This is a genomic window from Pseudomonas sp. FW305-E2, from assembly GCF_058782925.1.
The window spans coordinates 1-56,266 of the sequence record NZ_JBYSYE010000022.1; the positions used below are offsets into that span (position 1 = coordinate 1).

The following is a 56,266-nucleotide window of genomic DNA, read 5'->3' on the forward strand; positions in this document are numbered from 1 at the left end:
GCCTCCCGTCCACTGGTGCTGGACAACTACCTGGATCTCCCCACACTGGCCAGACACCTGCTGAAGCCTCCAGCCGGTGTTCACCTTGCCGTCCACCTGTTCAACGCCCTCGGTGCGACAGTCTATGCACAAGGCAGGCGTTACCGCCCGCCCACTGCCCGCGAACGGGAGGCAGGCATAACCCCTGATCAAAATGGAAAGGCGTTTCTCCCAGGCCCGGCATTGAATGCGCCAGCCGCTCAAGCGCTCGACGCCGTGCTGCATTCGTCCATGTTCACCCGATGGGCCGGCGAACTGGCCGCCTCGGCAGAATGGGATGCCAGCTCCGATCACTTGGCCTTGGCCGAACAAACCTTGATCGACGTGTTGTACCCACCCGATGACCGCCAGCCGGGGCAGATCATGGCTTTCGAGCTGTTCAGCCCGGACAATGCCACGCTCCCCGTCGAGGAAATCCGCCTTGACCTGATCAACAGTGTGCAAATCCGTCTCGCCTGCACCCCGGCGATTGCGCAACTGTCCGGTGAACTGCTGATGCGCCGCTTCGCGCCCGAACTACTGCTCAGTGGCTACCCGGCCGATTTCAGCTTCGAGCCCGACCTGCGCTGGGCCAGCATCCGCCAGGGAGCCCTGATACTCAGCGCCCGCCAGCAACCGATGACCTTCGACAACGCAGAACAGGTCATGCGCCAGGCCCTGCACGAGGATGACCCTGTTCCCGAAGAAGCACTGCGCCAGACGCTGGCGGTGTGGGCCCCCTTGCGCGGATCATTCGAACTCCCCCCGCCCTGGTCGCACCAGCAATGGCAATTGGCGTTGCATCGCTACCTGGCGGTCAGGGACGTTGAAAGCCTCAACGATCTCCCGGACCGCTTCGAGGAGGCCCGTCGTCAGTTGCTCCAGAGCCGGATAGCGCCCGAGTCGCGCAATGCGGATGGCCAGGTGCACCTGCTGATGTACCTTGACCATGGCGCAGGCTACCGAGGCAATCCCCGCTTGCCGGACGTGACCGCCTGGTATGAAGTGGCCTTCGGCGCTTGGGAACAGCGTGCCATCAACGTCTATCAAGCTATCCTGCACCGCTGCTTGAGCCACCTGCCGGAAGATATCAAGGACCGCCTGCGTGATGGCCCCTGGACCGCCTATGCCGTTACCTGGCCGATCTACGTGGGCCCCGATAACCGACCTGAGTACGGCTCCAGCCCCAGAGCGGACTGGCACATGCAGACGGCCACCCAGGGTTTCGTCGTACATGCCCCGGACACAGAGGGCGATTGGCTTTACGAGCTGTTCCCCGAACGGCTGCACTGGCAAGCCCACTTCGTTACCCACACAGCGCCGACGCGCCTGGCCGAGCAATTGACGCTGCTCTACAGCGAATACAACCAATCACAACTGCCGTGGATCGCTGCCGACTTTCCCGCCTTGCGACAAGTGCTCATGGCCCCCACGCAAGATCGCCTCGATTCACTGGCCAGGCATTACGCCAGCGATATCGCCCTGGGCAATCGGGATGCTTTGCATGCACTGGGCAAAGGCGCTACCCCGCATGAACAATTCCTGGCCAGGCGCCAGTCCGTGAGCACTGGGCGCTACTTGCAACGGTTGTTTTCCAACCTGATACCGGGCTTGAGTTGCCTGAACCCAGAGGATGGCAGCGATGCACTGGCTTGTGTCCTGGACATCGCCGCGCTGAAAGGCGCGGCAGTCACGCTTGGTGGACGGGCCTTCAAACCATTGGCCAAGCTTCCCGGCGTGCTGGGCCAAAGCGCCAACACCGCACGCCTGAACGCCGCGCGCGCCGCCCGACGCTGGAGCAGCATCCCCGTCACGCCCGACTTCAGCGAGCGCCTTACCCCGCCCAAGCGCTGGCGCAGCGCGCCCGAACTGACGACGGTCGCCCCCGAATCCCGGGAACTCATGACGCAGCGAAGGGTACTGCCGGGCCAGACGCCCGATGCCCTGCTACTTGACCAGATACCTGGCAGCCATGGTCCGGTGCCACGCGAGCTACCCGAAACAGCCACACTGATCCCCCGCGACAATGCCACGGTCGATGCAATCATTCATGGCGCCGCCTATCGCCTTCAAACACCGAACACCTCGGGGCTCGTACGTCGGGTTGCCCATGAGCCGCTACTCGGCCAGCCACCCACCGAGGTGCCGCCGCCTTACACCGGCGGCGAAGCGCGAATGGCCCTGAGCTTCTCGCCCTTGCCCAATGACGCCGGCACACCCGTATTCGGACAACACGTCAGTCACGCCTTCCAAACCGTGCGGATCGAGCCGGTACCGATTCGTTACCGCCCCCAGCACACACGCTTCGACATCTGGGCGCAGGTCATGGTGCGCGAGGGCAAGGTCGTCGTACACGCCCCTAATCACCCCAAGCGATTGAAGCCCTTGCCCGTCGAAGAAACCCAGTTACGCCTTGGCGTCATCTCGCCTCCCGTGTACCACAGGCGCATCGTGGTCGATCCATCGCCTGAACTACGCTTTGGCTTGCCTGCGGACATGCCGATCGAGCAAGTCAGGCAAATTACCGACCACTGCCCTCCCGTGCGCCTGGGCGGGCTGGCGCGGACCATCCCCGACCGCCGTACCCTGCGCGGCGCATTGATCGACTGGCGCGGTGAGCAGTGGTTGATCGTCGAGGCCGATCTGGGGATTTTTTATGGCGCCCCCCATCAGCCCTGGGCGTGGCAGACAAGGCTGCTGGATGCCCCGGCACTGCCAGCTTCGCTGCCACATCCGCCCAGAGGGCTGCGTCGCAAGTTCGAGAGAATCACCGACCACGAGGCCATCGAGCGGTACCTGGAAATCAGCGAAACCTACCGCATCGTCGCCGAACGCCCCAACCTGCAGCGCGATGTCGATAACGTGGTCAGATTGCTGCGCGACTGGATCGAACAAGGGCGAACATGGCAACTCCGCCACCCCTCGCGATTCCTGCAGTTCATCGAAGCCATGGAGTCGCGCCTGCTCCCGGAATACGCGCGCAACATCCTCACGCAGAGCACAGCCCAGGACGCTTTGGCGGGCCCCGCCAGTCGCGGCATCACAGCATTGAACCGGGAGATAATCCCGATCTGGAGGCAATTCCACGGCACCAGCGCCGCAGACCGCCAACACATCCTTGGCGTATTGGACGATCTGCTACCTGCGCGCGGCGCCACTACCCCCTACACACCGGCAGCAGGGGCGCAGTCGCTCGACGACAACGCGATGGCCGCCTTGCGTCAGCACCTCTACCCAGTCAACCTGGCCTTTGCCAGCGTCACGCTGAAGGACCATAGCCGCGTGGTGTTCTTCGCCCTGTCAGGCAGCCCTGGCAGACGCGCATTGCATATCATCCCGACGCCCCGCCTCACACCGGCAGTGGACTACGTCGATGCACGTCAGGTTAACCAGTTTTTCCCGCCAGACCCGCGGTTTACCGAGCTGCCAACCCTGCGGCGCGCAGATTTCCTGTGGACGCGCGTCCATAAGCGACATCTGGATGCCGAACGACACATCGCCAGCGCGCTGAACCGCAGACTGCTTCACCGCCACACCGAGGTCGAGCGTATCGATGTCTTCACGATGCTCGACGCCTGTCGCTCCTGTGGCGGCTTCGTCCTGCCGCGCTTGCGGCTGGATTACCCGCAAGCCGAGTTCAGTGTGACCTGGATGCTCGATTACACCAACTGACTACAGCCTGACAGCTTCGCCCGCAAACACCCTCGCTGTGGTTAAGATGGCGGCACACACCGCCATCCTTACCGCAGCAACGGATCCCCCATGCCAGCACGCAGCCCCACGTCCCATGCCGTCACTGGGCAAGTCGTCTCCATCGTCCTGTTCACCTTCATCGGCTACCTGAACATCGGCATCCCCCTGGCCGTGTTGCCCGGCTATGTGCACAACGACCTGGGTTTCAGTGCCGTGGTCGCCGGCCTGGTGATCAGCGTGCAGTACCTCGCGACGCTGCTCAGCCGCCCTGGCTCCAGCCGCATCATCGACAACCACGGCAGCAAGAAGGCGGTCATGTACGGACTGGCTGGCTGCGGGCTCAGCGGGGTATTCATGCTGGCCTGTGCCTTCCTCACTCACCTACCTTGGTTGAGCCTGGCTTGCCTGCTGGTCGGTCGCCTGGTGCTGGGCAGCGCCGAAAGCCTGGTAGGCTCGGGTGCGATCGGCTGGGGCATTGGCCGGGTGGGTGCCGCAAACACGGCCAAGGTCATCTCCTGGAACGGCATCGCCAGCTATGGTGCGCTGGCCATCGGCGCCCCACTGGGCGTGCTGATGGTCAAAGGCCTCGGGCTGTGGAGCATGGGTGTGAGCATCATCCTGCTGTGCATACTCGGTTTGCTACTGGCGTGGCCCAAGCAAGCCGCCCCCATCGTCAGCGGTGTACGCCTGCCGTTCCTGCGGGTGCTGGGCAAGGTATTCCCCCATGGCTCGGGGCTTGCCCTGGGCTCGATCGGCTTTGGCACCATCGCCACCTTCATCACCCTTTACTACGCAAGCCGTGGCTGGGCCAATGCGGCGCTGACCCTGAGCCTGTTCGGCGCCAGTTTCATCAGCGCACGGCTGCTCTTTGGCAACCTGATCAATCGCATCGGTGGCTTCAGGGTGGCGATCGCCTGCCTGTCGGTGGAAACGCTCGGGCTGTTGATGCTGTGGCTGGCACCCAACGCCGAACTGGCCTTGGCGGGGGCTGCATTGAGCGGGTTTGGTTTCTCGCTGGTGTTTCCGGCATTGGGCGTGGAGGCGGTGAACCAGGTGTCGGCAGCTAACCGTGGGGCAGCGGTGGGAGCGTATTCGCTGTTCATCGACTTGTCACTGGGGGTGACCGGGCCATTGGTCGGTGCGGTGGCGGCGGGGTTCGGCTTCGCTTCGATGTTTCTGTTCGCGGCGGCTGCGGCAGCGTGTGGGTTGGTATTGAGCGTCTATTTGTACCGCCAGGGGCGTCGGGACAGGGACCGTACAACAGCAGCCTGAAAGCCGGTGCCGGCCTCTTCGCGGCCCACCCCGCCCCTGCAGGGTTGACGCGCCAGCCTGGCGTGCACGATCCCCCCGTAGGAGCGGGTTCACCCGCGAAGGGCTGCAAAGCAGCCCCAAAAGGCCTCAAACTTAGCGCTGAGCGTACTGCAACACCACCTCAAGCGGGTGGCGCATCTTCCGCTCGGTCATGCGCTTGACCTGGCTACGGCACGAGTAACCGGTCGCCAGCGGCTCCCCTTCCTTGTCCAGCTTGGTCGCCCAGCTCTGCTCGAATATGGCCCGCGAGGTTTCCTGGTTGCGGGCTTCGTGCCCATAGGTACCGGACATACCGCAGCAACCCGTGGCCTCGGTCACCAGCTTCAGCCCCAGACGGGCGAACACCTGCTCCCACTGCCGGGTGCTGGCCGGCACGTTGGTCTTCTCGGTGCAGTGCGCCATCAGGCGGAAGCTGCCCGGTGCGGTAGGCGCCTGCTCGGGCAGTACATCCATCAACCATTCCTGCGGCAGCAACACCTGCGGACAACCCTCCAGGCCTGGCACCTTCTGGTACTCCTGGCGATACACCAGCGTCATCGCCGGGTCCAGCCCCACCAGTGGCACACCGCAATCGGCCAGGGCCTTGAGCTGCGTGGCGTTGCGGATCGCTGCCTTGGCAAACGCGCCAAGGAAACCCTGTACGTGCAACGGCTTGCCGTTGGCGCTGTACGGCGCCAGAAATACCCGGTGACCCAGGCGGTGGGCAAGGTCGATGAAGGCCGACAGCAGCGGTGTTTCGAAGTAGCGGGTGAAGGCGTCCTGCACCAGCACGATGCTGCGCTCGCGCTGGGCCGGGGTCAGCTCGCGCAGGGCCGGCACCGTGGCCATGCCAACGCGGCAACGGGTCAGGGTAGCCTGGAAGTTGAAGCGGCTGATCAGCGGGCTGTCGACCATGCCCACCTTGTCGGCCAGCAGTTGGCTCACCCACTTCGAACCCATCACCGCGTTGTACAGCCCCGGTGCGTGCGCCAGGTAGGGGATGGTGAACTCGAGCGAGCCAATCAGGTAGTCACGCAGCGGGCGCTGGTAGCGACCGTGGTACAGCTCGAGGAAGCGCGAGCGGAAGTCCGGCACATTGACCTTGATCGGGCACTGCCCGGCGCACGACTTGCACGCCAGGCAGCCGGCCATGGCGTCGTACACTTCATGGGAGAAGTCCTCCTGGCCCTGGTGGCGCGCGCGGTTGTTGCGCAGACGCGCCGGCAGGCCCTTGAGCCACGACACCTTGTTGCGCGCCGCAGCCAGCACATCGATGTTCGCCTCGCCCTGCAGGCGCAGCCACTCGCGCATCAGCGAGGCGCGGCCCTTGGGCGAATGCTGGCGTTCGCGGGTAGCCTTCCACGACGGGCACATGGCGTCGTTGGGGTCATAGTTGTAACAGGCGCCATTGCCGTTGCAGTGCACGGCGCTGGGGAAGTCCTGCCATACGCGCTCGTCAATGGTACGGTCAAGGTCGCCGCGCAGGGTCACGCCATCGACCGGGGTAAGGCCCTCGGCGCTGCCCAGTGGCGTGCAGATCTTGCCCGGGTTGAGCTGGTTGTGCGGGTCAAAGGCGCCCTTCAGGCGCTGCAACGCCGGGTACAGCTCGCCGAAGTACTCAGGCACGTATTCCGAGCGCAGGCCCTTGCCGTGCTCACCCCACAGCAGGCCGCCATAACGCTTGGTCAGCGCGGCAACGGCGTCGGAAATCGGCTTGACCAGCGCGGCCTGCGCCGGGTCCTTCATGTCCAGTGCCGGGCGCACATGCAGCACGCCGGCATCGACGTGGCCAAACATGCCGTAGGCCAGGCCGTAGCCGTCGAGCAGTGCGCGGAAGTCGGCGATGTAGTCGGCCAACTGCTCTGGCGGTACCGCGGTGTCCTCCACGAACGGCTGCGGGCGCACTTCGCCTTCGACGTTGCCCAGCAGGCCCACCGAACGCTTGCGCATGGTATAGACGCGGGTGACTGCCTCGGCACCTTCGGCCAAGGTGTGGCCCAGGCGCTCGACGCTGGTGTCGCTTTGCAGGTGCTGGATGAATGCCTGCACCTTGGCGTTGACCTCGGCCGGCTCGTCGCCGCAGAACTCCACCAGGTTGATGCCCAGCGTGGGGCGCTCGGGGTCCGCCGGGAAATACTCGGCCACGCTGTGCCAGACGATGTCTTTCATCGCCAGCATCAGCACCTTGGAGTCGACCGTCTCGATCGACAGCGGCTTGTGCGCCATCAGCGCGTTGGCATCACGCAGCGCATCCATGAAGCTGGTGTAACGCACATTGACCAGCACCGCATATTTGGGAATCGGCAGCACGTTGAGCTTGGCTTCGACCACATAGCCCAGCGAGCCCTCGGCGCCGCACAGCACGCTGTTGAGGTTGAAGCGACCCTGCTCGTCGCGCAGGTGCGCCAGGTCGTAGCCGGTCAGGCAACGGTTGAGCTTGGGAAAGGTGGTTTCAATCAGTTCGGCCTGGGTTTCCTGAATTTCCCGGGCCATGCGGTACACCTCGCCGACCCGGCCCGGCGCGGCGCAGGCCTGCTCCAGCGCAGCATCGTCGATCGGCAGGCTGTGCAGGCGTTCGCCACCGAGCAGCACACTGTGCAGCTCCAGCACGTGGTCGCGGGTTTTGCCGTAGGTGCAACTGCCCTGGCCACTGGCATCCGTGTTGATCATGCCGCCGACCGTGGCGCGGTTGGAGGTGGACAGCTCAGGGGCGAAGAACAGCCCGTGCGGCTTGAGCGCAGCATTGAGCTGGTCCTTGACCGTGCCGGCCTGTACCCGCACCCAGCGCTCTTGCACGTTGATTTCAAGAATGTTGTTCATGTGCCGCGACAGGTCGACGACGATACCGTCGGTCAGCGACTGGCCGTTGGTGCCGGTGCCACCACCGCGGGGGGTCAGCTTGACCTGCTGGAAGCGCGGTTCACCCATTAGCGTGGCGACCCGCGCCACATCGTCGGCATCCAGCGGGAACACCGCCGCCTGCGGCAAGCGCTGGTAGATCGAGTTGTCGGTGGCCAGTACCGTGCGGGTTGCGTAGTCGGCACTGATCTGGCCACGGAAGCCGCTGTTGCGCAGGGCTTCGAGGAATTCGGGGTAATTGGCGCTCGGTGCAACGGTGGACAGCTGGGCGATCATCGAAGGATGGCCTCTTGATATTGGCTAAATCACGGGATCCTTGTCGCCCCGGCATGGGTTGAGGCATGCAGGGATGACGTATAGGCCAATGTTCCTGTAGTTTCGCGTCAGGGGCAAACGGATAATCCTGCCGCTATCAATGACTTTTATGAATGAATTACCGCCACCTGACCCCATCCATGTCACTGCTGCTGGCTTTCGAGGCCGCCGCCCGGCATGAAAGCTACACCCGCGCCGCCGCCGAACTGTCGCTGACCCAAAGCGCGGTCAGCCGCCAGGTGCAAGCCTTGGAGCAGCAGTTGGGCCTGACCCTGTTCCGCCGCGAGGGGCGCCAGGTGCAGCTGACCGATGTCGGCCGCCTGTACCAGCGCGAGCTCAGCGAGGCACTGGGGCGCATCCGCAGCGCCACCTTGCAGGCACTGGCCTATCAGTCGGGGGTAGGCACCTTGCGCCTGGCTACCCTGCCAACCTTCGGCTCGAAATGGCTGTTGCCGAGGCTGCATGCGTTCTACAGCGCTCACCCAGGCATGCTGGTGCACATTCATTCACGCATTGAAACCATCAACTTCGACACCAGCGAAATCGATGCCGCCATCGGCGTGGCCAGCCACGACTTGCCGGGGCTTGTCTGCCATCGCCTGCATGCCGAGGAGCTGGTGGTGATCTTGCCGCCGGAGGCCGGCGTCGGCAGCCAAGGCTGGAGCCCGGCGCGGATCAGTGAAGAGGTGCTGCTGAATGTGGCCAACAACCCGCATGCGTGGGGCGAGTGGTTTTCCCATCATGGCTTGCCGCATCGGGCGATGCGGCTGGGGCCGAGTTTCGAGCTGACCTCGCACCTGATCCAGGCGGTACGTGCCGGGATCGGGATCGGGCTGGTGCCGCGCATATTGGTGGAGGAGGAACTGGCCAAGGGCGAGCTGTACAGCCCGGGTGTGGCGTTTGCCAGCCAGCGTAGTTATTACCTGATCTACCCGCCGAGGAATGAGGCGCTGCCGTCGCTGCGGGCATTCAGGGGGTGGTTGCTGGAGCAGATCTGATTGTTGGCGGGATCACCTGACCTGAGGGCAACGCTGTACCTGTAGGAGCGGGTTTACCCGCGAAGAGGCCCGCACAGGCAACAAAAAACCCGAAGCCAGCCACCTGACTCCGGGTTTTCGCATACCGCTTATGGCGCCTTACTTGGCCACAGTCTCAACAGCACCGCCCGCATTCACCTGGCGACGCGACTTGACCATGTACACCGCCAACATCGCAAGCAGCCACACCGGGATCGCATACACCGACACCTGGATGCCCGGGATCATCAGCATGATGCCCAGAATCAGCACCACGAAAGCCAGCACCACATAGTTGCCGTACGGGTACCACAGCGCCTTGAACAGCGGCTTCTGGCCGGTACGGTCGAGGTGCTGACGGAACTTCAGGTGCGAGTAGCTGATCATCGCCCAGTTGATCACCAGAGTGGCCACGACCAGCGACATCAGCAGCTCCAGCGCGTTTTGCGGCATCAGGTAGTTCAGCAGCACGGCGACGAAGGTCACGGCAGCCGACACCAGGATCGAACGCACTGGCACGCCCCGCTTGTCGACCTTGGCCAGCGACGCCGGGGCATCGCCCTGCTCGGCCATACCCAACAGCATGCGGGCGTTGCAGTAGGTGCCACTGTTGTACACCGACAGCGCCGCAGTCAGCACCACGAAGTTCAGCAGGTTGGCAGCCACGTCACTGCCCAGCAGCGAGAACACTTGCACGAACGGGCTGCTGCCGTAGCTGCCACCCGAGGCGTCGATGCTGGCGACCAGGTTGTCCCACGGGGTCAGCGACAGCAGCACCACCAGGGCACCGACATAGAAGATCAGGATGCGGTAGATGACCTGGTTGATCGCTTTGGGGATCACGGTCTTTGGCTTGTCGGCCTCGGCGGCGGTGAAGCCGAGCATTTCCAGGCCACCAAAGGAAAACATGATGAAAGCCAAGGCCATTACCAGCCCGCTGACGCCGTTGGGGAAGAAGCCGCCGTGTGTCCACAGGTTGGCCACGGTGGCTTCAGGGCCGCCGCTGCCGCTGGTCAGCAGGTAGGCACCCAGGCCGATCATGCTGACGATGGCGACCACTTTGATGATGGCGAACCAGAATTCGGCTTCACCGAAGAACTTCACGTTCATCAGGTTGATGGCGTTGATCAGCACGAAGAAGGCTGCCGCCGTGACCCAGGTGGGGATCTCCGGCCACCAGTAGTGAACATACTTGCCGACCGCCGAAAGCTCCGACATGCCCACCAGGATATACAGCACCCAGCAGTTCCAGCCTGACAGGAAGCCGGCGAACCCACCCCAGTAGGTGTGGGCGAAATGGCTGAACGAGCCGGCCACCGGCTCTTCGACGATCATTTCACCCAGCTGGCGCATGATCATGAAGGCGATGAAGCCGCAGATGGCGTAGCCAAGAATCATCGACGGGCCGGCGGATTTCATCACGCCAGCCGAGCCGAGGAACAGGCCGGTACCAATCGCACCGCCGAGGGCGATCAACTGGATATGGCGGTTCTTCAGGCCCCGCTTTAGCTCGCCTGAATGCATGTTTTGTCCACTCATGAACGAAGTCACCTGCATTGTTTTTATCTGTGACGGAATCGGACCCACCGCGCTCGTGGCGCAGCGGAATGGGCAAGGTGGTTACCTTGGGTTTCTTGACCTCAGGTGCCGCCGGAGCAGGTCAACCAGGCGTGATCAAGAGTGCGCGGTACGCAAGAGGGTCACAGGTAAAACGCGGCGCACTGTATACCCCTGCAAACGCGCAGGCGTCAACGCGTTGCATCGTTTCCTCGGGAAAAAACGCAGCGTTCCTGTGGTACAGGCCTTCATAGGCGAAGTGATCGGCGTACATGGCGCCTCCATTTGTTGTTTTGTCAGCCCGGCTCTTTGGACGGGCTCCTGCACAAGGCAATGGCGGCTATAACACCGTGGGGACGGGGGTTTGGGCAAGGGTGGCTGGCGCCATGGCGACGGCTTTGGCACAGGGGCGCCGGCAAGGTTTGTTTACACGATCGGGCATGATCTGAAATGCGGACTGAAAACGGCTACATTCGTACAGATTTCTTTACAAGGCGGTTCAAGAACTTGCCAGTCGTCCGAAAAATTCTTTTTGTTCAATATGAAAAATTCTTTTTGTTCAATATCTTGGGCTTGGTCCACATTCGCGCAGGCATAAAAAAACCAGCCCGAAGGCTGGTTCCTTGATGACCACACTGGCTTATCAGCCACGCGGCTTGCCGCGACCACGGCCTGCCGGCTTGTCGCCATCAGGCTTGCCCGGACGCTTGCGCATCTCGCTCGGGCGCTCAGCCACCGTGCTGCCACGGGTGGGTTTACGCGGCGCTTCTTCACGCGGCTGACGCGCCGGGCGTTCGCCAGTAGCGGCACCTTCGTGGGCCGGGCGCAGGTTGCGCACGCGCTCGCCACGGCCCAGCGGGCGGGTCGACTTGCGCTGCAGGCGCTCCATCTTGTCCTTGGCCTTGAGCTTCATGGCTGGCAGCGCGACCGGCTGCAGGCCCACTTCGGCGGCGAGGATGTCGATTTCGCCCTGGGTCATTTCGCGCCAGCGGCCCATCGGCAGGTCCGAATTGAGGAACACCGGGCCGAAACGCACACGCTTCAGGCGGCTGACCACCATGCCCTGGGATTCCCACAGGCGACGCACCTCACGGTTACGACCTTCCATCACCACGCAGTGGTACCAGTGGTTGAAGCCTTCGCCACCCGGTGCCTTCTGGATATCGGTGAACTTGGCCGGGCCGTCTTCCAGCATTACGCCGGCTTTCAGGCGCTCGATCATCTCGTCGTCGACTTCACCACGCACACGTACCGCGTACTCACGGTCCATCTCGTAGGACGGGTGCATCAGGCGGTTGGCCAGCTCACCGTCGGTGGTGAACAGCAGCAAGCCAGTGGTGTTGATGTCGAGGCGGCCGATGTTGATCCAGCGGCCTTCTTTTGGCCGTGGCAAACGGTCGAACACGGTCGGGCGCCCTTCCGGGTCGTCACGGGTGCAGATTTCGCCGTCGGGCTTGTTGTACATGATCACCCGGCGGGTGGCCTCGGCGGCCTCCTCGCGCTTGATCAGCTTGCCGTCCACGGCGATGGCGTCGTGCAGGTCTACGCGCTGGCCAAGGGTGGCCTCGACGCCGTTGACCTTGATGCGACCCTGGCTGATCCAGGCCTCGACATCACGCCGCGAGCCCACGCCAATGCGCGCCAGCACTTTCTGCAGCTTTTCGCCGGATGGCGGGGTGATTTCGGTTTCTTTCAGGTCTTGCTCACTCATCTGGGCACCTCCCGGTGTAGGAATGAAAACAGGTTTCTGGCGACGAACGCGCCAAAAGGCCGCGCATCATACGCGGTTCATCAGGGGAACGCACTGGAGGGTAGAGGGTTTTGTGGGGCTGGGCATGATTTTCTGCCCAATGGGCTTTGTGCTGGCCGCTCCGCGGGCAGCACAGGCAGCAGATCAATCAGGGCTGTGCCTTGTTCTCTTCCTCCACCGAAGGCTCAGGCTCTTCTCCCCGCAAATCATCAAAATCGGTTTTCAAACCGTCTTCCATGGCATCCAGCTCCACCAACAGGCTACGGAAGCTGGTCTCCTCTCTCGGCTCACCAACCTCCTCTTCCCCAAGGCTGGCATCCGCCAATGCCTGCAGGTGCGCAGGCACCGGCGCATCATCCGGGTCAAGTTGCGGCGCTGGTTCCATTTCGCGCAGCTCGGCCAAGGCCGGCAGGTCCTCAAGGCTCTTGAGGTTGAAATGATCGAGAAACGCCTTGGTGGTGGCGAACATCGCCGGCCGGCCGGGCACTTCGCGGTAGCCGACCACGCGAATCCACTCGCGCTCCATCATGGTCTTGATGATATTGCTGTTCACCGCAACGCCCCGCACGTCCTCGATTTCACCACGGGTGATCGGCTGGCGGTAGGCAATCAGGGCCAGTGTCTCAAGCAGCGCTCGCGAATAGCGCTGCGGGCGCTCTTCCCAGAGGCGCCCGACCCACGGGGCATAATCCTCGCGAATCTGCAGGCGATAGCCGCTGGCCACCTCCTTGAGCTCGAACGCACGCCCATCGCACGACTTGCCCAGCACCTCCAAGGCCTGCCTGAACACCTTGGGCTCGGGGCGCTCGGCTTCCTCGAACAGCTCGTACAGGCGCTCAAGGGATTGCGGCTTGCCCGAAGCGAGCAAGAAGGCTTCGATCAGCGACGCCAGGTCGCGGGGTTCATTCAGGTTCATCGGGTTCTTCAACTGGCGCCGGGCGAAGCCGCACGTGAATGGCGGCGAAAGGTTCATTCTGCACAAGTTCGATCAGCGATTCCTTCACCAGTTCGAGAATGGCCATGAAGGTCACCACCACACCGAGCTTGCCCTCCTCGGCAGCAAACAGCGCGATGAACGGCACAAAGGCACCGCCCTTGAGACGTTCCAGCACCTGGCTCATGCGCTCGCGGGTGGACAAGGTCTCACGGGTGATCTGATGGCTTTCGAACAGGTCGTTGCGGCGCATCACCTCGGCCATGGACATCAGCAGCTCTTCCAGGCTGACCTGAGGCAACAGCTTGCGTACCTTGGCCTGCGGCGCTTCCAGGCGCGGCACCACCACCTCGCGCCCGACCCGTGGCAATTCGTCGATGCCCTCGGCGGCGGCCTTGAAGCGCTCGTACTCCTGCAGGCGGCGGATCAGCTCGGCGCGAGGGTCACCCTCCTCCTCCTCGACGTCGGCGGAACGCGGCAGCAGCATGCGTGACTTGATCTCGGCCAGCATGGCAGCCATCACCAGGTATTCGGCAGCCAGTTCAAGGCGCACGCTTTTCATCAGCTCCACATAGCCCATGTACTGCCGGGTGATCTCGGCCACAGGGATGTCGAGGATGTCGATATTCTGCTTGCGGATCAGGTACAGCAACAGGTCCAGCGGGCCTTCGAACGCTTCGAGGATGACTTCAAGGGCGTCCGGCGGGATGTACAGGTCCAGCGGCAGCTCGGTCAGGGCTTCGCCATAGACCAGCGCCAACTGCAGTTGCCGAGGCGCTTCGACCCATTCGGCCGGCGCCTCAGGCGCTTCCAGCTGGCTCACGCGTTGACCAGGAACGGCGTGGGGTCGCCACAACCTTCGCGGATCAGTTCCGGCTCGTCGCCGGACAGGTCGATGATGGTCGACGCCTTGAGGTCGCCGAACCCGCCATCGATCACCAGGTCAACATGGTGCTCCAGCCGTTCACGGATCTCATAAGGGTCGGTCATCGGCTCGCTGTCGCCCGGCAGGATCAGGCTGACGCTCATCAGTGGCTCGCCCAACTCGGCCAGCAAGGCCAGGGTGATGGCGTGGTCCGGTACACGCAGCCCGATGGTGCGACGCTTATCGTGCAACAGCAGACGCGGCACTTCACGCGTGCCGTTGAGAATGAAGGTGTAAGGCCCCGGTACATGCGCCTTCAGCATGCGGAAGGTGCCGGTGTCGACCTTGGCATACAACCCCAGTTGCGACATGTCGCAGCACATCAGGGTGAAGTTGTGCGTCTTGTCCAGCCCGCGCAGGCGCCGCACCCGCTCGATTGCCGACTTGTCGCCTATCTGGCAACCCAGCGCATAGGCCGAATCCGTCGGATACACCACCACGCCCCCCTTGCGGATGATCTCGACGGCCTGTTTTATCAGGCGCGCTTGTGGGTTCTCCGGATGAATCTGGAAAAATTGGCTCACGTAATCGTCCTGTTCATAGCGCCAAAGGCTGTTCATGGCTGAATCGACGCCACAAAGGTGGCAGATCCTCGGGCAAAGGCCGATAGGCACCGATCTCGCCCCAGGTGCCGGGGCCGTGGAAGTCACTGCCAGCGCTTGCCAGCAGGCCGAACTCACGGGCAAGAATGGACATAGTGCCCACTTGCTCGGCAGGCATCATCCCGTTGACCACTTCAAGCGCCTGCCCTCCTGCCTGAATATAGTCGGCAATCAGCCGCCTGCGCTTGCTGCGGGTCAGGTCGTAGTGCATGGGATGCGCCAGGCTCACCCAGGCGTTGGACTGCCTCAGCGTGGCAACGGTTTCGTCGAGCGTCGGCCAGTGCTGCTTGACGTCGCCCAGCTTGCCGGCGCCCAGCCACTTGCGAAACGCTTCACCACGGTCCTTGACGTGCCCGGCACGCACCAGATACTCGGCAAAATGCGGGCGCGCCGGGGCGTTGCCGCTGTCACCCAGCTCGTGCTGCACGGCGCGCGCGCCTTCAAGCGCGCCGGGCATGCCCTTGGCCGCTAGCCGTTTGTCGATTTCTTCGGCACGCAGCCAGCGGCCGCGGTGCAACGCTTGAATCGCCGCCAGCAATGGCGGTGCGTCGAGCGGGAAATCATAGCCCAGCACGTGAATGGTCGCGCCGCCCCACGTGCAAGACAGCTCCACACCGCTGACCCAGCGCATACCCAGGTCAACGCAGGCCTGGCGCGCTTCGGGCAGGCCTTCGAGGGTGTCATGGTCGGTCAGTGCCAGCGCTTGCACCCCGTGTTCATGGGCCCGGGCAACCAGTACCGAAGGCGACAGGGCGCCGTCGGAGGCCGTGCTGTGACAGTGCAGATCAACATTCATGGAGGAGCGCTTTCGCTGGAATCGATGTTTGTTATTATGCCGTCACATCCCGATTCTGGCTGCCATTGTGAAACAATTCATCGATTTCATCCCGCTGCTGCTGTTCTTCATCGTCTACAAGCTTGACCCGCGCCCCATGGAAGTCGCCGGCCATCACTTCGAATTTGGCGGCATTTACAGCGCCACGGCCATGCTGATCATCAGCTCGCTGGTCGTGTACGGCGCACTGTTCCTGCGCCAGCGCAAGCTGGAAAAGGGCCAGTGGCTGACGCTGATCGCCTGCCTGGTGTTCGGTGGCCTGACCCTGACCTTTCACAGCGAAACCTTCCTCAAGTGGAAGGCTCCTGTCGTGAACTGGCTGTTCGCCCTGGGTTTTGCCGGCAGCCACTTCATCGGCGATCGGGTGCTGATCAAGCGCATCATGGGCCACGCCCTGACCCTGCCTGATGCCATCTGGACGCGCCTGAACCTGGCCTGGATCGCTTTCTTCCTGTTCTGCGGCGCGGCCAACCTGTTCGTCGCCTTCACCTTCCAGGACTTCTGGGTGGACTTCAAGGTGTTCGGCAGCCTGGGCATGACCGTGATCTTCCTGGTGGCGCAAGGCGTGTACCTGTCGCGCCACCTGCACGATGACCCTTCTACCTCCAAACCCAAGGATTGACATGCTCTACGCCATTATCGCCAGCGACGTCGCAAACTCCCTGGAAAAGCGCCTGGCTGCCCGCCCGGCGCACATCGAACGCCTGCAGCAGCTCAAGGCCGAAGGCCGCGTGGTGTTGGCCGGCCCGCACCCGGCCATCGACAGCAACGACCCGGGAGAAGCGGGTTTCAGCGGTAGCCTGATCGTTGCCGAATTCGAATCGCTGGCGGCGGCGCAGACCTGGGCCGATGCCGACCCGTACATCGCAGCCGGCGTGTACGACAAGGTTGTGGTCAAGCCGTTCAAGCAAGTGCTGCCTTGACCTGAGACGGCACGGCCTTCTTCGCTACACAAACCTTCGGATCTGTGCCATCGCCCGTAGGAGCGGGTTCACCCGCGAAGAGGCCGGGCCTGCCGGCCAATCTCCACCCGCCGTTCACCGTTGCCGACGCTACCGTATTCGCGGGTAAACCCGCTCCTACACAGATTTGGTGGTGGACACACGTCGGTGGTCGGACACAGCTCGCTGTAGGAGCGGGTTTACCCGCGAAGAGGGCCACGCGGTACCAGCAGTTATACTCAGGCCATCAGTCTGCGGTATCTTTGCCACTGGCGGGCCGAATAACCGCCGTCAATGGTTGAATTGAGTGAGTCATGAGCGAGCTGTTACTGATTGATGATGACCAGGAACTGTGCGAGCTGCTCGGCAGCTGGCTGACCCAGGAAGGGTTTTCCGTGCGTGCCTGCCACGATGGGCAGAGCGCACGCCTGGCCCTGGCCGAGCATGCCCCTGCTGCCGTGGTACTGGATGTGATGTTGCCCGACGGCAGTGGCCTGGAGCTTCTCAAGCAGCTGCGCAGCGAGCATGCCGAGCTGCCGGTGCTGATGCTTTCAGCCCGCGGCGAGCCGCTGGACCGGATTCTCGGCCTGGAACTGGGCGCCGACGACTACCTGGCCAAACCCTGCGACCCGCGCGAGCTCACTGCCCGCCTGCGCGCGGTGCTGCGCCGCAGCCACCCCACCGCCACAACCAGCCAGATGGAGCTGGGTGACCTGGTCTACAGCCCTGCGCGGGGCGTGGCCAGCATCGATGGCCGCGAAATGACCCTGACCCTGTCCGAAAGCCGTATTCTTGAAGCGCTGCTGCGCCAGCCCGGCGAGCCGCTGGACAAACAGGAACTGGCGCAGATCGGCCTGGGCCGCAAGCTGACCCTGTACGACCGCAGCCTGGACATGCATGTCAGCAACCTGCGCAAGAAGATCGGCCCCCACGCCGATGGCCGGCCACGCATTGTGGCGTTGCGTAGCCGTGGCTATTACTACTGCCTGTAAAAACGCCGGGGCCGCTGCGCGCCCCATTGGCGGCACAAGGCGGGGCCTGCACGGGCCAATCATCTTTACTTTGCCTTTACCATCCCCTGACTGCGCTTGACGGTGATCTCCCTAGACTGTGCTCATCCGGTAATCACCGGCCTATGAAAGGAGAGACACCATGCGCAAGACCCTTATCGCCCTGATGTTCACTGCCGCTTTGCCGACCGTAGCCATGGCCATGCCTGACGGCGGCCCGCGCCACGACGGCCCGCATCATCGCGGTGATGCGCCTTTCCACCAACTGGACCTGAGCCGCGATCAGCGCCAGCAGATCGGCAAGCTGATGGGCGAGCAAATGCAGCAGCGCCGCGACATTACCGAGCGCTACCTGTCCAAGCTGCCGGCCGCCGACCAGAAAGCCATGAAGGATGAACTGCAAGCCAACCGCGACAAGACCGACAGCGCAGTGCGCAAGTTGCTCACGGCTGACCAGCAGAAGAAGTTCGATGAACTGCAAAAAGAACGCGCCGCCAAGAAAGCCGAGTGGCAGGAGTTCCAGGCCTGGAAAGCTGAAAAAGGCGCCAAGGCCCAGTAAGCTGTCCGCCCCGTGCCCGGCCCGCATCACTGCGGGCCGGGCTTTTCCCGTTTAGGAGGTGCACTTGCGTTCACTGTTCTGGCGCATCCTGGCCAGTTTCTGGCTGGCCATCACCCTGGTCGCAGGCCTGTCGATCCTGCTGGGGCACATGCTCAACCAGGACGCCTGGATCCTCAGCCGCCACCCGGGCCTGAATACCCTGGCCAGCAAGTGGGCCAAGCACTATGAGCAGGAAGGCCTGGAGGCGGCCCAGCACTTTCTGGAACGACGCAAGGACCGCTACAAGATCGACGTGCAGGTGCTCGACGATAGCGGTGAGGCCGTGGTGCCCGGTACCTTCCCTCGCCGCGCGGCAGCCTTCGAAGCGCGCCAGCACAATGACCAGCGGCGCTTGCCATGGCGCCGGCTGACCGAGGAATACACCAGCCCCGACACCGGCGAAACCTACTTGCTGATCTACCGCATCCCCCACCCGGCGCTGGATGCCTGGCACCGTGAAAGCCTGCTGTGGCCACTCAGCGCCCTGGGCATTGCCTTGGTCGTGCTGACCTTGTTCAGCCTGCTGGTGACGCTGTCCATCACCCGCCCGTTAAGCCGCCTGCGCAGCGCCGTACACGACCTGGGCCAGACCACCTATCAGCAGAACAGCCTGGCACGGCTGGCAGCGCGGCGCGACGAGTTTGGCGTGCTGGCCAAGGACTTCAACAAGATGGGCGCGCGCCTGCAAAGCACCATTGGCAGCCAGCGCCAGCTGCTACGCGATGTGTCCCACGAACTGCGCTCGCCGCTGGCCAGGCTGCGTATCGCCCTGGCCCTGGCCGAACGCGCCGAGCCTGAGCAGCGGCAAGCGCTGTGGCCACGCCTGACCCGCGAGTGCGACCGCCTGGAAGACCTGATCAGCGAAATCCTCGCCCTGGCCCGAGTGGATGCCGAACAGGCTCATGCCGAACCCGTCAACATCAATGCCTTGCTCGGCAGCGTATGCAAGGACGCCCTGCTGAGCGCGCCGGAGCAGGACGTGCGCCTGGAGGCGCAGCCGGGGTTGAGCTTGCAGGGTTGGCCAACGCTGATCGAGCGTGCCGTGGACAACCTGCTGCGCAATGCCCTGCGCTTCAACCCGGCGGGCCAGCCGGTCGAGGTCAGCGCCGCACGCGAGCAGGACCGCATCGTAATCAGCGTGCGTGACCATGGGCCTGGGGCGGCAGCGGAGCACCTGGCGCAACTGGGTGAGCCGTTCTTCCGCGCGCCGGGGCAAGAAGCACCGGGGCATGGCCTGGGCCTGGCGATTGCGCGCAAGGCCGCGGAGCGCCATGGCGGTAGCCTGGTGCTGGAGAATCATCCACAGGGTGGGTTTGTGGCCAGGCTGGAGTTGCCCTTGGCTGAGGCGACAGGCAGTTGATGGGTGTAAAGGCGCCTGGCCTCTTCGCGGGTAAACCCGCTCCTACAGGGGATGTGGATGCCGTTGTAGGAGCGGGTTCACCCGCGAAGAGGCCGGAAGCCGTGATACCTGAATCAGCCCAAGGCCAGGTTACTCACCCCAGCCACTGACGAAATCAGCCGTTTCCAGCACCGGCGCTGTCCGCGGCTCGGTCAGCGGCGTGCCGACGTACAGGTAGCCGATCAGCTCCTCGTTCTCGGCCAACCCCAACCCCTTGTGCACATGGGCATCGAAGGCCATGTCACCGGTACGCCACACCGCGCCGATCCCCTGCGCGTGCGCAGCAATCAGAATACCGTGCGCCGCACAGCCCGCCGCCAGGCGCTGCTCGGACTTGGGCACCTTGAAGTGGTCCTGCAACCTGGCCACCACCACGATCAGCAACGGCGCCCGCAGCGGCATCGCACGGGCCTTGTCCAGTGCAGCCTGGCTGGCATCGCCCTTGTGCTGCACGGCTTCGGCGAACAGCTCACCCAGCTTCTCGCGGCCCTGGCCTTCGATGGTAAGAAAACGCCACGGCCGCAGCTGGCCGTGATCCGGGGCGCGCAGGGCAGCCTGGAACAGCGCCTCGCGCTGGGCGGCATTGGGCGCCGGGTCGGTCAGGCGTGGCACGGAAACACGGTTGAGCAATGCGTCGAGAGCCTCCATCGGCTACCCTCCTGGCAGTTGAATGTGCGGCCATTCTAGCGTTTACATCACCAGACCCATAGGTAGAATGGCGCCCTTCCGTTTCGAGTCTGAGCAGATCACATGGCGTTGCCGACCTTAAGGATCATTGGTTTCATCATCGGCATCTTCCTGATTACCCTGGCCGTCGGCATGGCCGTGCCCATGGCGACCCTGGTGATCTTCGAGCGCACCGGTGACATGCCGTCGTTTCTCTGGTCGAGCCTGATCACCTTCATCGCCGGCCTGGCCCTGGTGGTGCAGGGGCGCCCGGAGCATGTACACCTACGCCCACGCGACATGTACCTGCTGACCGTCAGCAGCTGGCTGGTGGTGTGCGTATTCGCCGCGCTACCGTTCCTGCTGACCCAGCACATCAGCTACACCGACGCCTTCTTCGAAAGCATGTCAGGCATCACCGCCACTGGCGCTACCGTACTCAGCGGGCTCGATAACATGTCACCGGGCATCCTCATGTGGCGCTCGATGCTGCACTGGCTCGGCGGTATCGGTTTCATCGCCATGGCGGTGGCGATCCTGCCGCTGCTGCGCATCGGCGGCATGCGCCTGTTCCAGACCGAATCGTCCGACCGCTCGGAAAAAGTCATGCCGCGCTCGCACATGGTCGCCAAGTCGATCGTGGCGGTTTACGTCGGTTTCTCCATCCTTGGTGCGTTGGCCTTCTGGTGGGCAGGCATGAGCCCGTTCGATGCGATCAACCACGCCATGTCGGCTATCTCTACGGGTGGGTTCTCCACCTCCGACCAGTCGTTGGCAAAATGGGATATCCCGGCCGTGCACTGGGTGGCGGTGGTGGTGATGATCATGGGCAGCCTGCCGTTCACCCTTTACGTAGCCACCCTGCGCGGCAACCGCAAGGCGCTGATTCGTGACCAGCAGGTACAAGGCTTGCTGGGCATGCTGGTGGTCACCTGGCTGGTACTGGGCACCTGGTACTGGTACAGCACCAACCTGCACTGGCTCGACGCCCTGCGCCACGTGGCGCTGAATGTGACCTCTGTGGTCACCACCACCGGTTTCGCCCTGGGGGACTACAGCCTGTGGGGCAACTTCTCGCTGATGCTGTTCTTCTACCTGGGCTTCGTTGGCGGCTGCTCTGGCTCGACCGCCGGCGGTATCAAGATTTTCCGCTTCCAGGTGGCCTACATCCTGCTGAAGGCCAGCCTCAACCAGCTGATTCACCCGCGCGCGGTGATCAAGCAAAAATACAACGGTCATCGCCTCGATGAAGACATCGTGCGTTCGATCCTGACGTTCTCGTTCTTCTTCGCCATCACCATTTGTGTCTTGGCGCTGCTGCTGTCGCTGCTGGGCGTGGACTGGATGACTGCGCTGACCGGTGCCGCCGGCACGGTTTCGGGTGTAGGCCCAGGCCTGGGTGAAGTGATCGGCCCGTCGGGCAACTACGCCACGCTGCCTGACGCGGCCAAATGGATTCTGGCGGCCGGCATGCTGCTGGGTCGCCTGGAAATCATCACGGTGTTGGTGTTGTGCATGCCGGCGTTCTGGCGTCACTGAGCACTTCGCCTTCCGCGCCGAGGCGGGCGCGGTACTCGCTGGGCGTGGCATCGAACCAGCGGCGGAACGCCCGATAAAAGTTGCTGGGGTCGGCAAAGCCCAGCAGGTAGGCGGTTTCCAGCAAGGTCATGCCCGGCTGGGCCAGGTATTGTTCGGCCAGTTCGCGGCGGGTGTCGTCAAGCAAGGTCTGGAAGCTGGTGCCTTCCTCCTGCAGCCGCCGTTGCAAGGTGCGCTGCGACAGGTGCAGGGCCTGGGCCAGGGTTTCGCGCTTGGGCTCACCCTGCGGCAGGATGCGGCACAACACCTGGCGTACGCGGTGGCTAACCCGGCTTTCGGAGAAGCGTGCCAGGTACTCGCCGGCAAACCGGTCGTGCAGCACCGCCATGGCCTCGTTCGCGGTCGGCAGCGGCGCCTCCATGTCGGCCCGCTCGAACACCAGTGCATCATGTGGGGCGCCGAACACCAGCGGCGAATGGAACGCCACCTTGTAAGGCTCGACATTCTTCGGCTGCGGCCCCTGCACCAGTACCCGCCGCGGCTGGACCGGCCGGCCACTGAGCCATTTGCACAGCGCCAGCGCACAGGCCAGCGACGCTTCGGCGCTGTGCCGGGTTGGCGGCAGGTGGTCACCGTGCACGGTCAGAATCAGCGAATAACCCTCGGGACCGAGGACGAAACTGAGGTCGGAGCTTTCGGCGATGATGCGCTGGTAGCGCACCAGGCGCTCGAAGCCCTCGGCCAGGGTGCGGCTGGACATCAACGCATAGCCCACCACATGGAACGACGCCGGGCGGACCACCCGTGCCATGTTCAGGCCGATGGCCTCATTGCCCGACAGCTCCACCGCCAGCAGCCAGAGGCGGGTCATGGAGTCTTGCGGAAAACGTGCATCGGGGTCGTCGAGGGCGGCAAAGTCCAACCCCAATTGCTTGAACATGGCTCTGCAATCCAGCCCTTCCAGTTCAAGTGCCTTCACGATCCCTGATGCCCAACTGGCTGACGTTGTTCTTTCGCTCATGACAGGCTTCTTTTACCAACCGCTCCTGCGGTGAACCCCAAGGATACTCATTTGGCGCCTATTGTCACTGGTAGGCCCCGTCAGTCACTCTAGACTCGAATCAGGCTCCACGCCGTGTATCTTGTCCAGAAGTATTAATCCCGGAGCACTGCCATGAACAGCACAGCGCAGTTTCGCAGTTTTGCCGAGTTCTATCCGTACTATCTGGGGGAGCACAGCAACCCCACCTGCCGCCGCCTGCACTTCGTCGGCACCAGCCTGGTGATAGCGCTGCTGGCCTATACCATTGGCAGTGGCAAATGGTTGCTGCTGCTGGCCGTGCCGGTGTTCGGCTATGGCTTTGCCTGGGTCGGGCACTTCTTTTTCGAGAAGAATCGGCCAGCGACCTTTACCTATCCGCTGTACAGCCTGGCCGGGGATTTCGTGATGTTCCGGGATATCCTGCTGGGCAAGCTCAGGCTGTAAGCGTCCGAGGCCGCTTGGCGGCACTCTGCCCTCGGCCCCTAAGCCGGCTCACGCAACGCCGCCACGGCCTGCGCTTCGGCCAGCCGATACAGTTCGACGCTGCCATCCCAATGCTCGATCAGGGCCGTGCACGACTCCACCCAGTCCCCGCAGTTGAGGTAGTCCACCTCACCCACCTTGCGGATCTCGGCATGATGGATATGCCCGCACACCACTCCATGAAACCCACGACGGGTGCATTCATGGGCAATGGCATTCTCGAAGTCGCTGATGAAGTTCACCGCGCCTTTCACCTTGTGCTTGAGGTACGCCGACAGCGACCAGTAACCATAGCCATAGCGCGCTCGCCAGTGGTTGAGCCAGCGGTTGAGCACCAAGGTGAATTCGTAGGCGCGATCACCCAGAAACGCCAGCCAGCGGTGGTAACGGGTAATCACATCGAACTGATCGCCATGGACCACCAGCAGCCGGCGGCCATCGGCTGTCAGGTGCTCGGCCTCGTCTACCAGCTGAATGTTGCCCAGAATCAACTTTGAGTAGCGGCGCAGGAATTCGTCATGGTTGCCGGTGACGTAGATCACCTCGGTACCGCGCTTGCTCATGGTCAGCAGCCGGCGGATCACGTTGGTGTGAGCTTGCGGCCAATAGATCCCGCCGCGCAGTTTCCAGCCATCGATGATATCGCCCACCAGGTAGACGCGGTCAGCCTGGTAGCCCTTGAGGAATTGCGACAGGTGTTCGGCCTGGCAGTCGCGGGTACCCAGGTGCACGTCGGAGATCCACAGGGTACGCACGCGTTGCTTGCGCGAGGGGCGGGACAGTTCGGCATGGCTCATGGGCAGGCTCCGGCGCAGTTTGCTGGAGACTGGCAGGCGTGCATGACAGCGCCATGGCAAAACAGTGACGAGTGATGGCGTGCAGGGATTGAGGCACAATGGGCGCCTGCCCTGCGAGGAAGCCCCCATGACCGCCGGCCCGATCCTCTCGCTGCGCCATTACCGCGACAGCCTGATCGCCCACAGCCACGAACACCCGCAACTGGTGTTCGGCCTGCGCGGCCGCCTGGAGTTCGAGGTCCAGGGGCATGGCGCCGGCATCGATCGCCAGGGGCTGATCGTGGTCCCGGCGGGTGCTCATCACACGTGCGCCAGCGATGCCGGCAGTGATTGCCTGGTGCTTGATGTGCCAGGGGAGCCTTGGCTGCGCGAGCACCTGGGCGAGCATGCCGATGCCAGCCGCCGCCTGCTCGACCGCCCCGCCGCCGTGAGCCTGGATGAGCGCCAGCAGCAACTGGTGGACTGGCTGGCGACCAGCCCCGTGCACGACCCGCTGATTGCCCGTCAAGGCGCGGCACTGCTGCTGGCCAGCCTCAACGCCACGGCGGCAGCCAGCGTGCACGCCAGCCAGCGCCTGCCCTACAGCGCCTTCGATGCGCATATCGAGCAGCATGCGGCTTACCCGCTGCAGGTAGCTGACCTGGCGCGCATCGCCGGGCTGTCCAGTGCCCGGCTGCATGCGCGCTTTACCACTGAGTGCGGGATGACGCCGATGGACTACATTCGCCAGCGGCGTTTGCTCAAGGCGCGGCGGCTAATCGTGCAGACCGTGCTGCCGATGGGCGAAATTGCGGCGCAGGTGGGGTATAGCTCGCAAAGTGCCTTTTCAGCGGCGATGCTACGGGCGTTCGGGTGTACACCTTTGGCTTTGCGGCGAGAGTCTGGCGATAACTGACAGCAGTCTTGCGACAGAACGTGTTCGCCTGAGGCTTTAGACTTTGCCTTTACCGGCCCTTTCGCGGGTAAACCCGCTCCTACAGGATGCCCCCGCCTGAAGGTTGTGCAAAACCTGTAGGAGCGGGTTTACCCGCGAAAGCGCTGGCACAACCTGTAGGAAAGGGTTTACCCGCGAAAGGGCCGGCACTGCCTGTAGAGATCTTCATCAAGGACCCATCATGAACCACCGCACCGCCCTCGGCGCACTGCACATTGGCGCGCTGTTCTTCGGCCTTACCGGCGTCTTCGGCAAACTGGCCACCAGCGCCAGCCCGGCGATCATCGTCTTCGGTCGCGCCGCCTTCGCCGTACTCGCCCTGGCCCTGTTCGCCAGCCTGGCCGGCCCGGGCTGGCAACGCCTGAGCAGCCAGGATACGCGCCGCCTGCTGCTCGGCGGTGTGCTGCTGGCCGGCCACTGGGTCAGCTTCTTCATCGCCGTCAAAGTGGGCGGCGTAGCCATCGCCACCCTCGGCTTCGCCAGCTTCCCGGCCTTTACGGTGATCCTCGAAAGCCTGCTGTTCCGCGAGCGTATCCACCGTAACGAAGCCGTCTTGGTCGTGCTGGTCAGCATTGGCCTGATACTGGTTACACCGGCATTCGACCTGGCCAGCGAAGCCACCGGCGGCCTGCTCTGGGCACTGCTCTCGGGCCTGCTGTTCTCGCTGCTGTCACTGACCAACCGGGCCGGCTCCGGACGTTTGCCTGCAGTGCAGGCCGCACTGTGGCAAAACCTGGTGGTGGGCCTGTGCCTGCTACCGTTCGCGGCGCCCGGCCTGGCCGACGTTGCGACCCTGGACTGGCTGTGGATCGCCCTGCTCGGCATTTTCTGCACGGGGGTGGCGCACAGCCTGTTCGTCGCCAGCCTGGCAGTGATCAAGGCGCGCACCGCTGCGGTCGTGTTCGGCATGGAGCCGGTCTACGGCATTGCCGTGGCCTGGGCAGTGTTCGCCGAAACACCTACCGTGCGCATGCTGCTGGGCGGCGCGCTGATCATCTTCGCCATCGTGCTGTCCAGCCGCCTGGCTGCCGAGCAGCCGCCCAGGCAGCGGCCACTGACCGAGGGCGCCTGATCAGCGGTCGTTGTGACCAAGGTCACGCTGCGGGTCGACCAGGTCGCGCACCCGCTGCTTCAGTGCCTTCGCCTCGGGGAAACCGCCGTCGGCCTTGCGCTCCCAGATCTGCACGTCATTGCAGGTGATGCGGAAGACACCCCCGGTGCCCGGCTCCAGAGCAACCCGGCCAAGGTCGTCGGCAAAGGTGCTGAGCAGTTCCTGAGCCAGCCAGGCCGCACGCAGCAGCCACTGGCACTGGGTGCAATAGGTGATGACGATTTCCGGCTTGTTGTCAGCCATGGTGAAACATCTCCAGGTAAGGGGCCGCTTATACTAGCGGTCTTTAGCCCACGGTTTGAGAGTCACGATGCGCCGTCTGCTGTTCTGTTTTCTGCTCGCACTCACCTCGCTTACGGCAATCGCTGCGGAACCCGCCAGGCCCAAGGTCGGCCTGGTGTTGTCTGGCGGTGCTGCCCGTGGCCTGGCCCACATCGGCGTGCTCAAAGCACTGGAGGAACAGGGTGTGCGCATCGACGCCATCGCCGGCACCAGCATGGGCGCGGTGGTCGGCGGCCTGTACGCCTCGGGCTACAGTGTCGAAGAGCTGGAAAAACTCGCGACCACCCTTGACTGGCAACAGGCGCTCTCCGATGCCCCGCCGCGCAAGGATGTGCCGTTCCGGCGCAAGCAGGATGACCGGGACTTCCTGGTCAAGCAGAAGCTCAGCTTTCGCGACGACGGCAGCATGGGCCTGCCGCTGGGTGTGATTCAGGGCCAGAACTTGTCACTGCTACTGGAAAGCAAACTGGCGCATACCGCCGACACCCGCGACTTCGACAAGCTGCCCATCCCCTTCCGCGCCGTGGCCACCGACATCGCCAGTGGCGAAAAAGTCGTGTTCCGCCGGGGTCACCTGCCCCAGGTAATCCGCGCCAGCATGTCGATCCCCGCCGTGTTCGCCCCAGTCGAACTGGACGGCCGCCTGCTGGTGGACGGCGGCATGGTCGACAACATTCCGGTGGATGTGGCCCGCGAAATGGGCGTGGACCTGGCCATCGTGGTCGACATCGGCACCCCGCTGCGCGATCGCAAGCAATTACTGACGGTGGTCGACGTGCTGAATCAGTCGATCACTTTGATGACCCGGCGCAACTCCGAAGAACAACTGGCCAGTCTGCACCGCGACGACATCCTCATCCAGCCATCGCTGACCGCCTTCGGCGTGACTGACTTCGGCCGTGCCCACGACATGATCGACGCCGGTTACCGCGCCACTCGCCTGCTTGACCCACGCCTGGCCACCCTGCGCCAGCTCGAGGGCGATGCCAGCCTGGCCGTGGCCCGCTCGCCGCGCCAGCGCACGCCGGTAATCACCGCAATCCGGATCGAAAACGACTCCAAGGTCAGCGATGATGTAATCCGCTCGTACATCCGCCAGCCAATCGACGCGCCGCTGGAACTGGGCCGCCTGCAGACCGACATGGGTACGCTGTATGGCCTGGACTACTTCGACAGGGTGCAGTACCGCGTGGTGCACAAGGGCAACGACAATACCCTGGTGATCAACGCCCGGGGCCGACGCGGCGGCACCGACTACCTGCGCCTGGGCCTGAACCTGTCCGATGACCTGCGCGGCGACAGCGCTTTCAACCTGGGCGCCAGCTACCGGGTCAACGGCATCAACAGCCTTGGCGCCGAATGGCTGACCCGCGGCCAGATCGGTGACCAGCAAGCGCTGTACAGTGAGTTCTACCAACCCCTGGATGTGGGCTCACGCTACTTCATTGCGCCGTACCTGGACCTGGGCTCGCAGAACATCGAAGCCACCCTGGACAACGACCCGGTCGCCGAGTATCGCCTGGAGCGCTATGGCTTTGGCCTGAACGTAGGCCGGCAGATCGGCAACAGCGGTGAAGTGCGCCTGGGCGTGGGCAAGGCCTGGGGCGAAGCCGAGGTGCGCATCGGCGACCAGGACCTGCCCAAAGTCAGTTTCAACGAAGGTTTCTACGAGCTGAAGTACTCGTTCGACACCCTCGATAACGTGTACTTCCCGCACCATGGCGAGGATATCGGCCTCACCTTGCGCAAATACGACAAGTCGCTGGACTCCGACCAGGATTACCGGCAGTGGCTGTTCACCCTGGACAAGGCCATCAGCAGCGGGCCGAACACGTTCGTACTGGGTGGGCGCTACGGGCGCACGCTGGACGACACCGAAGTGGTGACGTCGAGCTTTGTGATGGGCGGGGCGCGAGAGCTGTCAGGCTTCCGCCAGGACTCGGTATCGGGGCAGAACGTGAGCCTGCTGCGCATGGTCTATTACCGCCGGCTGACGCCACGGGCCTATGTGCCGCTGGACTTCCCGCTGTACATCGGCGGCTCGCTGGAGCGAGGGCGGGCGTGGAACAATGACAACGAATTCGACAGTGGGTACATCAATGCGGCGAGCATCTTCCTGGGGCTGGAGACGCCTCTAGGGCCGCTAAACTTCAGCTACGGCGCCAACAGTGCGCATGAGCAGGCGGTGTACCTGAACCTTGGGCACACCTTCTGAGGCTTGCACTGCACCTGCAACAATGGGGGGAGCTCAGGACTTTTCGAGATTGGCCAGGATCTTGGCATGCACGCGCATGCAGACCTGCAAGTCCGCCTCGTCCACGCCGGTAAACAGCTCTACCCGCAGCTGGTTGGCGATGGTCTCGATCTGATCGATCAACGGCTTGGCCGGCGGGCACAGCACAATCTTCTTCGCCCGCCGATCCTCCAGCACCGCCTGCCGGCGCACCAGCCCTTGCGCTTCCAGGCTGTCGAGCAGACGCGCCAGGGTCGGGCCCTCGACACCTACGCTCTGGGCCAGCTCACGCTGGGTCGGGGCGTCTTCGAAGCGCGCCAGGTGCAGCAACACCAGCCAGCGCGCCTGGGACAGGTTGAGCCCGGCCAGGCGGCGGTCCAGCTCGGCACGCCAACCTCGGGACATCTGGGCCAGTTGCATGCCAAAGCGGTGTTGGTTGTCGTTCAGGGGCATAAGGAACTCATTGGAGTAGATCTAATTATTAGGCAGCTAACCATGCCCTGCCCCACGAGGCAAGGCTCGGCCATAGTTACGCGTTCGATAATCGTCAAAAAGCATGACAAAGGTCAGCAGATGGCGCTTCTGCCTTCGATCCTGCATGCGTTTACAATTCGAATTCCGCCGCCAGCGCTGCGCGCACGCAATAAAGTACGCCCTCCGGCACCCGCGCCCCGAACTGCGGGGCAATGGCCGACACCGGTGGCAGCTCACCCTCGCCATCAAGAAAGGCGTCCTGCACCTCCATCATCAGGTCTTCCGGCAAGTCGATGGCCTGGTCCAGACTCAGCTCCTGGCGGCCCAGCGCCTCGGCCAGCAGGCTATACACATTCTTCTCGCTGCAGTTGAGCTGCCCGGCGATCTGCGCCGGGGTCATGCCGGCACGGGCCAGGCTGACCAGTTCGTGACGCAGGTCGAGCACCACTTTCGGTGCCTCGTCGGTGCCACCGCTGCTGTTCAGCACTTCGAGGAACGCCTGCCCGTAGCGCTCCAACTTGCGCGCCCCCACACCGCTGACCTGGGCCATGTCGCTGAGGCTGACCGGCTGGCTGCGCAGCATCTCCAGCAGTGTCGAGTCGGGGAAGATGACGTAGGGTGGCACACTGTGTTCTTCGGCCAGCTTGCGGCGCAGGGTACGCAGCGCTTCCCACAGATCGCGCTCTTCGGCACGCACCAGCTGGCTGGCCGGGCTGCCGCCGCTGGACGACGAGGTTTTGGCTGTGGTCTGCGGTTTGAGATCTCGGCGCAGTTGCAAGGTCACCTCGCCGCGCAGCAGCGGCCGGCAGCTGTCGGACAGGCGCAGACCGCCGTAGCCTTCCAGGTCGATATCGACCAGGCCGCGCGCCACCAGCTGACGGAACAGTGAACGCCACTCGACCTCGGCCAAGCCTTTGCCAACGCCGAATACCGACAGCTTCTCGTGGCCGAAATTGCGCACCTTCTCGGTGTCCTTGCCCAACAGCACATCGACCAGGTGGCCAACACCATAGCGCTGGCCGGTGCGGAACACCGCCGACAGCGCCTGGCGGGCCGGCTCGGTGGCGTCCCAGGTCTGGACGTTGTCGACACAGTTGTCGCAGTGCCCGCACGGTTGTTCGAGGGTTTCGTCGAAGTAGGCCAGCAGCGACTGGCGGCGGCAGCGCGTTTCTTCGCACAGCGCCAGCATGGCGTCCAGCTTGTGCTGCTCGATGCGCTTGTGGCGCTCGTCGCCTTCGGAGTTCTGCAGCATCTGCTTGAGCATCACCATGTCCTGCAGCCCGTAGGCCATCCAGGCGTCGGAGGGCAGGCCGTCACGGCCGGCACGGCCGGTTTCCTGGTAGTAGGCCTCAAGCGATTTGGGCAGGTCGAGGTGAGCAACGAAGCGCACGTTGGGCTTGTCGATACCCATGCCGAAAGCAATCGTAGCGACCATGATCAGCCCTTCCTCGTTGAGAAAGCGGTGCTGGTTGGCCGCACGTGTCTCGGCGGCCAGGCCGGCGTGATACGGCAGCGCAGGGAACCCCTGACTGCAGAGGAAGGCGGCGGTTTCGTCGACCTTCTTGCGCGACAGGCAGTAGACGATGCCAGCGTTGCCACGACGCTCGCCGAGAAAGGCCATCAACTGCTTGCGCGGTGCCTCCTTGGGCACGATGCGGTAGAAGATGTTGGGCCGGTCGAAACTCGACAGGAAGCGCTCGGCGCCCTGCAGGTGCAGGCGCTGAACGATCTCCTCGCGGGTTCGCATGTCGGCCGTAGCGGTAAGCGCAATGCGCGGCACATGCGGAAACAGTTCGGCCAGCTGACCCAGCTGCAGGTACTCGGGGCGGAAATCGTGACCCCATTGCGAAACGCAGTGGGCCTCGTCAATGGCGAACAGCGAGATGTCCAGATCGCGCAGGAAGTCGAGCATGCGCGGCTGCACCAGGCGTTCCGGCGCCAGGTACAGCATCTTGACTTCACCACGGCGCAGGCGCCCGGCCAGTTCACGCTGCTGCTCCGCTGTCAGGGTAGAGTTCAGGGCGGCCGCAGACACACCCAGCTCATCAAGGGTGGCGACCTGGTCGTCCATCAGCGCGATCAGTGGCGATACCACCACCGTCAAGCCCGGGCGCAGCAGCCCCGGCACCTGGAAACACAGCGATTTGCCGCCACCGGTGGGCATCAGTACCAAGGCATCGCCGCCATTGGCCACGCATTCGATGATCGCTGCCTGGCGCCCACGGAAACTGTCGTAGCCGAAGATGTCCTTGAGAACGCGCTGAGCCTGTTCGAGCATGTGCAACTCCAAATCGCCGTACCATCCTGGATAAAGGCTGGACGAAAAACCCGCCCCGCACACGCCAAATGCGTAAGCGGTTTTTGCCAGGCAGCCGTTAAAACCTGCCCCTGGATGAAAAATCGCGGAGTATACCGCAGCACCGCGCTGCACATGCACCGCGGCGATAGACGTTCCCTTTGCCCCGCTGCCGCTGCAAGGTGCTAGAATTCGTTATCGTTTATTCCCCAAGGTAGCCCTGTAATGTCCTTCGCCGAGCAACTGACCCGCCTGCAAGCCTTCCTCGACGCCGACGAGCTGCACGAAGAAGCGCTGGACTATGTCGCCGCACACGGCTACCTCACCGCTCTTTCGATCAACGCCGAGGACGTGCCCGAGCGCGAGTGGATCGACGCCCTGTTCGCCGAGGAGCCGCACTACGCCAGCGAAGCCCAGCGCACCGAGATCGAGGCCACCCTGGTGGCGCTCAAGGCGCACATTGCCCGCCAGCTGGCCAGCGACGAAGAGTTCGACCTGCCCTGCGACCTCGACCTGACCGATGAGCCGGACGATTCCGACCTGCGCGGCTGGTGCATCGGCTTCATGGAAGGCGTGTTCCTGCGGGAAGAGGCGTGGTTCGAAAACGCCGAGGAAGAAGTCAGCGAAATGCTGCTGCCGATCATGGTGGGTTCGGGGTTGTTTGACGAACAGCCAGAGTTCGCCGATATCGCCAGCAACGCCAACCTGCAGGATGACATGATCGTGCAGATCCCTGAGGCACTCAGCGCACTGTTCCTGCTGCTGCACGCCCCTGACGAAAAACCGGCGCTGCTCAAGCCACGCCACCACTGAGCAAGCTGTGCGCTACCTGCTGCTGGCCACTGGCTGGCTCAGCGTCGCGCTGGGGGTGCTGGGGATATTCCTGCCGGTATTGCCCACCACCCCATTCCTGCTTTTGGCGGCGGCCTGCTTTGCCCGCAGCTCGCCGCGCTTCCATCACTGGCTGGTCCATCATCCCAAGCTGGGGCCATGGATCCGTGACTACCTCAGTGGTGAAGGCATCCCTCTCAAGGGCAAGGTCTACGCCATCGGCCTGATGTGGGCCAGCATTGGCCTTTCGTGCTACCTGGTCCCGCTGTTCTGGGCGCGCACCTTCATGCTGACCAGTGCCGTACTGGTTACCCTGTACCTGCTCAGGCTGAAAACCCTGCACAAGCCAAAGTGACAATATTTTGTCGCCAAATATCGCTTTCGCCTAATCAACACCTTCTTTATCCGAATTAGTTCTGGAACCGCGTATAGACCTTGTATCCATGGGGTTTCAAGGTATTTCCCCCCATCATTCCGTGCCCTTGAATGCGATCTTATTAGACAACAAAGATCTTATATGGCAATTTGATATGAATAAATCTTCTTATCTATCGCGTTGAATGTACTTAGCTGTGTTGTTAAAAACCTGCAACACTATACGCGATACGTTTATCGTCATTTTTTTGGCGAACAGCAGGATCAATTCCAGGATCAGGGAGATGTACCATGCGCGTTTTGAACCCCATCACCAGTGCTTTACTGTTGGCCCTGGCGAGTGCCAACGTACAGGCGATGTCGATTACCGAGGCTGTCCAAAGCGCCGTGGACTACCACCCACAAGTCAGCTCCAACCGTAACAGCAAGCTGTCGGCCGATGAAGACGTGAAGTTCGCGCGTGGTGGCTACTACCCTTCCGTGGACCTGGTTGCCGGCTACGGTCGCCAGCGCTCGGACAACGCCACTACCCGCGCCGAGGGAAACCACAACAAGGAAACCCTCAACTACACCCAGTCCGAACTGCGCCTGCGGCAGATGATCTTCGACGGCTTCAACACCGCGAATGAAGTAGGCCGCACCGAGGCGGTCTCTACCTCCCGCGCCTATTACACCCAGGCCGTTGCCCAGGATGTCGCCCTGCGTGCAGTCGAGGTCTACCTGGAAGTGCTCAAACGCCGTGAACTGGTGACCCTGGCCAAGAACAACCTGCAAGCTCACCTGCGCGTCAACGACCAGATTGGCCTGCGCAACGAGCGCGGCGTCGGCAGCACCGCCGACCTCGACCAGTCCCGCGCACGTCGCGCCCTGGCGGAAAACAACCTGGACACCGCCGAAGTCGACCTGGCCGATGCCGAGGCCAACTTCTTCAGCGTGATCGGCCGTGCCCCGGACGAGCTGGAAAGCCCGCAAAGCATCAAGGGCGAGGTGCCTGGCACCCTCGACGAAGCCCGCGATGGCATGCGTCAGAACAACCCGTACATCAAGTCTGCCCAGGCTGACGTCAACGCCGCCGAGAAACAGTACGAAGTGGGCAAGTCGACCTTCTACCCACGCTTCGACGCCATTCTGGCAACCGGTGCCAACAACAACACCGGTGGCGAGAAAGGCCACAACAACAACGACTGGCAAGCTGGCGTGGAGATGAACTACAACCTGTTCCGCGGTGGCAGCGACAAGGCTCGCCTGCAGTCCGACGCGCACAAGATCAACCAGGCACTGGACATTCGCAACAACGCCCTGCGTGAGTTGACCGAAAACCTGAGCCTGGCGTGGAACGCCATGAACAACGCCAGCAAGCAGCTGCCAACCGCGCGTGAATACGCCGAGACCACCAAACGTGTGCGCGCGGCCTACCAGGACCAGTTCGGCCTGGGCCAGCGCACCCTGCTGGACGTCCTCGACAGTGAGAACGAGCTGTACAACGCAGACCGTCGCTACACCGAGGTGCGTTATACCGAAGAGTTCTCGCGCTACCGCGTACTGGCGACCATGGGTGAATTGCTGAGCAAACAGCATATTTCGTTGCCACCAGAGGCGCTGGCGACCACCGAAGTCCGCACCGAGGCGCGTCTGCCTGAGATGCGTTGAGCGGGCTTTAGGTAGCGGGGCTGCTTTGTGCTGCGAATGGGCTGCAAAGCAGCCCCCAACCCTCATTCGCGGCCATGATTACGCTGAAAAGTCTCTACGCCCATGGCCCTGATCTGCCCCTCGATCAACGCCTCGAACGGCGCCAGCAGTGCATCGAAACAGGCCGGTTGCTCCAGCGTGTTCAATGCCCCGACCACCGCCTCGATCGTCGACAATGCACCCGCCTCCGGCGCTTTGCGCAACCGATAGCGTGAAGCGGCCACCTGCCCCAGCGTCACCCGTGGCAGCCCCCCCAGCAACGGATTCAGGTACAGCAGCTTGCGCGCCTTGCGCCAGGTACCATCGGGTACGATCAGCAGCAAAGGTTTGTCGCCCGCCTCGCCATAAGCTGTGAGCACCTGGGCGTCATCACCCGGGAACAGCAGCACCGGGTGGTATCCGGGGGTGGCGAGCAGGTCATGCAGGTCATCGAACACCTCTCCAATCCGCAACTCGGCATTGTTCAGGCCAAGGGCAGCCAGGCGCGCCGTGTTCAGGGCATGGGCAGTTTCACTGGGGTGCTGCAGCAGGATCACACGGGTGCGGCTGTCGAGCGCGGGGATCAGTGGGCATAGGCAATGGTCGAGCGGGCGCTGGCAGCGCTCGCAGCGGGGTCTGGGCATGGCGGTCTCCTTGGCGGGGACAGTTTGCCACATAACCGGGGCCCGCTTTGCGGGCCCCGCGATTTCAACGGTTGAACCTTTCCGCCAGGCTATGCAGGTACTCCGCCATGCGCTCGAGGTCCTGGCTGATTTCCGCGCCCTGCCTGGCTTGCCCGGCACTCTGGTCGCACAGTTGGGCAATCCTCACGATCTGCTGGTTGATGTCTTCAGCCACATGGCTCTGTTGCTCCGATGCCGTGGCCATCTGCTGGCTCATGCCGGTGATGCGGCTGACCGCCACGGCAATCCCGCTCAGCGCCGCCTGCACCGCCTCGACACTGTGCACACTGTCCCGGGAAATCTGCTCGCCACGGCTGGCAGTGCTCACCGCTCGCTCCGCCCCGGCCCTCAACGAGGCAATGATATGGTGGATCTCATCGGTCGACGCGCGGGTACGCTGCGCCAATGACCGCACCTCATCAGCCACCACGGCGAACCCCCGACCTTGCTCACCGGCGCGCGCCGCTTCAATGGCGGCGTTAAGCGCCAGCAGGTTGGTCTGCTCGGCAATCGAAGTGATCACGTCGACCACGCTGCCAATCGACTGGGTCTGCTCGGCCAAGGCGTTGACCGCCTGACCAATGTCATTGACCGCGTCGCTCATGCTGCCCATGGCTTGCAGGCTCTTCAGGGCCAGCTCGCTGCCCTGCTGCGCCAGTTGGTCGGCATCACCTGCCGCGTGTGCCGTGCTCTGCACGTTGTGGGTGACCTGCTGGATGGTTGCCGCCATCTGCGCGATCGCCGTGGCGGACTGGTCGGTCTCGCTGCGCTGCCGGTCGAGCATCTGCGCCTGGGCATCGGACAGGTCGGAAGACTGCGCCGCCCGCGACTTTACCCCGACACCGGCATCCACCAGCCGGGTCAGGGCCGTTTGCAGGCGGGCCTCTTCGCTGATGATGGCCAGGTCGAGCTGGCCCTGCAAGCCTGGGTTGTCGCTGTAGGTCAGCGCCACCAACGGACTGGTAAAGGCCTTGGGATGCTCAGCCAAGGTGCGGCGAATGGCCTGGTTCTGCCGGTGCTCGACCCAGTACCAAGCCAGCAGCAGACTTGCCATCAGCACCGCGAGCGCCGCATAGGGGGGCAGCCAAAGGTAACCCGCCGCCGACAGCAGGCCTGCGCCGATCAGTGGCCAGCCATGGCCCAGGCCGTGCCCCAGGCGAGCAGCCCACGGCACTGGGCCGCGACCATCACGCAAGCGCGCATACAGTGCCTCGGCACGGCGGATCTGCTCGCGCGTGGGCACCGAGCGCACCGACTCGTAGCCACTGATCCGGCCTTGTTCGTATATCGCCGTGACATAGGCGCTTACCCAATAGTAATCGCCGTTCTTCGCCCGGTTCTTGACGATGCCCATCCAGGGTTTGCCCTGCTTGATGGTCTCCCACATGTGGCCAAACACCGCAGGCGGCATGTCCGGGTGGCGCACCAGGTTGTGCGGTTGGCCGACCAGCTCGTCATAGGTAAAGCCGCTGATTGCCACAAAGGCGTCGTTGCAGTAGGTGATTCGGCTGCCGAGGTCAGTCGTGGAAATAAGGCGTTGATCGCCGGGGAAGGTTCTTTCGTGCTCAGTGACGGGCAAATTCATGCGCATCTTGGGCGATCCTTGCAGGATGAAATAAGGGGAAATCATCAGCGCAAGTTGATATGTAGCAGAGCGCTATCAGGTTAGCGGCCAGCGTTTAGCGGAATTTAACCCGCTCCCGACGGAATGCATGAATGCGTCGCATCTCAGCCCACGTTGAGCTGGCTTTTCAACAGGTCACGGAAGGTCTGGATCAACGGTTCGCGGCTGCGCCCGCGGCGAATGATCAGCGAGAACGGGGCCTGGTAACCAAAGGTCGACGGCGACAGTACACGCAAGTCACCTTTGTCGACCCAGGCCTGGGCGTAGTGTTCAGGCAAGTAGCCGATATAGGCCCCGGAAAGGATCAGGATCAGCTGCGCCTCCATGCTTTCAACCGTCGCCGCACTGTGCTTGAAGCCATGCCGGGCCAGTTCGGCCTGGCTCCAATAACCACGGCCGACCATGCGTTGTTGGGTCACCACCTGCTCGGGAATGCGCCGCTCGGCATACAACGGGTGGCGGCTGCTGCAATACAGCCAGTGCTGTTCGCGGTACAACGGCTGGTAGAGCAGGCCGCTCATCCGCGAAGAAAACGCACCGATGGCCAGGTCCAGGCGGTTGTCCTGCACACCCAGTTGCAGCTCGTAGGGGCTGGACACCGACAGGTGCAGGTGCACCGCCGGGTGCTCCTGGCTGTAGGCACCGATGGCTTCGGCCAGCGGCAAGGCGCGGTCACCGACCGTGGAGTCGATCACGCCAAGGTTGAGGGTGCCACGCAGTTCGCCCTTGAGGGCGGCGGCATACTGCTCGAAACCGTCCAGCTCGGCCAGCAGGCGCAGGGTTTCCTGATGGAACAGCTCGCCCTTGCTGGTCAGGCTGAAGCCACCCCGACCCCGGTGGCACAACACGATACCCAACGCGCCCTCCAGCTGGCTCATGTAGGTACTGATGGCCGAGGTCGACAGGTTCAGCTCTCGCTGGGCGTTGGCAAAGCCCTGGTGGCGCACCACGCTGATGAAGATGCGCAGCAGTTTCAGGTCGGGCAAGGTCGAGGCCATGGTGCAACGGTTCCACAAGGGTATGTGCGCGCAGTTTAACTGCTCTACCCGCCTTTAGTTCAGAAAATCCTGAACTAAGTATTTGTCGGTAGCGATTCTTCCCGGGTACTCCCTTGAGCAGACTTGGCCGAAATGTCCCTGCCCGCCGGCAAACCACACGTGAATGGCGCGCGGCGGCACAGGTTCGAACAAACACAACAATCGACCGACTGATGAGGCCCACCGTGGACAAGACTCTCCACCAACCACTGGGCGGCAACGAAATGCCGCGTTTCGGCGGCATCGCCACCATGCTCCGCCTCCCCCACCTGCAAAGCGCCGAAGGCCTGGATGCCGCCTTCATTGGCGTACCGCTGGATATCGGTACCTCGCTACGCTCCGGCACCCGCTTCGGCCCGCGGCAGATCCGCGCCGAATCGGTGATGATCCGCCCGTACAACATGGCGACCGGTGCCGCCCCGTTCGACTCGCTTTCGGTCGCCGATATCGGCGATGTGGCAATCAACACCTTCAATCTGCTGGACGCCGTGCGCATCATCGAAGAAGCGTATGACGAGATCGTCGAGCACAACGTCATTCCCATGACCCTGGGGGGCGATCACACCATCACCCTGCCGATCCTGCGTGCGCTGCACAAGAAACACGGCAAGATCGGCCTGGTACATATCGATGCCCACGCCGACGTCAACGACCACATGTTCGGCGAGAAGATCGCCCACGGCACCACCTTCCGCCGCGCCGTGGAAGAAGGCCTGCTCGACTGTGACCGCGTGGTGCAGATCGGCCTGCGCGCCCAGGGCTACACCGCCGATGACTTCAACTGGAGCCGTCGCCAGGGCTTCCGCGTGGTCCAGGCCGAAGAGTGCTGGCACAAGTCACTGGAGCCACTGATGACCGAAGTGCGGGAAAAAGTCGGCGGTGGCCCGGTTTACCTGTCTTTCGACATCGATGGCATCGACCCGGCCTGGGCGCCCGGTACCGGCACCCCGGAAATCGGCGGCTTGACCACCATCCAGGCGATGGAGATCATTCGCGGCTGCCACGGCCTGGACCTGATCGGCTGTGACCTTGTCGAAGTCTCCCCGCCTTACGACACCACCGGCAACACCTCGCTGCTCGGTGCCAACCTGCTGTTCGAGATGCTCTGCGTGCTACCTGGCGTGGTGCGTCGCTAATACCGCTCTACCCCGGCAGGAGCCATGAGGGAGGGCCACTGAGGCCCGCCAACACAAGAAAAGACCGCCGGGCGCCGTGCAAACGCCCGCGCGGTCGATCTCGCCATAATAAAGATAATCGGGAGACCCCCAATGGCCTTGGACATCATTGTTGTAATGATCTACACCGCCGGCATGCTCGGGCTTGGCTGGTATGGCATGCGCCGCGCAAAAACCCATGAAGACTACCTGGTAGCCGGGCGCAACCTCGGCCCGGTGCTGTACATGGGCACCATGGCCACCACCGTACTCGGTGGCGCTTCCACGGTCGGCACCGTACGCCTGGGCTACGTCCACGGCATTTCCGGCTTCTGGCTGTGCGCAGCCCTGGGCCTGGGCATCATCGCCATCAACCTGTTCCTCGCCAAACCGCTGCTGCGCCTGCGCATCTTCACCGTGACCCAGGTACTGGAACAGCGCTACAACCCCACCGCACGCCAGGCCAGCGCCGTCATCATGCTGGCTTACGCGCTGATGATCGGGGTCACCTCGACCCTGGCCATGGCCACCGTCCTCCAGGTGCTGCTGGACCTGCCGTTCTGGGCTTCGCTGATGCTCGGCGGCGGCGTGGTAGTGCTGTACTCGACCATCGGCGGCATGTGGTCGCTGACCCTGACCGATATCGTCCAGTTCGTGATCAAGACCGTCGGCCTGATGTTCATCCTGCTGCCAGTGTGCCTGTACAAGGCCGGTGGTTGGGACACCCTGGTGGCCAAACTGCCAGCGGCCAGCTTCCAGCTGACTACCATTGGCTGGGACACCATCATCACTTACTTCCTGATCTACTTCTTCGGCATCCTCATCGGCCAGGACATCTGGCAGCGAGTGTTCACCGCCCGTGACGAAAAGGTCTGTCAGCGAGCCGGCACCACAGCCGGTGTGTATTGCGTGCTGTATGGCCTGGCCTGTGCGGCGATCGGCATGGCTGCGCATGTGCTGATGCCCGACCTGGCCAACCCGAACAACGCCTTTGCCGAGATGATCAAGACCACCCTGCCCGATGGCATCCGTGGCCTGCTGATGGCTGCGGCCCTGGCGGCCATGATGTCCACCGCCAGCGCCGGTCTGCTGGCTGCCTCGACCACCGTGACCGAAGACCTGCTGCCCAAGCTGCGTGGCGGCAAGCAGTCGAGCCTGGGCACCAGCCGCCTGTTCACCCTGCTCACCGGCCTGGTGGTGCTGGGCATCGCGCTGATGGTGAATGATGTGATCAACGCCCTGACCCTGGCTTACAACCTGCTGGTCGGCGGCATGCTGATCCCGCTGATCGGGGCGATCTTCTGGAAACGTGCGACCACCGCAGGCGCGATTGCCAGCATGTCGCTGGGCTTTGCCACCGCCCTGCTGTTCATGTTCCTGGACGGGCTGGAGGCTAATACGCCGATCTACTACAGCCTGGCAGTAGGGCTGGTGAGCTTTGTGGGCGTGAGCCTGGTGTCGCGCAAGTCGGTGGCGGCGGTGAAGCTGGCCTGACTGCTGTACCGGCCCTTTCGTTTGTAGCAGGCTTGCACGCGCGAAAGGGCCAGTACACGCAATAGACAATCAGCAGACACAAAAAGGCCGCTGCACCCACTCGGGTGAAGCGGCCTTTGTCGTTAATCAGCGCCGACGCGGTTGACGTTTGCGCTGCTCTTCATCAGTCGGGATCGGCACCGGCTGCAAGGGTGGTGGAATCAGCCCCAAGGCGACGGCCAGGTCGTGGAGCCAGTTTGACAGTGGTTTATTCATAATGCCCCCTTGACGGGTCAGCCTCACGGCAAATCAATCCTGCGATGTTTCATACAGATCATAGCCCTATGTCCTGTATTACGCATGCCTCTGTTCCTACAGATAAGGGCGATTTTGACTCGGATCAAGCCGTGGCGGCGCATTCCGACGACTGGTTAATCGTTTCGCTTTGTTGCAGGTCGATCCATGCCTGCAGATTAGCCCCGCGCATACCCTGGCGCCACATCAGCCAGGTGACCGCCTGATCGAAAGGTGCCTGCAGCGGGTGCACCCTCACCCGATCACGTCCAGGCAGGCTGTCGAGCATCGACTGGGCCATCATCGCCACACCCGCACCCGCGATCACACAGGCCAGCATGCTCTGGTACGACTCGATCTCCATCACCCGCCCCATCGGCGTATGGGCATGGGCATACCAGGCCTCCAGGCGCATGCGGTACGAGCAGCCCTGGCGGAAGGTGAACACCGCCTTGCCCGCCACGTCCTTGGCGGTGAGGACCGCCGGGTGCTCGGGGCTGGTGATCAGTACCAGTTGCTCATCGCACAGCGGCACGCCATCCAACCCGGCAAGGCTCGGTGGCCCGTCCACAAGAGCAGCATCCAGGGAGTGGTTCAACAGCCCTTCAAGCAACTCGCCGCTGGGTGCTGCACGCACTTGCAGGTTCACCTGCGGGTAAGCCTGGTGATAGCGCGCCAGCAACGCCGGCAAGTGGGTCGCCGCCGTGCTGTACATGGTCCCCAGCACGAAGTCCCCAGCCGGCTGACCGCCACGCACGGCGCCCAGCGCTTCGTCGCGCAAGGCGGACATACGGTTGGCATAGTCCAGCAGCACCTTGCCTGCGGGCGACAGTTGCAGGCGCTGACGTTCGCGCAGGAACAGTTCGACGCCCAGTTGCTCCTCGAGTTGGCGCAGGCGCGTGGAGAGGTTTGATGGCACCCGGTGCAGGCGCTCTGCGGCGCGGGTAACCGAGCCTTCCTCGGCCACGGCCTGAAAGATACGCAGTTGGCTGAACTCCACAGTATTCTCCAAAACAGAACAACTTGATCATCATTATTCAATTTTATTGAAAATAAAAGCACCCTAACCTGCCAGCCATCACTTATATCCGCGCAGGAGACCTGTCATGTCGCCACTCATTCAACTGCTCGCCAGCGCCGTGGCGCTGATGATGGCCATGGGCATCGGTCGTTTCGCCCTCACCCCGCAACTGCCACAACTCATTGCCGAAGGCCAGCTCGACCTGACAGTCGCCGGGCTGGTCGCGGCGGCTAATTACCTGGGCTATTTCGTGGGTGCGGTGGACGCCATGTTCGCCCGCTCGCCAGGCCAGGTACGGCTGCGCCTGCACGGGGGGCTGTGGCTGTGTGTGCTGCTGACCCTGGCCTCCTGGGCTGCCAACGGCTTTTGGGGCCACCTGCTGCTGCGCTTCGGCACAGGCGTAGCCAGCGCCTGGGTGCTGGTGATGATCACCAGCCTCAGCCAGCAAGTAGCCACTGCCCACAACCGCCAGCGCCTGGGAGCGCTGGTTTTCGCCGGACCCGGCCTGGGTATTGCCGTGACCGGGCTACTGGCACTGGCCGCGCATGTGCAGGGGTTGGGCTCGGCTGCACTGTGGCTGATCTATGCCGTGGCTGCCTTGGTGATGCTGCTGGCCGTGCAGCCGTGGTTGCCACGGGCACTGCAAGCGGCACCGGCTCGGCCGCCAGTGCGACAAGGCCCGACGCGCAGTGTCGGCACTGGCCGCCTGGGGTTGGTGTATGGCTTGTATGGCATGGGCTACATCCTGCCAGCCACCTTTCTGTCACAGATGGCCAATCAGCAGTTTCGCGGGCAGTGGCTGGCTGACCTGTTCTGGCCGGCGTTTGGCCTGGCGGCGGCGCTGGGTGTTTTGCTGGTGAGCGTGCGCCGTGGTGGCCGCACCTCGACCTGGTTGACCACCACCCTGTGGTTGCAAGGGCTGGGTGTGCTGGCCTGCCTGATGGGTGGGGGTATCGGGCTGGTGCTGGGTGTTGCGCTGTGTGGCGGGCCGTTCCTGGCCTGCATGCAACTGGTCATGCAGCGCTCTCGCGAGTTGGCGCCACATGCCACACAGCGCAATGCCGGGCTGCTGACCGCGTGCTTTGCCTTGGGGCAGTTGAGTGGGCCGCTGCTGGCGGCGCTCAGCAGCCATTACAGTGGCGGGCTGCAACCGGCATTGATGCTGGCGGCGGGCGGGTTGGCGGTGGCGGGCGTGCTGGTCCAGTTGCCGGGTAACGCACAGCAGGGAAGCGCCTGTCAGGCCAAGGCTGCATCCTGAGTCGATGTAGCCTGTTCCGGCCGCCCGCGAAGGGGCCGGTACAGGCTATCCATCACCCTACCAACCGCCGCAATTGTTGTTTCACCCAAGGCTCGGCACTTACCAGGATCACACCCAGCAATACCATCAACGCGCCCACCACGAAATTCGCACTGAGCGGCTCATCCAGCAGCAAAACGCCAAAGGTCACCCCAAACAACGGGGTAATGAAGGAAAACACCGCGAGGTTCGACGCCAGGTATTTGCGCAGCAACCAGAACCAGGTGAGGTAGCTGATGAACGACACCACAATCCCCTGGAACAATACACTGCCCATCGCCAGTGGCGTCAGCGACACCGCGCCGATCTGCCCGCTGAGCAGGGCGATCAGCAGCAGCCCGGCAAAACCGACCGCCAGCTGATAGAACAGGGTCAAGGTCGCCGGCGCCTCCGATAGCCGTGAACAACGCACCACCACCGTGGTCGCGCCCCAGGCCAGCCCGGCGATCACGCCAAAGGCATCTCCCAGCAAGGTGCGGCTGTCCATGTGCTCGAACGAAGTGCCACCGGCAAAGGCCATGGCAATGCCGCCGAAGGCCAGCAGAATGCCCAGCCACTGCAGCAGCCGCAAGCGTTCACTGGGTAGACGAAAATGCAGGCCCAAGGCGGTAAATACCGGCGCGGTATAGAGGAACACCGACATGTGCGCCGACGAGGTCAGTTTCAGCCCTTCGGCAATGAACAGAAACTCCACCCCGAACAGCCCGCCCGCCACCAACCCTGCGCGCCAGGTGCTGCCGACCTGCTCCCAGCCCCCCCGCCAGCACAGCATCAGGCCTACCAGTACAGCGGCAATGCCATTGCGCAGTGCTGCCTGCATCACCGGAGCAATGTCTGCGGCGGCGGTCTTGATCAGTACCTGCTGGCAGCCCCAGATCAGGCAAAGGCCCAGCATTACCTGGAAGGCAAAGGCGTCAGGGTTCTTGCGGACCGCGCTCATAAGCGGGCCTTTGGGGTAATCGTAGGCATGGGCAAGGCTCGGCAGCGTTCAGAAGCTACCGATTATCGGGTTTTGAACGCTGCACTTGCCAGCCTTAAAACGACCTCAAGCAATCTGTGCCTTCGCAGATACCTGTTCGAACGTCGTTTCGTCCAGCGCATCCTCCTGCTCATCCAACACCTGTCGCGGGTGCTCGAAGCCGGGGATGCTGCTGTCGATCAGGCTCATCAAGCGCGAGCCGCGTTCGGTCAGGACGAAGTTTTCGCCATTGCCGCCGTCCTCTTCAGGCCGGCATTCAATGAATCCGCGCTCAAATAGCAGCTTTTCATACTCGCATGCACGGGTTTTCAGGTGATCCACGTCACCCACTGGCTCACCCTTGGCGGCCAGTGCAGCAGCATGCTGCTCGGCATAAGGGCGGGGCGTGAAGCTGTGACCGGCGCCGTTCTGCACTTCGTGCAGCAAGCGTTCGATCAGGTCCCAGTCGTAGGCGATGCTCATGGCTACGGGCTCCTGCTGTGGACGAAAGGGGTACACAGGTTGGGACCCGACAAGGTTGCCAAGCGTTCCGAAGCGCTTAGCGCTGGCGTTGTTGCGCTTGCATGTATTGGCGCAGCAACTGATTGATGCGGGTCTGGTAGCCGCTGCCCTGCTCCTTGAACCAGGCGAGGACATCTGAGTCCAGTCGAATGGTCACCGTCTGCTTGGCGGGAACGCGCAGCTCGGCCTGGCGGAAAAAGTCCTGGTCCAGTTCAGGGATATCTGATGTGTCGATATCCTTGTCGTCCTGTCGGGCCAGGCGGCTCCAGTCAGTTCTCGATGATTTGGTCATAGTACCTGGCCTCCCGTTTGGTGGCTTTTCTTGCAGAAATGATGCGTATCACCTCACCCCGCCTCTCCGTGTACACGACGACACCTATCAGCGCCTTTAGCCATCCCAGGCTGACCCAACGTTCTTCAGCACACTCCACATCCTCATCACGCCGGATCAGCATGGGATGGTTGAACATGTCAGGAACGTCGGCAAAGTCGATGCCGTGCTTGCGGATATTGCTCTGGTTTTTCCCTTCGTCCCATTCAAAGAACATGGGACGACCTGTATTTACAGCTGTACATACAATACCCCCTCTTTTCCTTCGAGACTAGAGCGATGTAGCGTGCTGCTCAACGGCGCTGGAGGGATACGGGAGCGTTTCAGAAACGGACTACCACCACCAAAGAAATCTTCCATCGGTCGCAAGCCCTGAACTTGCCTGCCCCCACAGCCCTCCACCGGGCATCACCACCGCCGGAGGTTGGAAGGATGAAACCGCTACTGCCCATAGCCTGTGCCACTGCCCTGCTCTGCGCCCTGCCCGCTTGGGCCTGCACACCTGAAGAAGCAACGCAGAAACGTGAGGAGCTGGCGGGGCTGGTCACTCAGTTGACCGAGCAGAACCCGCAAAAGGCCAAGGAGATCAATGATGAGCTTCAGGGGATGGATCTGGGGGCGGCGAGCAAGGACTTGCCCGACAAGTGTCAGCTGATCGACCAGCGGATCAAGGAGTTGAAGCAGGCAGAGAAAAAGGCGGAGTGATCGTTCGTCGCCTGCGCACGCCCTTCGCAGATGCGAACTTGCGTCGCTTCTGCAAAGGGCCTGCGTGAGTCTTATTCAGCAGCAGGCTTGCGCTTCTTCAGCGGTGCCAGGCCATCTGCACTGGCCAGAGGCGCGTTGGCCTTCGGCTTGGCAGTAGGCTTGCGCTTGGCGGCAGCTTTCTTGTCGCCGGTCTTCTTCTCGACCTTTTTCTTCTTGCTGCCGGCCGCCTTGCCCGAGGCCTTGACCTTCTTCGGCCCGTTGTAGGTGCCCTTCACTTCCTTGATGACCCGGCGCTCGAACTGCTGCTTGAGGTAGCGCTCGATGCTCGACATCAGGTTCCAGTCGTTGTGGGTGATCAACGAGATCGCCAGGCCTTCGCCACCGGCACGGCCGGTACGGCCCACACGGTGTACGTACTCGTCACCGCTGCGTGGCATGTCGAAGTTGATCACCAGGTCCAGGCCGTCGATATCCAGGCCACGGGCTGCCACGTCGGTCGCCACCAGCACTTTGGAGCTGCCCTGCTTGAAGCGCTCGATGGCCAGCTTGCGGTCCTTCTGGTCCTTTTCGCCATGCAGCACGAAAGCCTTCACGTCCTTGGCCACCAGGTGACCGTAGATGCGGTCGGCCATGGCGCGGGTGTTGGTGAAGATGATCGCCTTGTCGAAGGTTTCGTTGGCCAGCAACCACTGCGCGATCTGCTCTTTATGCTGGTCGTGGTCGGCGGTGATGATCTGCTGGCGGGTGCCTTCAGCCAGTTGCGAGACACTGTTGAGCATCAGGTGTTCAGGGTCTTTCAGGACCTTGCCGATGATGTCGCGCAGGGCCGCGCCACCGGTGGTAGCCGAGAACAGCAAAGTCTGCTCGCGGTTTTCGCACTCTTTGCACAGGCGCTCCATGTCTTCGGCAAAGCCCATGTCGAGCATGCGGTCGGCTTCGTCCAGGATCAGGACCTGCACGTGGGACAGGTCGAGGTTGCCGGCATTGAGCTGCTCGAGCAGGCGGCCCGGGGTGCCGATCAGCACGTCGGGCACCTTGCGCAGCATGGCAGCCTGTTCCTTGAAGTCTTCGCCGCCAGTCACCAGGCCCGACTTGATGTAGGTGAACTGCGAGAACAGCTGCACCTGCTTGAGGGTTTGCTGGGCCAGCTCACGGGTCGGCAGCAGGATCAACGCGCGAATCTCGACACGCGGACCGCTGAGGTCGACCAGACGGTTGAGCAGTGGCAGTACGAAGGCCGCCGTCTTGCCGCTGCCGGTCTGCGCAGTCACACGCAGATCCCGCCCTTGCAGGGCCAGGGGGATGGCCGCGGCCTGCACCGGGGTTGGCTCGACAAATTTAAGCTCGGCCACGGCTTTAAGCAGGCGTTCATGCAGGGCGAATTGGGAGAACACGGAGGTAACCTCAGACAAGTGCGGGAAATTCAGTTGCATAGGGTAACGTTTTCTGCAGCCTTAGCCGAATTTCTTTTGGCAACTTTGTCGCTATCCGCGCTCTAATACGGCTTCGTTTCGCAACAAGACTGTATGCAAGCCCATGGATATCCAACGAATTTGGCGTGACTCCCTCGACCTGTGGGGCACCCTCGACCAACATCCCATGCTGCACGCTGCCATCGGTCTGGCAGTACTGCTGCTCATCTCCCTGGCAGTCGGCCGCCTGGCGCGCTTCCTGATACTGCACGGCGCTCGCCTGCTGGCCCGCCAGCCTGCGCTGAAGTGGCTGGACGACCTGCGCCACAACAAGGTGTTCCACCGCCTGGCACAAACGACCCCGTCCCTGGTGCTGCAGTTCGGCCTGAAGCTGGTGCCTGAGCTGTCCGACACCGCTCAGCACTTCCTTGGCAATGTCGCCCTGGCCTTTACCCTGTTGTTCATGACCATGGCGCTGTCATGCCTGCTGGATGCCCTGCTCGACATCTATGCCCGCACCGAACACGCCCGCACCCGCTCGATCAAGGGCTACGTGCAACTGGCCAAGATGATGTTGTGGATCTTCGCCTCGATCATCATCGTCGCCACCCTGATCGACCGCTCGCCGCTGTTGCTGCTGTCCGGCCTGGGTGCGATGTCGGCGGTATTGCTGTTGGTGTACAAGGACACCCTGCTGTCATTCGTCGCCAGCGTGCAACTGACCAGCAATGACATGCTGCATGTCGGGGACTGGATCGAAATGCCGCAGGTGGGCGCCGATGGCGACGTGGTGGACATCACCTTGCACACGGTGAAAGTGCAGAACTTCGACAAGACCCTCGTTTCCATCCCCACCTGGCGCCTGATGAGCGAGTCATTCCGCAATTACCGCGGCATGCAGCAGTCCGGTGGCCGGCGTATCAAGCGCAGCCTGTTCATCGACGCCGCCGGCGTGCGCTTCCTCACCCGCGAAGAAGAACAGCGCCTGAGCCAGGTGCAGCTACTGAGTGACTACCTGGCAGGCAAGCGCCAGGAACTGCAAAACTGGAACGAGGCGCTGGGGCCGGTGGCGGACCTGTCGGCCAACCGCCGCAAGCTGACCAACATCGGCACCTTCCGCGCGTTTGCCCTGGCCTATCTGAAGAACCATCCCAACGTGCACCCGAACATGACCTGCATGGTGCGGCAGATGCAGACCACCGCAGAAGGCGTACCGCTGGAGATCTACTGCTTCACCACCACCACGGTGTGGGCGGATTACGAGCGCATCCAGGGGGATATCTTCGACTACCTGCTGGCGGTGTTGCCGGAGTTTGGCTTGAGCTTGTACCAGCAGCCCAGTGGCAATGACATGCGGGTGGGTTTGGCGGGGCGTTCAGCCCAAGAGCCATTGCCTCGTCGCCTGGAAGAAATGAGCGAGGCTTGAGGTTGCCGGGGCTGCCGTGCAGCCCCCGGATCAAAGGGCGCGTCAGGCCTTGCCGGCCAGCGGTGCCTGTGCGCGCCCACCCAGGCGGCTCAGCCACACCGACGCCAGGATGATCCCCCCGCCGATGAACAGCCGCCCCAGCGGCTCGTGCTGGTTCCAGATCAACAGGTTCAGCAGCAGCCCCACCGGCACATGCAGGTTGTTTATCACCGCCAGCGTACCGCCAGAAACCAGGCATGCACCTTTGTTCCACCAGTACAGCCCCAGCGCCGTCGGACACAGCCCCAGGAACAACAGCACCAGCCATTGCACGTCAGTGCTCGGCAAGTGCTGGGGATTGCCGAACAGCAGGAAGGCCGGCAGCACCACCAGCAAGGCACCGAGGTAGAAGTAACCGAAGCGGGCGTAGTGTGGCAGGTCGCTGGGGTGGCGAGCGACCAGGTGACGGTACAGCACCTGGCCGGCAGCGTAGGTGAAGTTGGCCAGTTGCAGCAGCAGGAAGCCGATGAAAAACTCGCCGCTGATGCTGTCGAAGCGGATCACGGCAGCACCGGCCACGGCGACCAGCGCGGCCACTAGCGCCCAAGCGTTGAAGCGCCGGTTCAGGGCATCTTCGATCAAGGTCACGTGTAGCGGCGTGAAGATCGTGAACAGCAGCACCTCCGGTACGGTAAGCACGCGGAAGCTCAGGTATAGGCAGACATAGGTGATGCCGTACTGCAGCGCGCCAATCAGCAGCATGGAACGCATGAAGCGTGGCTCGACCTGGCGCCAGCGGGTCAGCGGCAGGAACACCAGGCCGGCCAGCAGCACTCTGGCGAGCACTGCGAAATAGCTGTCGACGTGCCCGGCCAGGTACTCGCCGATCAAGCTGAAGGAAAACGCCTGGATCAGCGCGACGATTATCAGGTAGCCCATGGTTGCCTCTCGTGAATCAAGGCGGCGACCTTAGCGGGTTGCGGCGAAGAAGTTCAACCATGAGGAATGTAGGGGCTGTACCGGCCTCTTCGCGGGCACGCCCGCTCCCACAGGGACCTGCATATCTTCCGGCGAGCGAATAGGCCGGCACTGACCACCAAAAAACCCCAGGCATAAAAAAGCCCGGCCATACAAGCCGGGCAGGTACACCCAAAGGAGCAAAAACAGGTGTCAGGTTTGGGAATTCGTGAAGCCTCAGGCCACCGCTGCCAGCTTGGCCTTGGCCTGGTTGACGCCCTTCTCGTGGAACTCGCCGCTCATGTTCAGGCCTTCGGCATGGATGAAGTCGACATCGTGGATGCCGATGAAAGCCATGACCTGGCGCAGGTACGGTTCCTGATGGTCACTGCTGGCACCCGCATGGATGCCGCCGCGGGCAGTCAGGACGATGGCGCGCTTGCCAGTCAGCAGGCCTTGCGGGCCGGTCGGGGTGTATTTGAAGGTGATGCCGGCACGCAGCACATGGTCCAGCCAGGCTTTCAGGGTGCTGGGGATGGTGAAGTTGTACATGGGCGCAGCCATCACCAGTACGTCGGCAGCCAGCAATTCATCCGTCAGCTCGTTAGAACGGGCCAGGGCCTCCAGTTCGGCGGCGCTGCGCTGTTCTTCGGGTTTCATCCAGCCACCCAGCAGGTTCGCGTCCAGGTGGGGAACCGGGCTTACTGCCAGGTCGCGCACAGTGATCTGATCGGCCGGGTGAGCGGCCTGCCATTGCTGAATGAAGTCCTTGGTCAGCTGACGGGAAACGGAATCCTGCTGGCGGGCGCTGCTTTCGATGATCAGTACGCGGGACATGGGGGGGTGCCTCCATCGGCAAAAAAGGGTGCGATTCGATGGAGGTGAGATTAAGGCTTGACCTATCGATAAAAAAGCGTAAAAAGTGGGTCCAATCTATCGATTAATCCGTTTATTCCGCACTGCAGTTCAAGGCGATCCGCAGTTTGATGATTTGCCGATTGAATTTGGCAGTGACATCGACGCTTTTACCTGCCGGTACGTTCACACGGCGTACCCGCGGTGCCTCCGGGCCATTGCGGAAGGTCACCTTGCATGCAGCCGGGACCTGCCCATAGTTGTTGAGGGTGATGGCGCCAATGTCATAGGCCGTGTCATAGGCGGTGTAGTCGAGCTTGACCCCGGTCAGCTCCTTCTCCACATCGATGGGATAAGCCATGGCCCCGAGGGGCAGGCACATCAGTATTGCCGCACAACATTTCTTCATGGGCCGCTCTCCTTGAAAGAGCGCAGCTTAGGACAACAGGAGCGAAAGATGAAAGCGCCGCGCGTAACCCTTGACCAGTGGCGAACCCTGCAAGCAGTGGTCGATCACGGCGGGTTTGCCCAGGCCGCCGAGGCCTTGCACCGCTCGCAGTCATCGGTCAGCTACACCGTGGCCCGCATGCAGGAGCAACTGGGCGTCCCGCTGTTGCGCATCGATGGCCGCAAGGCGGTGCTGACCGAGGCCGGCAATGTGCTGCTGCGCCGCTCGCGCCACCTGGTCAAGCAGGCCAGCCAGCTCGAAGACCTGGCCCACCACATGGAACAGGGCTGGGAAGCCGAGGTGCGCCTGGTGGTCGATGCCGCCTACCCCAGCGCCCGTCTGGTACGCGCGCTGGCTGCGTTCATGCCACAAAGCCGCGGCTGCCGGGTACGCCTGCGTGAAGAAGTGCTGTCTGGCGTGGAGGAAGTGATGCACGAAGGCATCGCCGACCTGGCCATCAGCAGCTACAGCATCGGCGGCTACCTGGGCGCCGAATTGAGCGCAGTGGAGTTCATCGCCGTCGCTCACCCCGAGCACAGCCTGCACCGCCTGGGACGCGAACTGACCTTCCAGGACCTGGAAAGCCAGCTGCAGGTGGTGATCCGCGACTCTGGCCGCGCCCAACCGCGCGACGTCGGCTGGCTGGGCGCCGAGCAGCGCTGGACCGTCGGCAGCCTGGGCACCGCCGCCACCTTCGTCAGCAGCGGCCTGGGTTTTGCCTGGCTGCCCCGTCACATGATCGAGCGCGAACTGCGCGAAGGCGTGCTCAAGCCATTGCCGCTGGATCAGGGTGGCAGCCGCCATCCACTGTTCTACCTTTATTCGAGCAAAGAGAAGACCCTGGGCCCGGCCACGCAGATTCTCATCGACCTGCTGCGCAATTTCGACACCGCGCCACTGGACGTGCCCTTCGCAGCCCCCCCACAAGCCTGAGAGGACCGCGCCCATGGCCTATTTCGAACACGAAGGATGCACGCTGCATTACGAGGAATATGGCCAGGGCGAACCCCTGGTGTTGCTGCACGGCCTGGGCTCCAGCTGCCAGGATTGGGAGTTGCAGGTGCCGCTGTTCAGCCGCCACTACCGGGTGATACTCATGGACATCCGCGGCCACGGTCGCTCCGACAAACCCGCTGACGGTTACCAGATCGCCACCTTCAGTGCCGACCTGCTGGCCCTGCTCGAACACTTGCACACAGGCCCGGTGCACTTCGTCGGCTTGTCCATGGGCGGCATGGTCGGCTTCCAGTTTGCCGTCGACCACCCTCAATGGTTGCGCAGCCTGTGCATCGTCAACAGCGCCCCCGAGGTCAAGCGTCGCACCCGCAGTGACTGGCTATGGTGGTTCAAGCGCTGGAGCCTGGCGCGTGTGCTCAGTGTCGAAGCCGTCGGCAAGGGGCTGGCCGAGCGGCTGTTCCCCAAACCACAACAAGCAGACCTGCGGCAGAAGATGGCCCAGCGCTGGGCGCGCAATGACAAACGCGCCTACCTGAAAAGCTTCGACGCCATCGTCGACTGGGGCGTGCAGGAACGCATCGGGCAGATTCACTGTCCTACCCTGGTGATCGCCGCCGACCACGATTACACGCCGATACAACTGAAACAGCGCTATGTCGCCCTCATACCCAACGCCAGGCTGGTCGTCGTCGACGATTCCCGGCACGCTACACCCCTCGATCAACCCGAGGTCTTCAACCAGACCCTGCTGCAGTTCCTCGCAGCCGCTTCCACCTCTCAAGGATCTTTGAGCCCATGCTGAAAAAACTCCTGCTCACCGCCTGCTCGGTCGCCTTTGCCACCAGTGTCATGGGGTCCGACAAGACCCCGCACGTCCTGCTGGACACCAGCTTCGGCCAGGTCGAAATCGAGCTGAACGCCGAGAAGGCACCGCTCAGTACCAAGAACTTCCTGCAGTACGTGGACAGCGGCTTCTACAACAACACCATCTTCCACCGCGTGATCCCGGGGTTCATGGTCCAGGGCGGCGGTTTCACTGACCAGATGGTGCAGAAGAACACCAACGACCCGATCAAGAACGAGGCCAGCAACGGCCTGCAGAACACCCGCGGCACCCTGTCGATGGCACGCACGTCCAACCCGAACTCGGCCACCAGCCAGTTCTTCATCAACGTCGCCGACAACGACTTCCTCAACCCAGGTCGCGACGCCGGTTATGCCGTGTTCGGCAAGGTGACAAAAGGCATGGACGTGGTCGATCAGATCGTCAACTCGCCGACCACCATCAAAAAAGGCATGCGGGACGTACCGGCCGATCCGGTCTATATCAAGTCCGCCAAACGTATCGACTGACCGCAGGCTTCACAAGGATGTGAAACCGCCTGAAGGTCGGACGAACAGGAGTGTTGTCGCCCATGCTGTACCGCCGTTTCGAAAGACTGATCGATATTTTCCGCGAGGCACCGAGCGAAGCCCCCCCGAGCACGGTGTGGCCGTTCTACCTGTATTACCTGCGCCAGGTGTGGCCCAGCTTCGTGGCCCTGCTGGTGGTCGGCCTGGTCGCCTCGCTGATCGAGGTGGCGATGTTCAGCTACCTCAGCCGGATCATCGACCTGGCCCAGGGTACGCCCAATGCCAACTTCTTCAGCGAGCACAGCGGCGAGCTGATCTGGATGCTGGTTGTGATTCTGCTGCTGCGGCCGTTGTTCTTCGGCCTGCACGACCTACTGGTGCACCAGACCATCAACCCCGGCATGACCAGCCTGATCCGCTGGCAAAACCATACCTATGTGCTCAAGCAGAGCCTGAACTTCTTTCAGAGCGACTTCGCCGGGCGTATTGCCCAGCGCATCATGCAGACCGGCAACTCGCTGCGCGATTCCGCCGTGCAGGCGGTGGACGCGCTATGGCATGTGCTGATCTACGCCATCACCTCGCTGGTGCTGTTCGCCGAGGCCGACTGGCGCCTGATGCTGCCGCTGCTGGCGTGGATCATCAGCTACATTGCCGCGCTGTTCTACTTCGTGCCACGGGTCAAGGAGCGCTCGGTGGTGTCTTCGGACGCACGTTCCAAGCTGATGGGGCGTATCGTCGACGGCTACACCAACATCGCAACGCTGAAGCTGTTTGCCCATACCGACTACGAACAGCAGTATGCGCGTGAGGCAATCCGCGAGCAGACCGAGAAAACCCAGCTGGCCTCCCGGGTGATCACCAGCATGGACGTGGTCATCACCACCCTCAATGGCTTGCTGGTAGTCGCCACCACCGGCCTTGCCCTGTGGCTGTGGAGCCAATCGCTGATCACCGTGGGTGCCATCGCCCTGGCCACTGGCCTGGTGATCCGCATCGTCAACATGTCGGGCTGGATCATGTGGGTGGTCAACGGCATTTTCGAGAACATCGGCATGGTGCAGGACGGCCTGCAGACCATCGCCCAGCCAGTCACCGTCACCGACCTGCCCAATGCGCCGGCACTGAAGGTCAGCCGCGGCGCGGTGCGTTTCGATGACGTCGACTTCCATTACGGCAAGGCCACCAATGTCATAGAAGGGCTCAACCTGGACATCCGCCCGGGCGAGAAAATCGGTTTGATCGGCCCGTCCGGGGCAGGCAAGTCGACCCTGGTCAACCTGCTGTTGCGCCTGTACGACGTGCAGGGTGGGCGCATCCTCATCGACGGCCAGGACATTGCCAAGGTGAGCCAGGCCAGCCTGCGTGCACAGATCGGCATGATCACCCAGGACACCTCGCTGCTGCACCGTTCGATCCGCGAAAACCTGCTGTACGGCCGCCCCGGTGCCAGCGATGCAGAACTGCACGAAGCTGTGCGCCGCGCGCGGGCTGACGAGTTTATCCCACACCTTTCGGATGCCCAGGGCCGCACCGGTTTCGATGCCCATGTGGGCGAACGCGGGGTCAAGCTGTCGGGTGGCCAGCGTCAGCGTATCGCCATTGCACGGGTGCTGCTGAAGAACGCACCGATCCTGATCATGGACGAGGCCACCTCGGCGCTGGATTCGGAAGTGGAAGCGGCGATCCAGGAAAGCCTGGAGACGCTGATGCAGGGCAAGACGGTAATCGCCATTGCCCACCGGCTTTCCACCATTGCCCGTATGGACCGGCTGGTGGTGCTGGACAAGGGGCGAATTGTCGAGAGTGGCAGCCACAGTGAGTTGCTGGAGCAGCAAGGGCTGTACGCCCGGTTGTGGCACCACCAGACCGGAGGTTTTGTCGGGGTCGATTGACACCTGCGCGGCCCTTTCGCGGGTAAATCCGCTCCTACACAGGTTCGCTATCGTTGTAGGAGCGGGTTTACCCGCGAAAAGGCCGGCACAGGCAACACAGATCTCTCAGTCCCGGCGGTAGGGCAACATCCCCCGCGCCTCCTCGGCATACCCCTTGACCCCTTCCCGTTCCTGCAGCAGAAAATCCTCCACCGCCCGCCGCAACCCCGGGTGCAGCAGGTAATGCCACGACCGCGTCAACACCGGCTCGAACCCGCGTATCAATTTGTGCTCGCCCTGCGCCCCGGCATCGAAACGCTGGTAACCCTCGGCAATGGCAAAGTCCATGCCCTGGTAGAAACACGTCTCGAAATGCAGCCGGTCGAACTCATCCAGGCAGCCCCAGTAGCGGCCAAACAGGCTGTCGCCCCCCACCAGGCTCAAGGCCATGGCCACATCTCGACCACCCTGGCGGGCCATCACCACGCGCACCGCCTCGGGCATGCGCTCGGCCAGCAGACTGAAAAATTCGCGCGTCAGGTAGGGGGCACGACGGCGCACCGCATAGGTGTTGGCATAGCACAGAAAGACGAAATCCCACTGTGCCTCGTCCAGTTCATCACCGCGGTACCAGCGGAAGTCGATACCCTGCCCCGCCACCTGCTCGCGCTCCTTGCGCATCTGCTTGCGCTTGCGCGAGCTGAGGCTGTCGAGAAAGTCCTGGAAGTCGCGATACCCCCGGTTTTGCCAGTGAAACTGGCAACCCAGGCGTTCCATCCACCCAGGCAGGCCCGCCAACTGCACGTCCAGCGCCGGGTCGGTGAAGTTGATGTGCGCTCCGGACAGCCCACCCTTGCCCAGATACTCCGGCAGGGCCTGCAGCATCAACAAGCCGTCAGCCGGATCGGCCGCCAGCAGCCGTGGGCCGCTGACCGGACTGAACGGCACAGCGCCAAGCAGTTTTGGGTAGTAGGCGATACCGGCCCGCTCACACGCATCGGCCCAACCATGATCGAACACATACTCGCCAAACGAGTGCCACTTGCGGTACGCGGGCAACAGCGCCCGTACCTGTCCGTCACGCTCCAGCACCAGGTGCTCGGCGGCCCAGCCAGTGTTGCGCGCCACGCTGCCGCTGTCCTCCATTGCACTGAGAAAAGCATGGCGCAGGAAGGGTTGGCCGGCTGGCACAAGGGCATCCCAGGTGGCCGTCGGCAGATCACGCAAGTGGGCAAGGCTGTACAGGCTGGTCACGTTTTCGGCTCGCTGTCTGAAGACCGTCAGTATCCCCAAGGAAGGCCCGTCGCTCAAATGACGAACGCCGGGTGGGTCCTTTAATACTCAATTACTTAACAACAGTGCCACTAATCAGACATTAATCTGTCATTGGCCCCCGCAATACTTGCGCCTGTTTTCCGGAACCCTAGAACCTGTCT

52 protein-coding genes are annotated in these 56,266 nt (G+C 62.9%); 25 read left to right on the forward strand and 27 right to left on the reverse strand.

Annotation, left to right across the window (positions count from 1 at the left end; all coding sequences use genetic code 11):
* Both AC3WLP_RS16885 and AC3WLP_RS16890 read left to right on the forward strand, forming a co-directional pair.
* A partial coding sequence (locus AC3WLP_RS16885; RefSeq protein WP_103340219.1) for a deaminase domain-containing protein occupies positions 1-3,690 on the forward strand: 3,690 nt, incomplete at its 5' end.
* A gap of 90 nt (positions 3,691-3,780) precedes the next feature.
* Entirely contained in the window at positions 3,781-4,983 is a 1,203-nt protein-coding gene (locus AC3WLP_RS16890; protein ID WP_088513399.1) for an MFS transporter, read from the forward strand.
* A gap of 132 nt (positions 4,984-5,115) precedes the next feature.
* Here the strand turns inward: AC3WLP_RS16890 and ydiJ are convergent, their stop codons facing one another.
* Positions 5,116-8,136: a D-2-hydroxyglutarate dehydrogenase YdiJ gene (ydiJ, locus tag AC3WLP_RS16895; RefSeq protein ID WP_012051572.1), complete on the reverse strand. Its 3,021-nt coding sequence runs from the start codon at positions 8,134-8,136 to the stop codon at positions 5,116-5,118.
* A 152-nt stretch (positions 8,137-8,288) separates the two neighbouring features.
* Between ydiJ and AC3WLP_RS16900 the strand changes: the two genes are divergently transcribed.
* Positions 8,289-9,173: a LysR substrate-binding domain-containing protein gene (locus tag AC3WLP_RS16900; RefSeq protein WP_003254537.1), complete on the forward strand. Its 885-nt coding sequence runs from the start codon at positions 8,289-8,291 to the stop codon at positions 9,171-9,173.
* Positions 9,174-9,311: 138 nt separating this feature from the next.
* On the opposite strand, the gene AC3WLP_RS16905 is transcribed toward AC3WLP_RS16900, so the two are convergent.
* From AC3WLP_RS16905 to AC3WLP_RS16930, 6 genes are all read right to left on the reverse strand, one after another.
* Complete coding sequence (locus AC3WLP_RS16905) at positions 9,312-10,730, reverse strand: amino acid permease (RefSeq protein ID WP_178085909.1); 1,419 nt, start codon at positions 10,728-10,730, stop codon at positions 9,312-9,314.
* Between the two features lie 661 nt (positions 10,731-11,391).
* Entirely contained in the window at positions 11,392-12,459 is a 1,068-nt protein-coding gene (rluB, locus tag AC3WLP_RS16910) for a 23S rRNA pseudouridine(2605) synthase RluB (RefSeq protein ID WP_003254539.1), read from the reverse strand.
* A 187-nt stretch (positions 12,460-12,646) separates the two neighbouring features.
* Positions 12,647-13,414, reverse strand: a complete 768-nt coding sequence (scpB, locus tag AC3WLP_RS16915; RefSeq protein ID WP_088513401.1) for an SMC-Scp complex subunit ScpB — start codon at positions 13,412-13,414, stop codon at positions 12,647-12,649.
* A complete protein-coding gene (locus AC3WLP_RS16920) occupies positions 13,401-14,255 on the reverse strand; it encodes a segregation and condensation protein A (RefSeq protein ID WP_088513402.1) in 855 nt (284 codons plus the stop codon). The genes scpB and AC3WLP_RS16920 overlap by 14 nt, the downstream gene beginning before the upstream one ends.
* Positions 14,252-14,881 carry an L-threonylcarbamoyladenylate synthase gene (locus AC3WLP_RS16925; protein ID WP_003254544.1) on the reverse strand — a complete coding sequence of 210 codons (630 nt, stop codon included), beginning with the start codon at positions 14,879-14,881 and terminating at the stop codon, positions 14,252-14,254. Before AC3WLP_RS16925 ends, AC3WLP_RS16920 begins: the two co-directional genes overlap by 4 nt.
* Before the next feature lie 13 nt (positions 14,882-14,894).
* Positions 14,895-15,755 carry a PHP domain-containing protein gene (locus tag AC3WLP_RS16930; RefSeq protein WP_012051568.1) on the reverse strand — a complete coding sequence of 287 codons (861 nt, stop codon included), beginning with the start codon at positions 15,753-15,755 and terminating at the stop codon, positions 14,895-14,897.
* A 67-nt stretch (positions 15,756-15,822) separates the two neighbouring features.
* Here AC3WLP_RS16930 and AC3WLP_RS16935 point away from each other — a divergent pair, with 67 nt between their 5' ends.
* From AC3WLP_RS16935 to AC3WLP_RS16955, 5 genes are all read left to right on the forward strand, one after another.
* Complete coding sequence (locus AC3WLP_RS16935) at positions 15,823-16,416, forward strand: septation protein A (RefSeq protein ID WP_010955188.1); 594 nt, start codon at positions 15,823-15,825, stop codon at positions 16,414-16,416.
* Position 16,417: 1 nt separating this feature from the next.
* Positions 16,418-16,717, forward strand: coding sequence for a YciI family protein (locus tag AC3WLP_RS16940; protein WP_003254549.1), 300 nt, complete (start codon positions 16,418-16,420; stop codon positions 16,715-16,717).
* A 332-nt stretch (positions 16,718-17,049) separates the two neighbouring features.
* Positions 17,050-17,727, forward strand: a complete 678-nt coding sequence (locus AC3WLP_RS16945; RefSeq protein ID WP_003254551.1) for a response regulator transcription factor — start codon at positions 17,050-17,052, stop codon at positions 17,725-17,727.
* A gap of 160 nt (positions 17,728-17,887) precedes the next feature.
* Positions 17,888-18,304, forward strand: coding sequence for a Spy/CpxP family protein refolding chaperone (locus tag AC3WLP_RS16950; RefSeq protein WP_088513403.1), 417 nt, complete (start codon positions 17,888-17,890; stop codon positions 18,302-18,304).
* A gap of 58 nt (positions 18,305-18,362) precedes the next feature.
* Positions 18,363-19,703, forward strand: coding sequence for a sensor histidine kinase (locus AC3WLP_RS16955; RefSeq protein ID WP_088513404.1), 1,341 nt, complete (start codon positions 18,363-18,365; stop codon positions 19,701-19,703).
* Positions 19,704-19,832: 129 nt separating this feature from the next.
* On the opposite strand, the gene AC3WLP_RS16960 is transcribed toward AC3WLP_RS16955, so the two are convergent.
* A complete protein-coding gene (locus AC3WLP_RS16960; protein ID WP_003254557.1) occupies positions 19,833-20,390 on the reverse strand; it encodes an NAD(P)H nitroreductase in 558 nt (185 codons plus the stop codon).
* Between the two features lie 102 nt (positions 20,391-20,492).
* Here AC3WLP_RS16960 and AC3WLP_RS16965 point away from each other — a divergent pair, with 102 nt between their 5' ends.
* The gene (locus tag AC3WLP_RS16965; protein ID WP_004576878.1) at positions 20,493-21,947 is read left to right on the forward strand and encodes a TrkH family potassium uptake protein; all 1,455 of its coding nucleotides are present in this window, start codon (positions 20,493-20,495) and stop codon (positions 21,945-21,947) included.
* Here AC3WLP_RS16965 and AC3WLP_RS16970 read toward each other — a convergent pair.
* Entirely contained in the window at positions 21,904-22,965 is a 1,062-nt protein-coding gene (locus tag AC3WLP_RS16970) for an AraC family transcriptional regulator (RefSeq protein WP_003254561.1), read from the reverse strand. The two genes, AC3WLP_RS16965 and AC3WLP_RS16970, sit on opposite strands and share 44 nt — an antisense overlap.
* A 153-nt stretch (positions 22,966-23,118) precedes the next feature.
* Here AC3WLP_RS16970 and AC3WLP_RS16975 point away from each other — a divergent pair, with 153 nt between their 5' ends.
* On the forward strand, positions 23,119-23,430 hold the full coding sequence (locus AC3WLP_RS16975) for an Mpo1-like protein (RefSeq protein ID WP_003254563.1): 312 nt from the start codon (positions 23,119-23,121) through the stop codon (positions 23,428-23,430).
* Between the two features lie 38 nt (positions 23,431-23,468).
* On the opposite strand, the gene AC3WLP_RS16980 is transcribed toward AC3WLP_RS16975, so the two are convergent.
* Positions 23,469-24,266 (reverse strand): UDP-2,3-diacylglucosamine diphosphatase, encoded by a 798-nt coding sequence (locus tag AC3WLP_RS16980; RefSeq protein ID WP_003254566.1) that lies wholly within the window; start codon positions 24,264-24,266, stop codon positions 23,469-23,471.
* A gap of 127 nt (positions 24,267-24,393) precedes the next feature.
* Here AC3WLP_RS16980 and AC3WLP_RS16985 point away from each other — a divergent pair, with 127 nt between their 5' ends.
* A complete protein-coding gene (locus AC3WLP_RS16985; protein ID WP_003254568.1) occupies positions 24,394-25,161 on the forward strand; it encodes a helix-turn-helix transcriptional regulator in 768 nt (255 codons plus the stop codon).
* A 220-nt stretch (positions 25,162-25,381) separates the two neighbouring features.
* A complete protein-coding gene (locus AC3WLP_RS16990) occupies positions 25,382-26,272 on the forward strand; it encodes a DMT family transporter (protein ID WP_012051563.1) in 891 nt (296 codons plus the stop codon).
* Here the strand turns inward: AC3WLP_RS16990 and AC3WLP_RS16995 are convergent, their stop codons facing one another.
* Positions 26,273-26,554, reverse strand: a complete 282-nt coding sequence (locus tag AC3WLP_RS16995; protein ID WP_012051562.1) for an Rdx family protein — start codon at positions 26,552-26,554, stop codon at positions 26,273-26,275.
* 67 nt (positions 26,555-26,621) lie between these two features.
* Here AC3WLP_RS16995 and AC3WLP_RS17000 point away from each other — a divergent pair, with 67 nt between their 5' ends.
* The gene (locus tag AC3WLP_RS17000) at positions 26,622-28,808 is read left to right on the forward strand and encodes a patatin-like phospholipase family protein (RefSeq protein WP_012051561.1); all 2,187 of its coding nucleotides are present in this window, start codon (positions 26,622-26,624) and stop codon (positions 28,806-28,808) included.
* A gap of 33 nt (positions 28,809-28,841) precedes the next feature.
* On the opposite strand, the gene AC3WLP_RS17005 is transcribed toward AC3WLP_RS17000, so the two are convergent.
* Positions 28,842-29,279 (reverse strand): MarR family transcriptional regulator, encoded by a 438-nt coding sequence (locus AC3WLP_RS17005; protein ID WP_003254575.1) that lies wholly within the window; start codon positions 29,277-29,279, stop codon positions 28,842-28,844.
* Between the two features lie 151 nt (positions 29,280-29,430).
* Entirely contained in the window at positions 29,431-31,578 is a 2,148-nt protein-coding gene (gene recQ, locus AC3WLP_RS17010; protein ID WP_088513405.1) for a DNA helicase RecQ, read from the reverse strand.
* Positions 31,579-31,821: 243 nt separating this feature from the next.
* Here recQ and AC3WLP_RS17015 point away from each other — a divergent pair, with 243 nt between their 5' ends.
* The 3 genes from AC3WLP_RS17015 to AC3WLP_RS17025 all read left to right on the forward strand — a co-directional run bounded on the left by AC3WLP_RS17015 (position 31,822) and on the right by AC3WLP_RS17025 (position 34,452).
* Positions 31,822-32,409 carry a YecA/YgfB family protein gene (locus AC3WLP_RS17015; protein WP_010955200.1) on the forward strand — a complete coding sequence of 196 codons (588 nt, stop codon included), beginning with the start codon at positions 31,822-31,824 and terminating at the stop codon, positions 32,407-32,409.
* A 7-nt stretch (positions 32,410-32,416) separates the two neighbouring features.
* Positions 32,417-32,782, forward strand: a complete 366-nt coding sequence (locus AC3WLP_RS17020) for a YbaN family protein (RefSeq protein WP_003254578.1) — start codon at positions 32,417-32,419, stop codon at positions 32,780-32,782.
* Between the two features lie 311 nt (positions 32,783-33,093).
* Positions 33,094-34,452, forward strand: a complete 1,359-nt coding sequence (locus AC3WLP_RS17025) for a TolC family outer membrane protein (RefSeq protein ID WP_088513406.1) — start codon at positions 33,094-33,096, stop codon at positions 34,450-34,452.
* A 62-nt stretch (positions 34,453-34,514) separates the two neighbouring features.
* Here the strand turns inward: AC3WLP_RS17025 and AC3WLP_RS17030 are convergent, their stop codons facing one another.
* The 3 genes from AC3WLP_RS17030 to AC3WLP_RS17040 all read right to left on the reverse strand — a co-directional run bounded on the left by AC3WLP_RS17030 (position 34,515) and on the right by AC3WLP_RS17040 (position 37,775).
* Complete coding sequence (locus AC3WLP_RS17030; protein ID WP_003254580.1) at positions 34,515-35,114, reverse strand: tRNA-uridine aminocarboxypropyltransferase; 600 nt, start codon at positions 35,112-35,114, stop codon at positions 34,515-34,517.
* A gap of 64 nt (positions 35,115-35,178) precedes the next feature.
* Positions 35,179-36,744, reverse strand: a complete 1,566-nt coding sequence (locus AC3WLP_RS17035) for a methyl-accepting chemotaxis protein (protein ID WP_041168354.1) — start codon at positions 36,742-36,744, stop codon at positions 35,179-35,181.
* Between the two features lie 137 nt (positions 36,745-36,881).
* The gene (locus AC3WLP_RS17040; RefSeq protein WP_003254585.1) at positions 36,882-37,775 is read right to left on the reverse strand and encodes a LysR family transcriptional regulator; all 894 of its coding nucleotides are present in this window, start codon (positions 37,773-37,775) and stop codon (positions 36,882-36,884) included.
* Positions 37,776-37,999: 224 nt separating this feature from the next.
* On the opposite strand from AC3WLP_RS17040, the gene speB reads away from it, so the two are divergent.
* Positions 38,000-38,950 carry an agmatinase gene (speB, locus tag AC3WLP_RS17045; RefSeq protein WP_088513407.1) on the forward strand — a complete coding sequence of 317 codons (951 nt, stop codon included), beginning with the start codon at positions 38,000-38,002 and terminating at the stop codon, positions 38,948-38,950.
* Between the two features lie 132 nt (positions 38,951-39,082).
* Positions 39,083-40,462: a sodium:solute symporter family protein gene (locus tag AC3WLP_RS17050; RefSeq protein ID WP_012051556.1), complete on the forward strand. Its 1,380-nt coding sequence runs from the start codon at positions 39,083-39,085 to the stop codon at positions 40,460-40,462.
* Between the two features lie 126 nt (positions 40,463-40,588).
* Here the strand turns inward: AC3WLP_RS17050 and AC3WLP_RS17055 are convergent, their stop codons facing one another.
* Positions 40,589-40,717 (reverse strand): PA1414 family protein, encoded by a 129-nt coding sequence (locus AC3WLP_RS17055; protein ID WP_009683677.1) that lies wholly within the window; start codon positions 40,715-40,717, stop codon positions 40,589-40,591.
* A gap of 124 nt (positions 40,718-40,841) precedes the next feature.
* Positions 40,842-41,735 carry a putrescine utilization regulator PtrR gene (gene ptrR, locus AC3WLP_RS17060; protein ID WP_003254589.1) on the reverse strand — a complete coding sequence of 298 codons (894 nt, stop codon included), beginning with the start codon at positions 41,733-41,735 and terminating at the stop codon, positions 40,842-40,844.
* A 106-nt stretch (positions 41,736-41,841) separates the two neighbouring features.
* Here ptrR and AC3WLP_RS17065 point away from each other — a divergent pair, with 106 nt between their 5' ends.
* The gene (locus AC3WLP_RS17065; RefSeq protein WP_088513408.1) at positions 41,842-43,014 is read left to right on the forward strand and encodes an MFS transporter; all 1,173 of its coding nucleotides are present in this window, start codon (positions 41,842-41,844) and stop codon (positions 43,012-43,014) included.
* Between the two features lie 52 nt (positions 43,015-43,066).
* On the opposite strand, the gene AC3WLP_RS17070 is transcribed toward AC3WLP_RS17065, so the two are convergent.
* From AC3WLP_RS17070 to AC3WLP_RS17085, 4 genes are all read right to left on the reverse strand, one after another.
* Complete coding sequence (locus AC3WLP_RS17070; RefSeq protein WP_088513409.1) at positions 43,067-43,993, reverse strand: DMT family transporter; 927 nt, start codon at positions 43,991-43,993, stop codon at positions 43,067-43,069.
* 105 nt (positions 43,994-44,098) lie between these two features.
* The gene (locus AC3WLP_RS17075; protein ID WP_003254595.1) at positions 44,099-44,494 is read right to left on the reverse strand and encodes a hypothetical protein; all 396 of its coding nucleotides are present in this window, start codon (positions 44,492-44,494) and stop codon (positions 44,099-44,101) included.
* A 76-nt stretch (positions 44,495-44,570) separates the two neighbouring features.
* The gene (locus AC3WLP_RS17080; RefSeq protein WP_004576871.1) at positions 44,571-44,825 is read right to left on the reverse strand and encodes a BrnA antitoxin family protein; all 255 of its coding nucleotides are present in this window, start codon (positions 44,823-44,825) and stop codon (positions 44,571-44,573) included.
* Positions 44,803-45,081, reverse strand: coding sequence for a BrnT family toxin (locus AC3WLP_RS17085; RefSeq protein WP_010955211.1), 279 nt, complete (start codon positions 45,079-45,081; stop codon positions 44,803-44,805). The genes AC3WLP_RS17080 and AC3WLP_RS17085 overlap by 23 nt, the downstream gene beginning before the upstream one ends.
* Positions 45,082-45,296: 215 nt before the next feature.
* Here AC3WLP_RS17085 and AC3WLP_RS17090 point away from each other — a divergent pair, with 215 nt between their 5' ends.
* Complete coding sequence (locus AC3WLP_RS17090; RefSeq protein WP_088513410.1) at positions 45,297-45,569, forward strand: hypothetical protein; 273 nt, start codon at positions 45,297-45,299, stop codon at positions 45,567-45,569.
* Between the two features lie 71 nt (positions 45,570-45,640).
* Here the strand turns inward: AC3WLP_RS17090 and AC3WLP_RS17095 are convergent, their stop codons facing one another.
* The gene (locus tag AC3WLP_RS17095) at positions 45,641-47,002 is read right to left on the reverse strand and encodes a DEAD/DEAH box helicase (protein WP_012051553.1); all 1,362 of its coding nucleotides are present in this window, start codon (positions 47,000-47,002) and stop codon (positions 45,641-45,643) included.
* Positions 47,003-47,105: 103 nt separating this feature from the next.
* Here AC3WLP_RS17095 and AC3WLP_RS17100 point away from each other — a divergent pair, with 103 nt between their 5' ends.
* On the forward strand, positions 47,106-48,407 hold the full coding sequence (locus AC3WLP_RS17100; protein ID WP_041167298.1) for a mechanosensitive ion channel family protein: 1,302 nt from the start codon (positions 47,106-47,108) through the stop codon (positions 48,405-48,407).
* Positions 48,408-48,449: 42 nt separating this feature from the next.
* Here the strand turns inward: AC3WLP_RS17100 and AC3WLP_RS17105 are convergent, their stop codons facing one another.
* The 3 genes from AC3WLP_RS17105 to AC3WLP_RS17115 all read right to left on the reverse strand — a co-directional run bounded on the left by AC3WLP_RS17105 (position 48,450) and on the right by AC3WLP_RS17115 (position 50,607).
* Positions 48,450-49,325, reverse strand: coding sequence for a carboxylate/amino acid/amine transporter (locus AC3WLP_RS17105; protein ID WP_088513411.1), 876 nt, complete (start codon positions 49,323-49,325; stop codon positions 48,450-48,452).
* Positions 49,326-49,580: 255 nt separating this feature from the next.
* Positions 49,581-50,180, reverse strand: a complete 600-nt coding sequence (locus tag AC3WLP_RS17110) for an FMN-dependent NADH-azoreductase (RefSeq protein WP_003254608.1) — start codon at positions 50,178-50,180, stop codon at positions 49,581-49,583.
* A 112-nt stretch (positions 50,181-50,292) separates the two neighbouring features.
* The gene (locus AC3WLP_RS17115; RefSeq protein WP_012051530.1) at positions 50,293-50,607 is read right to left on the reverse strand and encodes a hypothetical protein; all 315 of its coding nucleotides are present in this window, start codon (positions 50,605-50,607) and stop codon (positions 50,293-50,295) included.
* 48 nt (positions 50,608-50,655) lie between these two features.
* On the opposite strand from AC3WLP_RS17115, the gene AC3WLP_RS17120 reads away from it, so the two are divergent.
* The 4 genes from AC3WLP_RS17120 (at position 50,656) to AC3WLP_RS17135 (ending at position 54,851) form a co-directional block, all read left to right on the forward strand.
* Positions 50,656-51,579 carry a LysR family transcriptional regulator gene (locus AC3WLP_RS17120; RefSeq protein WP_003254610.1) on the forward strand — a complete coding sequence of 308 codons (924 nt, stop codon included), beginning with the start codon at positions 50,656-50,658 and terminating at the stop codon, positions 51,577-51,579.
* 13 nt (positions 51,580-51,592) lie between these two features.
* Complete coding sequence (locus tag AC3WLP_RS17125; protein WP_012051529.1) at positions 51,593-52,405, forward strand: alpha/beta fold hydrolase; 813 nt, start codon at positions 51,593-51,595, stop codon at positions 52,403-52,405.
* Positions 52,399-52,956 carry a peptidylprolyl isomerase gene (locus tag AC3WLP_RS17130; RefSeq protein ID WP_088513412.1) on the forward strand — a complete coding sequence of 186 codons (558 nt, stop codon included), beginning with the start codon at positions 52,399-52,401 and terminating at the stop codon, positions 52,954-52,956. The genes AC3WLP_RS17125 and AC3WLP_RS17130 overlap by 7 nt, the downstream gene beginning before the upstream one ends.
* A 62-nt stretch (positions 52,957-53,018) precedes the next feature.
* Complete coding sequence (locus AC3WLP_RS17135) at positions 53,019-54,851, forward strand: ABC transporter ATP-binding protein (RefSeq protein ID WP_088513413.1); 1,833 nt, start codon at positions 53,019-53,021, stop codon at positions 54,849-54,851.
* Positions 54,852-54,956: 105 nt separating this feature from the next.
* Here AC3WLP_RS17135 and AC3WLP_RS17140 read toward each other — a convergent pair whose 3' ends face one another.
* The gene (locus tag AC3WLP_RS17140; protein ID WP_088513414.1) at positions 54,957-56,084 is read right to left on the reverse strand and encodes a GNAT family N-acetyltransferase; all 1,128 of its coding nucleotides are present in this window, start codon (positions 56,082-56,084) and stop codon (positions 54,957-54,959) included.
* Between the last annotated feature and the right edge of the window lie 182 nt (positions 56,085-56,266).

Excerpts from the sequence above, each read along its gene's own strand:
- AC3WLP_RS17115 (WP_012051530.1), bottom strand. The coding sequence starts at position 50,607 with ATGAAGAAATGTTGTGCGGCAATACTGATGTGCCTGCCCCTCGGGGCC.
- AC3WLP_RS16970 (WP_003254561.1), bottom strand. The coding sequence starts at position 22,965 with ATGAGCGAAAGAACAACGTCAGCCAGTTGGGCATCAGGGATCGTGAAG.
- AC3WLP_RS16975 (WP_003254563.1), top strand. The coding sequence starts at position 23,119 with ATGAACAGCACAGCGCAGTTTCGCAGTTTTGCCGAGTTCTATCCGTAC.
- AC3WLP_RS17125 (WP_012051529.1), top strand. The coding sequence starts at position 51,593 with ATGGCCTATTTCGAACACGAAGGATGCACGCTGCATTACGAGGAATAT.
- AC3WLP_RS17135 (WP_088513413.1), top strand. The coding sequence starts at position 53,019 with ATGCTGTACCGCCGTTTCGAAAGACTGATCGATATTTTCCGCGAGGCA.
- AC3WLP_RS17070 (WP_088513409.1), bottom strand. The coding sequence starts at position 43,993 with ATGAGCGCGGTCCGCAAGAACCCTGACGCCTTTGCCTTCCAGGTAATG.
- AC3WLP_RS17035 (WP_041168354.1), bottom strand. The coding sequence starts at position 36,744 with ATGCGCATGAATTTGCCCGTCACTGAGCACGAAAGAACCTTCCCCGGC.
- AC3WLP_RS17085 (WP_010955211.1), bottom strand. The coding sequence starts at position 45,081 with ATGTTCTTTGAATGGGACGAAGGGAAAAACCAGAGCAATATCCGCAAG.
- AC3WLP_RS16980 (WP_003254566.1), bottom strand. The coding sequence starts at position 24,266 with ATGAGCCATGCCGAACTGTCCCGCCCCTCGCGCAAGCAACGCGTGCGT.
- ydiJ (WP_012051572.1), bottom strand. The coding sequence starts at position 8,136 with ATGATCGCCCAGCTGTCCACCGTTGCACCGAGCGCCAATTACCCCGAA.
- rluB (WP_003254539.1), bottom strand. The coding sequence starts at position 12,459 with ATGAGTGAGCAAGACCTGAAAGAAACCGAAATCACCCCGCCATCCGGC.
- AC3WLP_RS17075 (WP_003254595.1), bottom strand. The coding sequence starts at position 44,494 with ATGAGCATCGCCTACGACTGGGACCTGATCGAACGCTTGCTGCACGAA.
- AC3WLP_RS16990 (WP_012051563.1), top strand. The coding sequence starts at position 25,382 with ATGAACCACCGCACCGCCCTCGGCGCACTGCACATTGGCGCGCTGTTC.
- AC3WLP_RS17120 (WP_003254610.1), top strand. The coding sequence starts at position 50,656 with ATGAAAGCGCCGCGCGTAACCCTTGACCAGTGGCGAACCCTGCAAGCA.
- AC3WLP_RS16930 (WP_012051568.1), bottom strand. The coding sequence starts at position 15,755 with ATGAATGTTGATCTGCACTGTCACAGCACGGCCTCCGACGGCGCCCTG.
- AC3WLP_RS17130 (WP_088513412.1), top strand. The coding sequence starts at position 52,399 with ATGCTGAAAAAACTCCTGCTCACCGCCTGCTCGGTCGCCTTTGCCACC.
- AC3WLP_RS16950 (WP_088513403.1), top strand. The coding sequence starts at position 17,888 with ATGCGCAAGACCCTTATCGCCCTGATGTTCACTGCCGCTTTGCCGACC.
- recQ (WP_088513405.1), bottom strand. The coding sequence starts at position 31,578 with ATGCTCGAACAGGCTCAGCGCGTTCTCAAGGACATCTTCGGCTACGAC.
- AC3WLP_RS16890 (WP_088513399.1), top strand. The coding sequence starts at position 3,781 with ATGCCAGCACGCAGCCCCACGTCCCATGCCGTCACTGGGCAAGTCGTC.
- AC3WLP_RS17000 (WP_012051561.1), top strand. The coding sequence starts at position 26,622 with ATGCGCCGTCTGCTGTTCTGTTTTCTGCTCGCACTCACCTCGCTTACG.
- AC3WLP_RS17095 (WP_012051553.1), bottom strand. The coding sequence starts at position 47,002 with ATGCAACTGAATTTCCCGCACTTGTCTGAGGTTACCTCCGTGTTCTCC.
- AC3WLP_RS17065 (WP_088513408.1), top strand. The coding sequence starts at position 41,842 with ATGTCGCCACTCATTCAACTGCTCGCCAGCGCCGTGGCGCTGATGATG.
- AC3WLP_RS16945 (WP_003254551.1), top strand. The coding sequence starts at position 17,050 with ATGAGCGAGCTGTTACTGATTGATGATGACCAGGAACTGTGCGAGCTG.
- AC3WLP_RS16995 (WP_012051562.1), bottom strand. The coding sequence starts at position 26,554 with ATGGCTGACAACAAGCCGGAAATCGTCATCACCTATTGCACCCAGTGC.
- AC3WLP_RS17105 (WP_088513411.1), bottom strand. The coding sequence starts at position 49,325 with ATGGGCTACCTGATAATCGTCGCGCTGATCCAGGCGTTTTCCTTCAGC.
- AC3WLP_RS17050 (WP_012051556.1), top strand. The coding sequence starts at position 39,083 with ATGGCCTTGGACATCATTGTTGTAATGATCTACACCGCCGGCATGCTC.
- AC3WLP_RS17015 (WP_010955200.1), top strand. The coding sequence starts at position 31,822 with ATGTCCTTCGCCGAGCAACTGACCCGCCTGCAAGCCTTCCTCGACGCC.
- AC3WLP_RS17110 (WP_003254608.1), bottom strand. The coding sequence starts at position 50,180 with ATGTCCCGCGTACTGATCATCGAAAGCAGCGCCCGCCAGCAGGATTCC.
- AC3WLP_RS16985 (WP_003254568.1), top strand. The coding sequence starts at position 24,394 with ATGACCGCCGGCCCGATCCTCTCGCTGCGCCATTACCGCGACAGCCTG.
- AC3WLP_RS17080 (WP_004576871.1), bottom strand. The coding sequence starts at position 44,825 with ATGACCAAATCATCGAGAACTGACTGGAGCCGCCTGGCCCGACAGGAC.
- AC3WLP_RS17090 (WP_088513410.1), top strand. The coding sequence starts at position 45,297 with ATGAAACCGCTACTGCCCATAGCCTGTGCCACTGCCCTGCTCTGCGCC.
- scpB (WP_088513401.1), bottom strand. The coding sequence starts at position 13,414 with ATGAACCTGAATGAACCCCGCGACCTGGCGTCGCTGATCGAAGCCTTC.
- AC3WLP_RS16900 (WP_003254537.1), top strand. The coding sequence starts at position 8,289 with ATGAATTACCGCCACCTGACCCCATCCATGTCACTGCTGCTGGCTTTC.
- AC3WLP_RS16965 (WP_004576878.1), top strand. The coding sequence starts at position 20,493 with ATGGCGTTGCCGACCTTAAGGATCATTGGTTTCATCATCGGCATCTTC.
- AC3WLP_RS17005 (WP_003254575.1), bottom strand. The coding sequence starts at position 29,279 with ATGCCCCTGAACGACAACCAACACCGCTTTGGCATGCAACTGGCCCAG.
- AC3WLP_RS16940 (WP_003254549.1), top strand. The coding sequence starts at position 16,418 with ATGCTCTACGCCATTATCGCCAGCGACGTCGCAAACTCCCTGGAAAAG.
- AC3WLP_RS17055 (WP_009683677.1), bottom strand. The coding sequence starts at position 40,717 with ATGAATAAACCACTGTCAAACTGGCTCCACGACCTGGCCGTCGCCTTG.
- AC3WLP_RS16905 (WP_178085909.1), bottom strand. The coding sequence starts at position 10,730 with ATGAGTGGACAAAACATGCATTCAGGCGAGCTAAAGCGGGGCCTGAAG.
- AC3WLP_RS16960 (WP_003254557.1), bottom strand. The coding sequence starts at position 20,390 with ATGGAGGCTCTCGACGCATTGCTCAACCGTGTTTCCGTGCCACGCCTG.
- AC3WLP_RS17040 (WP_003254585.1), bottom strand. The coding sequence starts at position 37,775 with ATGGCCTCGACCTTGCCCGACCTGAAACTGCTGCGCATCTTCATCAGC.
- AC3WLP_RS17030 (WP_003254580.1), bottom strand. The coding sequence starts at position 35,114 with ATGCCCAGACCCCGCTGCGAGCGCTGCCAGCGCCCGCTCGACCATTGC.
- AC3WLP_RS17025 (WP_088513406.1), top strand. The coding sequence starts at position 33,094 with ATGCGCGTTTTGAACCCCATCACCAGTGCTTTACTGTTGGCCCTGGCG.
- AC3WLP_RS17100 (WP_041167298.1), top strand. The coding sequence starts at position 47,106 with ATGGATATCCAACGAATTTGGCGTGACTCCCTCGACCTGTGGGGCACC.